Origin of the sequence: Hydrogenophaga sp. 2FB (assembly GCF_005503365.1) — a bacterium.
In the GTDB taxonomy this organism is placed as follows: domain Bacteria; phylum Pseudomonadota; class Gammaproteobacteria; order Burkholderiales; family Burkholderiaceae_C; genus Hydrogenophaga.
The window spans coordinates 1-56666 of sequence record NZ_SCML01000022.1; the positions used below are offsets into that span (position 1 = coordinate 1).

54 protein-coding genes (1 of these 54 running past the window's edge) are annotated in these 56666 nt (G+C 66.6%); 29 read left to right on the top strand and 25 right to left on the bottom strand.

Going from position 1 to position 56666, the window contains the following annotated elements; all coding sequences use genetic code 11:
• The 8 genes from FFS09_RS14255 to FFS09_RS14290 form a co-directional block, all read right to left on the bottom strand.
• Positions 1–623: hypothetical protein (locus FFS09_RS14255; protein WP_137919559.1), on the bottom strand; the 623-nt coding region annotated here is incomplete at its 3' end.
• Between the two features lie 106 nt (positions 624–729).
• Entirely contained in the window at positions 730–987 is a 258-nt protein-coding gene (locus tag FFS09_RS14260; RefSeq protein ID WP_137919560.1) for a hypothetical protein, read from the bottom strand.
• Positions 988–1109: 122 nt separating this feature from the next.
• Positions 1110–1607 carry a DUF421 domain-containing protein gene (locus FFS09_RS14265; protein ID WP_137919561.1) on the bottom strand — a complete coding sequence of 166 codons (498 nt, stop codon included), beginning with the start codon at positions 1605–1607 and terminating at the stop codon, positions 1110–1112.
• A 70-nt stretch (positions 1608–1677) separates the two neighbouring features.
• Complete coding sequence (locus FFS09_RS14270) at positions 1678–2157, bottom strand: VOC family protein (protein WP_137919562.1); 480 nt, start codon at positions 2155–2157, stop codon at positions 1678–1680.
• 119 nt (positions 2158–2276) lie between these two features.
• Positions 2277–3080 carry an ABC transporter permease gene (locus tag FFS09_RS14275; RefSeq protein ID WP_137919563.1) on the bottom strand — a complete coding sequence of 268 codons (804 nt, stop codon included), beginning with the start codon at positions 3078–3080 and terminating at the stop codon, positions 2277–2279.
• 5 nt (positions 3081–3085) lie between these two features.
• On the bottom strand, positions 3086–3922 hold the full coding sequence (locus tag FFS09_RS14280) for an ABC transporter permease (protein WP_137919564.1): 837 nt from the start codon (positions 3920–3922) through the stop codon (positions 3086–3088).
• Between the two features lie 6 nt (positions 3923–3928).
• On the bottom strand, positions 3929–4786 hold the full coding sequence (locus FFS09_RS14285) for an ABC transporter ATP-binding protein (protein WP_137919565.1): 858 nt from the start codon (positions 4784–4786) through the stop codon (positions 3929–3931).
• Positions 4787–4867: 81 nt separating this feature from the next.
• Complete coding sequence (locus FFS09_RS14290) at positions 4868–5548, bottom strand: TetR/AcrR family transcriptional regulator (RefSeq protein WP_137919566.1); 681 nt, start codon at positions 5546–5548, stop codon at positions 4868–4870.
• 190 nt (positions 5549–5738) lie between these two features.
• Here FFS09_RS14290 and FFS09_RS14295 point away from each other — a divergent pair, with 190 nt between their 5' ends.
• From FFS09_RS14295 to FFS09_RS14310, 4 genes are all read left to right on the top strand, one after another.
• A complete protein-coding gene (locus FFS09_RS14295) occupies positions 5739–6050 on the top strand; it encodes a recombinase-like helix-turn-helix domain-containing protein (RefSeq protein ID WP_137919567.1) in 312 nt (103 codons plus the stop codon).
• Positions 6051–6075: 25 nt separating this feature from the next.
• On the top strand, positions 6076–7068 hold the full coding sequence (locus tag FFS09_RS14300) for a Bug family tripartite tricarboxylate transporter substrate binding protein (RefSeq protein ID WP_137919568.1): 993 nt from the start codon (positions 6076–6078) through the stop codon (positions 7066–7068).
• Positions 7069–7084: 16 nt separating this feature from the next.
• Positions 7085–8116, top strand: a complete 1032-nt coding sequence (locus FFS09_RS14305; RefSeq protein ID WP_137919569.1) for a Rieske 2Fe-2S domain-containing protein — start codon at positions 7085–7087, stop codon at positions 8114–8116.
• Between the two features lie 86 nt (positions 8117–8202).
• Positions 8203–9312, top strand: a complete 1110-nt coding sequence (locus FFS09_RS14310; RefSeq protein ID WP_137919570.1) for a porin — start codon at positions 8203–8205, stop codon at positions 9310–9312.
• A 31-nt stretch (positions 9313–9343) separates the two neighbouring features.
• Here FFS09_RS14310 and FFS09_RS14315 read toward each other — a convergent pair whose 3' ends face one another.
• The 4 genes from FFS09_RS14315 to FFS09_RS14330 all read right to left on the bottom strand — a co-directional run bounded on the left by FFS09_RS14315 (position 9344) and on the right by FFS09_RS14330 (position 13553).
• A complete protein-coding gene (locus tag FFS09_RS14315) occupies positions 9344–10204 on the bottom strand; it encodes a hypothetical protein (protein WP_137919571.1) in 861 nt (286 codons plus the stop codon).
• Positions 10205–10369: 165 nt separating this feature from the next.
• A complete protein-coding gene (locus tag FFS09_RS14320; RefSeq protein ID WP_137919572.1) occupies positions 10370–11305 on the bottom strand; it encodes a DMT family transporter in 936 nt (311 codons plus the stop codon).
• 140 nt (positions 11306–11445) lie between these two features.
• Positions 11446–12693, bottom strand: a complete 1248-nt coding sequence (locus tag FFS09_RS14325; RefSeq protein ID WP_137919573.1) for a CaiB/BaiF CoA transferase family protein — start codon at positions 12691–12693, stop codon at positions 11446–11448.
• A 44-nt stretch (positions 12694–12737) separates the two neighbouring features.
• Positions 12738–13553 (bottom strand): IclR family transcriptional regulator, encoded by an 816-nt coding sequence (locus FFS09_RS14330; protein ID WP_137919574.1) that lies wholly within the window; start codon positions 13551–13553, stop codon positions 12738–12740.
• Between the two features lie 144 nt (positions 13554–13697).
• Between FFS09_RS14330 and FFS09_RS14335 the strand changes: the two genes are divergently transcribed.
• Positions 13698–14897, top strand: a complete 1200-nt coding sequence (locus FFS09_RS14335; RefSeq protein ID WP_137919575.1) for an acyl-CoA dehydrogenase family protein — start codon at positions 13698–13700, stop codon at positions 14895–14897.
• A complete protein-coding gene (locus tag FFS09_RS14340; protein ID WP_137919576.1) occupies positions 14894–15874 on the top strand; it encodes a Bug family tripartite tricarboxylate transporter substrate binding protein in 981 nt (326 codons plus the stop codon). Before FFS09_RS14335 ends, FFS09_RS14340 begins: the two co-directional genes overlap by 4 nt.
• Before the next feature lie 9 nt (positions 15875–15883).
• Here FFS09_RS14340 and FFS09_RS14345 read toward each other — a convergent pair whose 3' ends face one another.
• The gene (locus FFS09_RS14345; RefSeq protein WP_137919577.1) at positions 15884–16504 is read right to left on the bottom strand and encodes a LysE family translocator; all 621 of its coding nucleotides are present in this window, start codon (positions 16502–16504) and stop codon (positions 15884–15886) included.
• A 127-nt stretch (positions 16505–16631) separates the two neighbouring features.
• Here FFS09_RS14345 and FFS09_RS14350 point away from each other — a divergent pair, with 127 nt between their 5' ends.
• Positions 16632–17099 carry an Lrp/AsnC family transcriptional regulator gene (locus tag FFS09_RS14350; RefSeq protein WP_137919578.1) on the top strand — a complete coding sequence of 156 codons (468 nt, stop codon included), beginning with the start codon at positions 16632–16634 and terminating at the stop codon, positions 17097–17099.
• Between the two features lie 7 nt (positions 17100–17106).
• Here FFS09_RS14350 and FFS09_RS14355 read toward each other — a convergent pair whose 3' ends face one another.
• Complete coding sequence (locus FFS09_RS14355) at positions 17107–18072, bottom strand: LysR family transcriptional regulator (RefSeq protein ID WP_137919579.1); 966 nt, start codon at positions 18070–18072, stop codon at positions 17107–17109.
• A gap of 90 nt (positions 18073–18162) precedes the next feature.
• Here FFS09_RS14355 and FFS09_RS14360 point away from each other — a divergent pair, with 90 nt between their 5' ends.
• From FFS09_RS14360 to FFS09_RS14390, 7 genes are all read left to right on the top strand, one after another.
• Positions 18163–19683 carry a sulfatase gene (locus FFS09_RS14360; protein WP_137919580.1) on the top strand — a complete coding sequence of 507 codons (1521 nt, stop codon included), beginning with the start codon at positions 18163–18165 and terminating at the stop codon, positions 19681–19683.
• The gene (locus FFS09_RS14365) at positions 19673–20569 is read left to right on the top strand and encodes an aldose epimerase family protein (protein ID WP_137919581.1); all 897 of its coding nucleotides are present in this window, start codon (positions 19673–19675) and stop codon (positions 20567–20569) included. The genes FFS09_RS14360 and FFS09_RS14365 overlap by 11 nt, the downstream gene beginning before the upstream one ends.
• Positions 20570–20604: 35 nt before the next feature.
• On the top strand, positions 20605–21600 hold the full coding sequence (locus FFS09_RS14370; RefSeq protein WP_171020027.1) for a Bug family tripartite tricarboxylate transporter substrate binding protein: 996 nt from the start codon (positions 20605–20607) through the stop codon (positions 21598–21600).
• Between the two features lie 18 nt (positions 21601–21618).
• Positions 21619–22575, top strand: coding sequence for a Bug family tripartite tricarboxylate transporter substrate binding protein (locus tag FFS09_RS14375; protein ID WP_171020028.1), 957 nt, complete (start codon positions 21619–21621; stop codon positions 22573–22575).
• A gap of 8 nt (positions 22576–22583) precedes the next feature.
• Positions 22584–23597 carry an NAD(P)-dependent oxidoreductase gene (locus FFS09_RS14380; protein WP_137919584.1) on the top strand — a complete coding sequence of 338 codons (1014 nt, stop codon included), beginning with the start codon at positions 22584–22586 and terminating at the stop codon, positions 23595–23597.
• Positions 23594–24427, top strand: a complete 834-nt coding sequence (locus FFS09_RS14385; RefSeq protein ID WP_137919585.1) for an amidohydrolase family protein — start codon at positions 23594–23596, stop codon at positions 24425–24427. Before FFS09_RS14380 ends, FFS09_RS14385 begins: the two co-directional genes overlap by 4 nt.
• A gap of 61 nt (positions 24428–24488) precedes the next feature.
• A complete protein-coding gene (locus FFS09_RS14390) occupies positions 24489–25379 on the top strand; it encodes a LysR family transcriptional regulator (protein WP_137919586.1) in 891 nt (296 codons plus the stop codon).
• Here the strand turns inward: FFS09_RS14390 and FFS09_RS14395 are convergent.
• From FFS09_RS14395 to FFS09_RS14405, 3 genes are all read right to left on the bottom strand, one after another.
• Positions 25348–26307: an alpha-E domain-containing protein gene (locus FFS09_RS14395; RefSeq protein ID WP_137919587.1), complete on the bottom strand. Its 960-nt coding sequence runs from the start codon at positions 26305–26307 to the stop codon at positions 25348–25350. The two genes, FFS09_RS14390 and FFS09_RS14395, sit on opposite strands and share 32 nt — an antisense overlap.
• 2 nt (positions 26308–26309) lie before the next feature.
• Positions 26310–27749: a circularly permuted type 2 ATP-grasp protein gene (locus FFS09_RS14400; RefSeq protein WP_137919588.1), complete on the bottom strand. Its 1440-nt coding sequence runs from the start codon at positions 27747–27749 to the stop codon at positions 26310–26312.
• A 183-nt stretch (positions 27750–27932) separates the two neighbouring features.
• On the bottom strand, positions 27933–28886 hold the full coding sequence (locus FFS09_RS14405) for a LysR family transcriptional regulator (protein ID WP_137919589.1): 954 nt from the start codon (positions 28884–28886) through the stop codon (positions 27933–27935).
• Between the two features lie 203 nt (positions 28887–29089).
• On the opposite strand from FFS09_RS14405, the gene FFS09_RS14410 reads away from it, so the two are divergent.
• The gene (locus FFS09_RS14410) at positions 29090–29779 is read left to right on the top strand and encodes an isochorismatase family protein (protein ID WP_137919590.1); all 690 of its coding nucleotides are present in this window, start codon (positions 29090–29092) and stop codon (positions 29777–29779) included.
• Between the two features lie 73 nt (positions 29780–29852).
• On the opposite strand, the gene FFS09_RS14415 is transcribed toward FFS09_RS14410, so the two are convergent.
• Positions 29853–30779: a LysR family transcriptional regulator gene (locus FFS09_RS14415; RefSeq protein WP_137919591.1), complete on the bottom strand. Its 927-nt coding sequence runs from the start codon at positions 30777–30779 to the stop codon at positions 29853–29855.
• 153 nt (positions 30780–30932) lie between these two features.
• Between FFS09_RS14415 and FFS09_RS14420 the strand changes: the two genes are divergently transcribed.
• The 6 genes from FFS09_RS14420 to FFS09_RS14445 all read left to right on the top strand — a co-directional run bounded on the left by FFS09_RS14420 (position 30933) and on the right by FFS09_RS14445 (position 37422).
• A complete protein-coding gene (locus FFS09_RS14420; RefSeq protein WP_137919592.1) occupies positions 30933–31463 on the top strand; it encodes a cupin domain-containing protein in 531 nt (176 codons plus the stop codon).
• 33 nt (positions 31464–31496) lie between these two features.
• Entirely contained in the window at positions 31497–32534 is a 1038-nt protein-coding gene (locus FFS09_RS14425) for a tripartite tricarboxylate transporter substrate binding protein (RefSeq protein ID WP_137919593.1), read from the top strand.
• 30 nt (positions 32535–32564) lie between these two features.
• The gene (locus FFS09_RS14430; protein ID WP_137919594.1) at positions 32565–33473 is read left to right on the top strand and encodes a dioxygenase family protein; all 909 of its coding nucleotides are present in this window, start codon (positions 32565–32567) and stop codon (positions 33471–33473) included.
• Between the two features lie 64 nt (positions 33474–33537).
• Positions 33538–34527 (top strand): quinone oxidoreductase family protein, encoded by a 990-nt coding sequence (locus FFS09_RS14435; RefSeq protein WP_137919595.1) that lies wholly within the window; start codon positions 33538–33540, stop codon positions 34525–34527.
• A gap of 69 nt (positions 34528–34596) precedes the next feature.
• Positions 34597–35577, top strand: coding sequence for a Bug family tripartite tricarboxylate transporter substrate binding protein (locus FFS09_RS14440; RefSeq protein ID WP_137919596.1), 981 nt, complete (start codon positions 34597–34599; stop codon positions 35575–35577).
• 237 nt (positions 35578–35814) lie between these two features.
• Positions 35815–37422, top strand: a complete 1608-nt coding sequence (locus FFS09_RS14445; RefSeq protein ID WP_252374366.1) for an amidohydrolase — start codon at positions 35815–35817, stop codon at positions 37420–37422.
• A 51-nt stretch (positions 37423–37473) separates the two neighbouring features.
• Here FFS09_RS14445 and FFS09_RS14450 read toward each other — a convergent pair whose 3' ends face one another.
• A complete protein-coding gene (locus FFS09_RS14450) occupies positions 37474–38325 on the bottom strand; it encodes a chalcone isomerase family protein (RefSeq protein WP_252374367.1) in 852 nt (283 codons plus the stop codon).
• A gap of 133 nt (positions 38326–38458) precedes the next feature.
• Between FFS09_RS14450 and FFS09_RS14455 the strand changes: the two genes are divergently transcribed.
• The gene (locus FFS09_RS14455; RefSeq protein ID WP_137919597.1) at positions 38459–39136 is read left to right on the top strand and encodes a GNAT family N-acetyltransferase; all 678 of its coding nucleotides are present in this window, start codon (positions 38459–38461) and stop codon (positions 39134–39136) included.
• Between the two features lie 217 nt (positions 39137–39353).
• Here FFS09_RS14455 and FFS09_RS14460 read toward each other — a convergent pair whose 3' ends face one another.
• Both FFS09_RS14460 and FFS09_RS14465 read right to left on the bottom strand, forming a co-directional pair.
• On the bottom strand, positions 39354–40652 hold the full coding sequence (locus FFS09_RS14460) for a type II toxin-antitoxin system HipA family toxin (RefSeq protein WP_137919598.1): 1299 nt from the start codon (positions 40650–40652) through the stop codon (positions 39354–39356).
• A gap of 13 nt (positions 40653–40665) precedes the next feature.
• Entirely contained in the window at positions 40666–40965 is a 300-nt protein-coding gene (locus FFS09_RS14465; RefSeq protein ID WP_137919599.1) for a helix-turn-helix transcriptional regulator, read from the bottom strand.
• A gap of 254 nt (positions 40966–41219) precedes the next feature.
• Between FFS09_RS14465 and FFS09_RS14470 the strand changes: the two genes are divergently transcribed.
• Together FFS09_RS14470 and FFS09_RS14475 are read left to right on the top strand one after the other, a co-directional pair.
• On the top strand, positions 41220–42146 hold the full coding sequence (locus FFS09_RS14470) for a zinc dependent phospholipase C family protein (RefSeq protein ID WP_171020029.1): 927 nt from the start codon (positions 41220–41222) through the stop codon (positions 42144–42146).
• Positions 42143–42565 (top strand): hypothetical protein, encoded by a 423-nt coding sequence (locus tag FFS09_RS14475; RefSeq protein ID WP_137919601.1) that lies wholly within the window; start codon positions 42143–42145, stop codon positions 42563–42565. Before FFS09_RS14470 ends, FFS09_RS14475 begins: the two co-directional genes overlap by 4 nt.
• A 13-nt stretch (positions 42566–42578) precedes the next feature.
• Here FFS09_RS14475 and FFS09_RS14480 read toward each other — a convergent pair whose 3' ends face one another.
• The 4 genes from FFS09_RS14480 to FFS09_RS14495 all read right to left on the bottom strand — a co-directional run bounded on the left by FFS09_RS14480 (position 42579) and on the right by FFS09_RS14495 (position 49034).
• Positions 42579–44984 carry a DNA internalization-related competence protein ComEC/Rec2 gene (locus FFS09_RS14480; RefSeq protein WP_137919602.1) on the bottom strand — a complete coding sequence of 802 codons (2406 nt, stop codon included), beginning with the start codon at positions 44982–44984 and terminating at the stop codon, positions 42579–42581.
• Positions 44985–45151: 167 nt separating this feature from the next.
• Positions 45152–46543 carry an MFS transporter gene (locus FFS09_RS14485; protein WP_137919603.1) on the bottom strand — a complete coding sequence of 464 codons (1392 nt, stop codon included), beginning with the start codon at positions 46541–46543 and terminating at the stop codon, positions 45152–45154.
• A 127-nt stretch (positions 46544–46670) separates the two neighbouring features.
• Positions 46671–47657 carry a LysR family transcriptional regulator gene (locus tag FFS09_RS14490; protein WP_171020030.1) on the bottom strand — a complete coding sequence of 329 codons (987 nt, stop codon included), beginning with the start codon at positions 47655–47657 and terminating at the stop codon, positions 46671–46673.
• Positions 47658–47678: 21 nt separating this feature from the next.
• Positions 47679–49034 carry a nucleobase:cation symporter-2 family protein gene (locus FFS09_RS14495; protein WP_252374368.1) on the bottom strand — a complete coding sequence of 452 codons (1356 nt, stop codon included), beginning with the start codon at positions 49032–49034 and terminating at the stop codon, positions 47679–47681.
• Positions 49035–49451: 417 nt separating this feature from the next.
• On the opposite strand from FFS09_RS14495, the gene FFS09_RS14500 reads away from it, so the two are divergent.
• The 5 genes from FFS09_RS14500 to FFS09_RS14520 form a co-directional block, all read left to right on the top strand.
• The gene (locus FFS09_RS14500; protein ID WP_137919606.1) at positions 49452–50417 is read left to right on the top strand and encodes a PDR/VanB family oxidoreductase; all 966 of its coding nucleotides are present in this window, start codon (positions 49452–49454) and stop codon (positions 50415–50417) included.
• A 27-nt stretch (positions 50418–50444) separates the two neighbouring features.
• Positions 50445–51500, top strand: coding sequence for an aromatic ring-hydroxylating dioxygenase subunit alpha (locus FFS09_RS14505; RefSeq protein WP_137919607.1), 1056 nt, complete (start codon positions 50445–50447; stop codon positions 51498–51500).
• 13 nt (positions 51501–51513) lie between these two features.
• Positions 51514–52524, top strand: coding sequence for an IolE/MocC family protein (locus FFS09_RS14510; RefSeq protein ID WP_137919608.1), 1011 nt, complete (start codon positions 51514–51516; stop codon positions 52522–52524).
• Between the two features lie 125 nt (positions 52525–52649).
• Positions 52650–55997: a transglutaminase family protein gene (locus tag FFS09_RS14515; RefSeq protein ID WP_137919609.1), complete on the top strand. Its 3348-nt coding sequence runs from the start codon at positions 52650–52652 to the stop codon at positions 55995–55997.
• A 34-nt stretch (positions 55998–56031) separates the two neighbouring features.
• Positions 56032–56666, top strand: the 5' portion of a protein-coding gene (locus tag FFS09_RS14520) for a circularly permuted type 2 ATP-grasp protein (protein ID WP_137919610.1). Its footprint extends 1966 nt past the window's final position; 635 of the gene's 2601 nt are visible here — the first part of the coding sequence; its start codon is at positions 56032–56034; the stop codon falls past the right edge of the window.

Sequence of the window (56666 nt, forward strand, 5' to 3'; positions counted from 1 at the left end):
GCGGCACCGATGCCCAGGGCGCGCGCGCCACCGGCGCGAGCGCCCTGGGCATCGGTGCCGCCGCGCCGGCCCGCGGCACCCGACCCACCGCTGGCCACACGCAGCGGCCCCTGGTTCGGCACGGACAGTTGGGAAGAAAGGGGTGTGAGGTCCAGCGCCTCGCGGATGAAGTTGCGCAGCGACACCACCAGCGCGGCGGTTTCCACGTTGCGGCCAGCCACCATGTCGTTGGCCGCCCGCACGGCGAGTTCAACCTGCTCTTCCGTGCCCAGCAGAATCACATCCGAGAGCGCGGCCTCCACCGCATCGCGGATGCGGCGGCGGCGTTCGGAAATGCTGGTCGCGGGTTCGGCACCGTCGCCCTCGCCGGCTTCGCGCCTCGTCTCGCGAAAGTGCGTGGGGTCGACCTGCAAGTCGCCGGTGAAGGAGCCGCCGAGTGTCTTGTAGGCCGAGATCAACACCTTCAGGCGCTCGTTGATCTGCCGGTTCTCGCGCTCGCGCCGGCGCTGGAAGGTCTGCATGAACACCAGCCGGATGCCGACGAACACGAGCGAGGCGAGCACCAGCCCCAACAGGGTGGTCATCCCGGTCGACCAGGAACTGAAATCCAGTACGCCCCGCATCGCTCACCTTCGTTGTGCCTTGGGGCGGCCAGTATCGCATCGCCCGAGCCGACCGCGTGACCCTCGTCACGCGGTTTCCAGACCGATCAAGCGACGGCCTGGTGGGCTACTCGTCGTTGTCTTCGAGGCGCTCGGCATCGTTGCCTTGCGGCTCCCGTTTGCCGCTGCGCTTGGCGTCCTGCTGGATCGACGGATTGATCTCTTTGCGACCCTGTTGGTCGGAGCCGCCAGGGTTGCTTTGTTCGCGTTGGCCGGGTGGTGTGTTCTTGTCGCCTTGCTGACCTTGTTGACCTTGGCGCTGGTCCTGCTGCTTCTGGCCTTGCTGACCCTGTTGGCCTTGCTGACCTTGCTTGTTCGAAGGCATGGGAATTCTCCTGAAGGGGTTGAAGGGATGGCGGCGACCATGGTGGATCGGCCGCAGACCTTCATGGCAAGGCGTGTGCCTGACCGACCCCAGGCGCGCACCGGCGCCGGGACCGTTCGACCTCATCCACCGCCATCGCTCCTCTGCGTCATCAGACCCGACGATGACTTCAACACGCTGATCCCGCCGTCGGCCTCCAGAAAGGCGTACTTCATGTCCTTCAGGTCGCAATCGGACTCGCGCAACGCCCGCTCGACGTCCAACAGCGGCACATGGTTTTTCTTGAGCACGTCGGCGTAGATCCGGCCGTCCCGACCGATCAGCACCGGCGCGCCCTCCACGAGCGTTTGCAGACGGGTGCTGCGCGCGCTCGCCACGGCCACCACCACATTGAGTCCGATCAAGGTGACAGCCGCGAGCAGCCCACCGGTCACGGAATGGTCCTGGCCGCTGATCCCGGACGACACCGACTCGCTCAACAGCATGACGACCAGCAGGTCGAATGGCGTGAACTGCCCGACCGTGCGCTTGCCGGACAGGCGCATCAACACCAGCAACACGACGTAGATGATGGCGGCCCTTGCAGGCAACTCCCACCAGGGGCCGGACAGTGCAAACATGGGACACCTCGCTCTTGCGGCAAATTTTTCTGGCGCAGCCAACCCACGCGGCACATTTTTCCGGGTGGTATCAACCCTGCCGCGCCGCCTCGATTGCCGCGATGTCGATCTTCTTCATCGTCATCATCGCATCGAACACACGCTTGGCCAGCGCGCGGTCGGGATCGACCATGGCATCGGTGAGCACGCGCGGCGTGATCTGCCACGACAGGCCCCAGCGGTCCTTGCACCAGCCGCAATCGCTTTCCTGGCCACCATTGCCCACGATCGCGTTCCACAGGCGGTCGGTTTCTTCCTGGTCGTCGGTCGCGATCTGGAAGGAAAAGGATTCGTTGTGCTTGAAGACCGGGCCGCCGTTGAGCCCGATACAAGGAATGCCGGCCACGGTGAACTCCACCGTCAGAACGTCACCCTGTTTGCCGTCAGGGTAGTCACCCGGTGCGCGCATGATCGCGCCGACCGCGCTATCGGGGAAGGTCTTCGCATAGAAGTTGGCGGCGTCGACGGCGTCGCGCTCGTACCACAGGCAAATCGTGTTCTTGCTGGTCATGTCGCATCTCCTGAAACGTCGGCCAAAACAGTCATCGTATGCATCGACGCGCCGCGGCTTGTCGGATAGGCCCGATGCCGTTGTAGGTATCCGCCGACGCGCCGCGCGCTTTCGGCGCCTCAGCTGCCCGTGGAGGCGTAGCGGCGCAGCCCGATGCGCCATGCGCCGAAGGACAGTGCGAGGAACACGAAGCCCGCCAGCGGGGACACCATCCCCGTCCAGGCCGGTGCGCCCAGCGGATCGGCCTTGCCCAGGATCGTAAGCACCGGGTAGTAGGCGACGCAGGCCAACGGCACCGCAAAGGTCAGCACGGCGCGGAACCACCGCTCGTACAAGGCCAGTGGATATTGCGCCGCCTGTACGCCGCCGTAGGTCAGCACGTTGGCCACCTCGAGGCTTTCGACGGTCCAGAACGACAGCGTGCCCTGCAGCACCAGGATGCCGAGGAACAGCGCCACGCCGCCCGCGAGCGCCCACAGCGCAACCGCGATCGACGCCGGGGTCCACACAATGCCGGCCTGCGCGGTCGCGAAGCCCAGCACCAGCAACCCCTGCGCCAGGCGACCGAGGCGGCTGATGCGCACGTCGTGCCCCATCAGCTGCAGCGCCAGCGGACGCGGCCGCAACAGCAAACGGTCGAACGCGCCGGTGCGCAGAAACTCCGTGCCCAGCGTGTCGAAACCGCGCCCCAGGGCATCGGCGATGGCGAACATGCAGTTCACCAGCCCGTAGAACAGCGCCACCTCGCCCAGCCGCCAGCCCTGCACATCGCCAAAGCGGTGGAACAGCGCCCACACGGCCACCACCTCGATCCCGGTGGCCAGGAACTGCCCCAGCGTGAGCATCACCGCCGACGCCGGATAACGCGCCTGGCCACTCAGGGAGGCCATCGCGAGACGGATGAACAACGCCAGCGAGCCCATGCGCGTCAACCGCCCTGCACTTCGAGCCGACGCATCGTGCGCCCCATGGCCGCATGGCCGACAGCCACCAGCACCGCAATCCACGCGCATTGCAGACCGAGCCCCGCGAACATCTGCGCGCCGTCCAGCTGCCCGAAGTAGATGCGCGCCGGGATGTCCACCACGCCGGCCAGTGGCTGCCACAGCAACACCGTCTGCCACGCATCGGGCAGCAGCGGCAGAGGCAGCAGGTTGCCGGAGAACACGATGACGATCGGTCCCGCGAGTGCGTTGATGCCGCGCTCGTTGAGCGCGGCGACGGCCGCGATGTTGAGCAGCATCACCAGCGACGTCGACAGCAACAACGCGAGCAAGGCCGACGCGACGAAGCCCCAACCCGCCACCGCGTCGGCCGGTGGCTGCCACGCCCATTCGCCGAACCCGACCAGTGGCAGCACGACCGCCGCAAAGGCGCCCATCAGCACCACGCGCGGCAATACGCGCGCGGCGATCCAGCCCGCCGAGCGCACGAACCACAGCACGTAGGCGTTGACCGGCCGCAGCCGGTCGTAGGCCACGGCGCCGGTGCGCACGGCCTGCGCCACCTCGGGGTCGCCCAGCCAGGGCAGCAGCGCGAGCAGGCCCTGCGCGAGCCAGGTGTAAGTGATGGCCTGCGCGAGCGACATCGGCGCGTGCGCCGCCGAGGCGCTGTTGTAGAACGCCATCAGCACCATGACCTTGATGCCACCCCACCAGCACTGCGTAATGAAGCCCGCATACGCTGCGGTGCGGTACTGCAGCATCTGCAGGAAGCGGGACGCAAAGGCCGCCACATACGGACGCACGAGTTCGCGTGGCGACATCGGGGATCAGGCCTCGGTGGCGCCGTGCATGGCATAGAAGCGCGCGATCACGGCTTCGATGGTCATGCCTTCGTCCTCCGCGTCCTCGGGCAGGCCATCGTTCAACCGGCGCGCGGCCACCACCTGGGCGCGCAGCGCATTCACCGGGCCGTCGGCCAGCACGCGCCCGTGGCCGATCACGATCACGCGCTCGGCCAGCGCCTCCACGTCGTGCATGTCGTGCGTGGTCAGCAACACGGTGGTGCCGCGCTCGCGGTTGGCACGCAGCACAAAGTCGCGCACCGCGAGCTTGGAGGGTGCGTCGAGGCCGATGGTCGGCTCGTCGAGAAACAGGATGTCCGGTTCGTGCAGCAGCGCCGCCGCGATCTCGGCCCGCATGCGCTGCCCCAGCGACAACTGGCGCACCGGCTGGTCGAGCAGGCGTTCGAGCTGGAGCAGCGCGACCAGTTCGTCGCGCGTGCGATGGAAACGCACCGGGTCGACGCGGTAGATGTCGCCCAGCAGCGCAAAGCCGTCGCCCACCGGCAGGTCCCACCAGAGCTGGGTGCGCTGGCCGAACACCACGCCGATGCGCGCCACGTGCCGCTCGCGGTCCACGAAAGGGTCGCGCCCGTCGATCTCGACGCGGCCCCCGTCGGGCCGCAGGATGCCCGCGAGGATCTTGATGGTGGTCGACTTGCCCGCGCCATTCGGCCCGATGAAGCCCAACAGCTCACCGCGTCGCAGCTCGAAGGACACCCCCGACAGCGCCTCGACCGTGTGGTAACGCGGCCGCACCAGGGCACGCAGCGCACCGCGCACACCCGGGTCGCGCTCGTGGATGCGGTAGGTCTTGCGGAGTTGGTGAACGACGATCTGGGGCATGGCGCGGCGGGGGGCGGATTCTACACACACCGCGCGGCGGGCGTGGATCGCCGCGGACGTTCGCGGACCCGCAAACGTTTCCTAGCGCTGTTCGATGCCCTGCGCCAACAACTCCGTGGCGAACTCGATGTAGCCCTTGACCATGGCATCGCTGCCCGGTTGATCCTTGAAGAGGACGGCCAGCATCGGCTGCGCATCCATGAAGAAGGTGCACATCCCCAGAATGGCGACATGCAGGTAGCGGGCGTCCAGTTTGCGGACGGGCTTGTCACCCGCGGCGGGATTCAGCACGAACTGCGTGAGCGCCAGACCACGCTTGGCCACGGTATTGAGATCCCCGACTTCTTGCTGCGCCTCTTCACCGGAGTAAATCTCCTTGAGCACCAGATTCAGAAACTGCGGGTTGCGCTGCAGCGCATCGATCAGCATCTGCAGGCGCGTCCGGATGCGGTGGCGCAGGAGCCCCGGCTCATCCAGCATGACCCGGCTGCGGCCCTGTATCTCGTCCAGCAGACTCACCGCAGCGGCCCGCAGGATGCCTTTCTTTGTTCCGAAGTAGTAGCGAACCAACGCCGGGTCCACATTCGCCGCGCTGGCGATTTCCACCACGGTCAACGCTTCCGGCGCCTTCTCTCGCAGCAGCGAGAGCGCCGCTTCGATGATCCTGTCTTTCCCGACGCCACTGCTGGACTCGGGACGGCCCGCGGTGCGGCGCGTTTCCTTGCGCTTTCGACGGGGGGTGATGGTTTCGTTGTCCTTCATCGCGCCATTCTAGGAACACTTCGCGCGTTCGCAGGCCACGTCCACATTAATTCCCATAAAAAGGAAATATCCATGGGGCGTGTAGGGACAGGATGCCGGGTTTGACAACGGCTCCATCAGCGCCTTAGCATTCGCTCAATTCCCATATGTAGGAATTAACGCGTTTTTCAAACCTTTGCTGGATACCCACATGTCTGTCACTGCGATCTCTTTCAACCCCCACCTCCTCAGCGCAAAAAATGCCAAACGATCCAAAGATGCCGGGAATGGTCTGATTTTTCAACCGGGCGACGAGGAAAACCTGCGATGGCAAACGCGGTTCGTTGAACCCACGGAATACGAACAGGCACTGACATCGGCCATCGTGCAGATCTATGCCGAGGACGGCCGCACGCCAGAGGCGTTCGCCGAAGGACTCAATGCCAGAAACCTGTTGCAAGCCAATGGAGAGGCATGGACGCCCGCGGTGTTGAGCACCGAGCTCGAACGCCTCGCCGCCTGAAACCCATCGACCAGAAAGCACACCGATGAAACCCCACGACATCCATCGACGCGAACTGCTTGTGGCCGGCATGGCCATGGGCTTGACCTCCTGGCACGCAGGCGCGCTCGCACAGGCGGCGCGGCCCACCCAGTTGATCGTCGGCTTCCCGCCGGGCGGCGGCATTGATCTGCTGGCGCGCCTGATGGCGAGCCAGTTGCGCACGCACGCACCAGAGCCGGTCGTCGTCGACAACAAGGCGGGCGTTGCCGGCCGCCTGGCCCTGGAGTACATCAAGCGCGCGCCCACCGACGGGAGCGCGTTGCTGCTGACGCCGGACTTTCCTCTCACGATTTTTCCGCACATCTACAAGAAGCTGGCCTACGACCCGGTACGGGACTTCACGGCCGTCGCCGCTTGCGCGCGCTCGGAGCTGGTGCTCAGCGTCGGCCCCATGGTGCCATCCAGCGTCCACACGGTGCCCGAACTCGTGAAGTGGCTGCAGGCACATCCGGACAAGGCCGACTACGCATCGTCAGGCCCCGGCGGCGTCCTGCATCTGCTGGGCGTGATGTTCAGCCAGGCCACCGGCGTCCAGATGACCCACGTGCCCTTCAGAGGCAGCGCGCCCGCGCTGCAGGCGCTGGCGGGTGGGCATGTGGCCGTGAGCTTCAACGCCGTCGGCGAAGCCCTCCCGTTCAAGTCCTCTGGCAGCGTGCGCCCGCTGGCGACCTTTGGAGCCAAACGGTCACGGTACCTGCCGGACACGCCCTGCATGGTGGAGCTGGGGTATCCCCACGTGCAGGCAGACACCTGGCTGGGTGTGTTTGCACCACCGCGCATGCCTCAACCCCTCGTGGACCAATGGAACGCGAGGATCAACAGCGCCGTGAACACCAGCGACTACGCCGCGAGCCTGGAAAAGCTGTCGATGGAACCGGTCACGTTGAGCCCAACGGCGCTCGCCTCGCTCGTCAAGAGCGACATCGCGCGCTGGGCGCCCATCGTCAAGGCCTCCGGCTTCACGGCCGACGAATGAACCACACGGAAACCCCATGAGCCTTGAAGAAGCAACCCTGAAAACCGACGCCACCCAGCGCGTGGAGCGCGGCCTCCTGAACTATTGGTACCCGGTGCTGCCGAGCTACCGGTTGGCGGGAACCGCCATCGGCATCACGCGACTGTCGGAGGAAATCGCCCTGTGGCGCGACGACGATGGAAAGGTTCGCGCCGTGGAAGACCGGTGTCCACACCGCGGCGCGCGCTTGTCGCTGGGCTGGAATCTCGGAGACCGCGTGGCATGCTGGTACCACGGTGTGCAGGTGGATGGCCAAGGAAAAGTCGTCGATGTCCCGGCCATGGAGAACTGCGCGCTCAAGGGAAGGACCTGTTTGAAGTCCTATCCGGCGGTGGAAGCCAACGGCGCGATCTTCCTCTGGTTCGGCGACGGCACCCTGGACACGCCGGCACCGTTTGAACTGCCCGAAGAGATGACGTCCGACGCGTATTCGGGCTTCCTCTGCATGCAGAACTGGAAGTGCAACCACCGCTATGCCATCGACAACGTCATGGACCCGATGCACGGCACCTACCTGCACTCGCAGTCGCATTCGATGGCCGAAGGGGACCGGCAGGCCGAGATGACCGTGCGTCCGACGGACACGGGCCTGATCGTCGAAAAAGTGGGGCAGCGCGGCGTGAACTTCGACTGGGTCGAGTTCGGTGAATCGGGAATGATGTGGATGCGGCTCGCGGTGCCATACAGCAAGCAACATGGCGGCGGCCAGTTCATCATCGTGGGCTTCGTCACACCGGTCGACGACAAGCACTGCCAGGTCTATTTCTGGCGCATCCGGAAGGCCGCCGGGTTCGACAAGAACATCTGGCACTTCCTTTACAAGAACCGCCTCGAAGGTCTGCACTGGGATGTTCTGGAGCAAGACCGGCTGGTGATTGAAAGTCTGTCCCGATCTGCCCGCTCGCAAGAGTCGCTCTATCAGCACGACGTCGGCATCGTCCGGGTTCGCCGCTGGATGGAAAAACGCGCCCAGGAGCAAGTCGCCCAGCGACGCGCCGTTCCGGCCTAAGCCCCACTTCCTGTTTCCCTTCCCCCCTTGTCCGGGGACCTCTCGGGGTCCTCAGGGCATTCCTTTGTCAAAAAAATGGAGAACGTATGGAAAAGACCCACTTCCTTGCCGGTTTGAGCGCGTGTGCTGGCCTGATGGCATGCGGTTCCGTCAGCGCACAAAGCACCGTGTCGATCTATGGCCTCATCGATGCCGCGGTGGAACACGTCACCAACGTGGGTCCCAATGACCAAGGCCTGACGCGCATGCCGGCCTTGACAGGCAGCGGCCCTAGCCGCCTCGGCTTTCGCGGCACCGAAGACCTGGGCGGCGGACTGAAGACCGTGTTTGCGCTTGAAACGGGCTTCTCGCCCGACACCGGTGTTGCCAACCAGGGCGGCCGCGCCTTCGGGCGCCAGGCATTCGTCGGGTTGTCCGGCGCATGGGGCACCGTGTCCCTCGGGCGGCAGTACACCATGCTGTTCTTCTCGATCCTGGACGCGGACATTCTCGGCCCCAACCTCTACAGCTCGGGCTCGCTGGACAGCTACATTCCCAACGCACGCGCGGACAACGCGATCGCGTATCGCGGCACATTCTCTGGCCTCACGCTGGGCGCGACCTACAGCCTGGGTCGAGACAGCGTGAATGCGGGCCCCAGCCCGGCGGGAACGAACTGCGCGGGCGAAAACGCGAGCGACAACAAGGCATGTCGAGGATGGTCCGCGCTCGTCAAATACGACGCGAGCAACTGGGGCAGTGCACTCGCCGTCGACGAGATCCGCGGCGGACCGGGCGCCTTCGCCGGCCTGACATCGAGCGCCATGACGGACCGGCGGGTATCCGCCAACGGCTACGTGAAACTGGGCGGCGTCAAGCTGGCGGGTGGACTGGTTCGCCGCCACAACGGCGCCAGCCCCACCAACGGCAAAAGCGACCTGTGGTATCTCGGCGCGGCGTACAACCTCACGCCCACCTTGCTCATCGACGGCGAGATCTTCAGCCTCCGTTTCAAGGGATCTGCGAACAAGGCGCATCTCGCCTCGATCCGGGCCACCTACAGCCTGTCGCGGCGCACGGCGGTCTACGCGACAGCCGGGGCCATCCAGAACAAGGGCACGCTGGCGCTGTCGGTCAGCGGCGGACAGCCGGGCAGCGCGCCCGCGCCGGGTGGTTCACAAAGCGGTGTGGCTTTTGGCGTGAGACACAGCTTCTGATCCTGAGCGGATCGGTGGAAACCGATCCGCTTCAATGGGCCTGCAGGCCCACCAATGGAAAGTCGTAGTTCCGGTCCACCACCCGCGCGGCCATGGTCGGCAGCATGCGGTCGACGAACACCTCGCCGATCCAGCGCCGCAGCGCGGGGTTGCTCATCGAGCCCGCGCCTTGCAGGGTCATGGCGCTGAAGGTGTTGATGCCGTCTTCCATCAGCAGTCCCATGGGCACCGGCGGCAGGCGTTGGCCGGAGGCCGCGGCGGTGGCCTGGTGCCAGGCGCTCAGGAAGCGATCAAAGCTGCCGACGGTGCCGTTGCGCCAGACATCGGCGCTGTAGAAAATCCAGGCACCCTGGTCTTCCACCACGAAGCCCCAAGAAAACTCGTGGATGCCATCGGGCGCCTGGGCGAACACGCCGATCTCGCGCACGTCTTCACGCGCCATGAACTCGGCATAGAGCGGGCCCGGGCCGGAGAGTTCGCCGCGCACGAAACGCTCGATGGCGCCCGGGTCGGAACTGAACAGCGGCGGCGGGTCGGTCCATTCGCGCTTCGCGCGGTTGATGAGGCGCGCGGTGGCGTCCGCGCTGTCCTGGGCCTGGATGCAACGGTCCATGAAGGTCTTGCGCCCCTCGGGGGTGGAAATGAGTTCAACGGTGTTGTCGAAAGCAGCGTCTTCTTTGAGGTAGCCGTCCTCGCGCAAGCGCAACACGATGTCGAGCATGGAGCTGCGGGTGATGTGTTCGAGCATGTAGGCCATGTCGCCGCCTTCGTGGCCGGCCATGGCCTGTGCCACCCATTCCATGGTCTCTTCGTGCGAGAGCCCTTGCGGCGCGCGCGGCATGTCGTTGAACAGGGCACGCAGCACCCTCACCGTATCCAGATCACTGGCCATTTCACCCTCCCGGTGATGACATTCGTACAGGCGACAGGTGGGGGCAGATCTGCATGCCCCTTCGCCCTGTCCGAACGGCAGCATAGTTGCAATTGACGGGTCCGCCGGGCGCCGACCCGGCGGCGTCCGTGACATTTGCTGGCGATGGCGTGGTTTTCGCTCTGCTCAAGCGGTCTGGTTCGCGCGCCGGGTGCCCACCACCACCAGCGCCAACAACATCATGCACACGCCCACCATTTGGCTCGGGCTCAGCGCGCGCCCGTACACGGCCCATTCCACCGCGACCGCCGAGGCGGGGTAGACGAACTGCAGCACCGCCACCCGTCCCGCCGCGAGGCGCGCCACCCCGGCGTAGAGCACCACGTAGGCCAGGCCGGTGTGAATCACGCCCAACCCTATCAACCAGGCCCACGCCGGGCCTGCGGGAGGCCAGCCCTGGCTGAGCGGCCACCAGGCGAGAACCACGGCGCCCACCGCGCACTGCCACCAGGCCAGCGCGAGCGGGCTCACGCCGCGCGCGCGCAAGGCGATGAGGGTGAGCGCGGCGTAGCCCACCGAGTTGAGCAAGGCCAGGCCGATGCCCCAGAGGTAGGTGGACGACCAGCCCGCGCCCGTCAAGGCGCCATCGACCCAGCCTGACGCGAGCGCCAGCCCGATCAAGGCGGCCACGGCGGCAACGCCCTGCGCGCGGGTGATGCGCTCCTTCCACCACCAGGCACCGAAAGCCATCACCAGAAACGGCTGCACGTGCACGACCACGGTGGCCACGCCGATGGAGGTGCGTTCGATGGCTCCGAAGAACAGCACCCAGTTGAGCACCGCAAGCACACCCGCGCTCACCGCCGCGGTGCGCGCCGTGCCGCTGAGTTTGAGTTCATGCCAGCGGCGCGTGACGGCGAACCACGCCGTGAGCGCGAGCAGCCCGAACGCGCAGCGGAACCACACGGCCATGAGCGGGCTTTGCCCAGCCTCTTCGAGAAAGATGCCCAGCGTGCCGAGCAGCACACCGCCCGAGACCATCAACCACAGGCCGGTGCGTTCGCGCCTGGCGTTCGGGTCTGGGGCGCTGGCGGCGGCGCGCAGTGAGGCGGAAGATGTCATGCACCGATGGTCGGTGGATGCACGGGGTCTGACCAGCGGATAAATAGAATTGCAGGTATTCGATAACCGAATGCGTCAGAAGGGGCCGTGAGCCGCGGCGACATCGGCACCCCGCGGACGCAAGGGAGCAGCCTGCATGCTCATATGGCCGCCGATGCCCTGAGGCGCGCGAGTTCATCCTCACCCAGGCCCAGCCCGCCATAGACCTCGGCGTTGTGCTCACCCACCGCGGGCCCGGTCCGGGGCAAGCCAGGGGTCATGCCAGAGAAACGCGGCACCACGCAGGGGGCGGGCACGCTGCCGAGATCCGGGTCGGGCAGCCGTATCCAGGCCTCGCGCGCCTGGAAGTGCGGATCGTCCAGCATGTCGGTGATGTCGTAGATCTTGCTGAACGGCACCAGGTGGCGTTCCAGCGATGCCGCCACCGACGAGAAGCTTTGCGCCCGGCACCACGACGCCACCAGGCCGTCGAGTTCATCGACGTTCGCGATGCGATCTGGCGTCGTCGCGAAGCGGGCCTCGGCCGACAACTCGGCGCGGTCCATTGCCGCGCACAGGCGGCGAAACGTCGCATCCGACGACCCGACGATCGTGACCCAAGCCCCATCGGCGGTCTGGTACATGTTGGACGGCGCCGTGTAGGTCGCGCGGCATCCGGCGCGCTGGCGCACATGGCCGAGTTGCTCGTACTCCACGGCCAGCGGCTCCATCAGGCGCATCATGGCCTCGGTCGCCGAGAGATCGATCTCGCGCCCCGGCGCATCGGGATGGCGCTGCTGCTCGACCAATGCGGCGGCCATCGAGAACGCGCCGAACAGGCCCGCCGCCACATCGCCCAGCGGGTAGTTCATGTGTTGCGGACTGCCGTCGGGCTCGCCGGTGAGGTGGGCAAAACCGCTCATGGCCTCGAAGATTCGGGCAAAGCCCGGACGCTCGGCGTACGGGCCGGTCTGGCCAAAGCCGGTCAGCCTGAGCACGGTCAGTCTCGGGTTCACCGTGTGCAGGGTCTGCAGATCCAGACCCCAGCGGTCCATCGTGCCGGTGCGGAAGTTCTCGACCAGCACATCAAAGCCCGCGATCAGGCGCAGGAACACCTCGCGGCCTTCGGGCTTTCGCACGTCCAGCGTGATGCCGCGCTTGCCCCGGTTCGTGACCTTCCAGTACAGCGCATGCTCCTTGCTCGTCGGGGCCAGCGTTCTCAAAAGGTCGCTGCCATCGGGCAACTCGAGCTTGACCACGTCCGCCCCCAGATCCGCGCAGAGCGTGGCGGAGAACGGTGCGGCGACGACGGTGGCCATGTCGAGAATTCGGATGCCCTCGAGCGGCCCCTTGCGGCTGCCGGGCGGGGTCGGCGGCGGGGTGGAGGAAGAAGAAAAAGCAGAGTCCATGAAGAGTCCGATTGAAATGAAGAAGAGGCCAAGGCGCAGACGGCTCAGCGCACCCCGAACTGGTGTTCCAGCGTTCGCACCATCGCGACCAGCTTCGGACCGATGTCGTCTTCGAGCTCGCCCTTGCGCAGCTGGTGCTTCGACACCGCGCAATTGAAGGCAATGGGCTCTTCGTGCGCGGCCACCCGCATCGGTACCGATACGGCCTGGAGGCCGACCTGCATCTCCCCGTCGGACACGCAGAAGCCGCGCGCGACGATGCTGCGCCGGGCCAGGTCGAGCTTTGTTTTCGTGGCCTTGAACACATCCGGATGCGCCAGGCGCGCGCGGTTGAGCAGCGCCTCCCGGCGGGCCGTCTCCATGCCCCAGATGAGCGCACGCCCCATCGAACTGGTCAGCAGCTCCCGGGTCGCGCCGATGTCGGGGCGCGTGATGCTGGTTTCATCGAAGCGCACGCTTTCGACATAGACCACGTCGAGCACATGCAGCGTGCCCATGTTGACGTTGACCTTGGCCTGCATGGCCAGCGCATGCATGGCGGGCCGGGCGATCTGGCGCAACGGCATGCTGGTGAGCAGCGGATACCCCAGCGACAGAACCCCCCACCCCAGACGGTACTTGCCGATCGTCACCAGCCGGTACAGATAGCCCAACTCTTCCAGCGTAAACGTCAGGCGCGACACCGTGGCCTTGGGCAATCCGGTGAGCCGCACGATGTCGCCGTTGCCCAGCAAGGGCCGCTCCGGCGTGAAGCAGCGCAAGACATCGAAGGCGCGCGAGATGGCAACGCCGAAGCTGCGGTCTTGTGTGGGCCCCTCGCTCTCCGCGGGCATGACATGGGGCTTGTTATTGGCGTTCATTGCGCACGAGCTTCGGATAGCCCATCCCCGAAGTCAATAGGAATCAGCACACTGTTTCGCAGAGTGGAACAGTGTGTCCACCGCGAGCAGCCCCCACCTACGATGCCCTTCGACAACGCACACCCGCCCACTTCGGAGACATCGATGATCAGAGACCCACAGACATTCAACCGCTTGATCGCATCCACGCGCGAATTCGTCCGCGACGTCGCGATCCCCAACGAAGACCGCGTGGAGCGCGACGACGAGATTCCACCCGAGATCGTCGAGATAATGCGAAGCCTGGGCCTGTTCGGGTGGTCGATCCCCGAGGCCTATGGCGGTGCCGGCCTGACCACGGAAGAACTTGCGTTGGCCAACATCGAACTCTCGCAGTGCTCGGTCGCCTACCGCGTGCGGGTGGGCATCAACACCGGTGTCGGTTCCGAGTCCCTGGTGCAGGACGGCACGGCCGCTCAGAAGGACCGTTACCTTCCGCTGCTGGCCTCTGGTCGCATGACGGGTGCGCTGGCCCTCACCGAACCCGAGGCCGGATCGGATGCCACGGCCTTGCGCACCATAGGTGATCTGCAGAGCGATGGAAGCTACCTGCTGTCCGGCCACAAGCGCTACATCACGTTGGCGCCCATCGCCGATCTCGTGACCGTGTTGGCCAGGACCGAGAACGACCGCAAACCCGCCGACAGCATCAGCGCCTTTCTCGTCGAACGCGAGACGGCGGGCATGCGTTTCTCGGGCTCAACACCCAAGATGGGACAGGAAGGCGGCCCGATCGGCGAGGTCTTCCTCGACCGCTGCCGCGTCGATGCCAGCGCCATCGTGGGCGGTGTGCCGGGCCGTGGCTTTCGCACGGTCATGAAGACCTTGAACAAGCAGCGCATCAACCTGTCCGCGCTCGCGATCGGGCCGGCCATCCGCATGCTCGACGAAGCCATCGCGTACGCGAACCGGCGGCAACAATTCGGTCAGCCCATCGGGGGGTTCCAGCTGGTGCAGGCCATGCTGGCGGACTGCAAGGTCGAGATCGAAGCCGCGCGCGCGCTCGTCCTGGAGACCGCGCGCAAGCGCGATCGTGGGGAAGACGTGACCATGGACGTGTCCATGTGCAAGTACTACACCACCGAGATGTGCGGCCGCGTGGCCGATCGCGTGGTGCAGATTTTCGGCGGGCAAGGCTACGTCAAGGAAGCAGGCATCGAGCGCTTCTACCGCGACGTGCGGGCCTTCCGCATCTACGAAGGCACCAGCCAGATCCACCAGCTCAACATCGGCAAGACACTGCTGCGCAACGTCAGCGAAAACGCCCATGCACGCGCCAACACCAACGCAGGGGAAACCGCATGAACCTCGTCCAACGCCTGTTCGTTCGCGCCAGCGTCGCCACCCTGGCCGCGCTGATCGGCCACGCTGCCTTCGCGCAGGGAGAATTTCCCAACAAGCCGATCCGCATCATCAATCCCTACGCGGCCGGCGGCGTGGTGGACATCCTGGCCCGCGCCCTGTCCAAGAAGATGGCCCAGTCGATGAATGTGCCCTTCGTCGTCGAATCCAAGCCCGGCGGTGGCGGCAACATCGGCACGGACCACGTCGCCCAATCGCCCGCCAACGGCTACACCTGGCTGATCGCGACGACGAGCAACGCCGCCAACATGGCCTTGATGCCGAACATTCGCACGGACTTGCAGACCGCCTTCGTGCCGGTGGCCCAGTTCGCCTACTCGCCGAACTACTTCGTGGTGCCGGCCTCGTTGCCGGTGTCCAGCGTGGCCGAGTACGTGGCGCTGGCGAAAGCCCAGCCTGGAAAACTCAGCTACGGCAGCGCGGGCATCGGCTCCACGCCGCATCTGGGCTTCGAGCTGTTCAAGCACGTGGCAGGCATCAACGTGGTTGCGGTCTCGTACAAGGGCGCGCCCCCGATCGTGCCGGACCTGCTCTTGGGCTTGCTCTCGGCCACCTACATGCCCGCGCCGATCGCCATTGCGCAGGCCAAGGGCGGTCGCGCCAAAGTGCTGGCGGTGGTCAACGACACGCGCACCAAGGACTTCCCGAACGTGCCGACCATTGCGGAAGCCGGTTTTCCCAAGGCGGTGGTCGCACCCTGGTTTGCCGTGATGGTGCCCGCGGGCACACCGCCCGAAGTGGTGGCGCGCATCCAGCGTGAAATCAAGGAAGCCGTGGCGGCGCCCGACGTCATTGCGCGCATGGGAACCGCGGGCGCGGTGTCCCTGTACCGTCCCGGCACGGAGGTCGCCAGGCGGGTGCAGGACGAGATCGTTTCGTGGCGCGCCTTGGTCAAGGCCACGGGGATGAAGGCGGAGTAGGCCCAGCGCTCAGCGGATGCCCATGCCCAGCTTGACACTCAGGCCGATGAGCGCAAGACCGGCGAACCGCGTCGCGGTGTGCCGGCCGCTGGGAAACGCGGCGAAGCGCAGTGCCACGAGGTTGCCCACCAGCACCAGCGCGGTCTGGTAGACCAGGCTCAACACGGTGACGTGCAACATCATTACCACCAGCGTCGCCGTGGACGCTTCGGGCTTGAGGAACAGCGGAAAGAACGCGACGAAGAACAGCATGACCTTGGGGTTGGTCAGGCTGACCATGAAGGCGCGGCGAAAGTACACCCCGGGTGTCTGCGCGCGTGCGGATGCCGAGCCCACATCGCTCGACCGGCTGCGCATCAGCTGCAGACCCAGCCAGGCCAGGTAGGCCGCACCAAACCATTGCAGGCCCTGAAAGAGCACCGGGTACGTTTGCATGACCGCGGCGAGGCCCGCCACCGCGGCCAGCATGAACAACGCATCGCCCACCAGCGTGCCCAGCACGGCGGCGAGACCCGCGCTGCGGCCGTCGCGCGCGGTGGCGTCGAGGATGGCGATCGTGCCCGCGCCGGGCACGGCCTGGAACACGAGGATGGCAATGATGAAGCTGCTGTAGCTCTGGATATCGAACATCGGGACACACACGGTGGGTTGAACGGGAGAAGATCATCCAACGCAGCGCCCCGGAGGTACAGTGCATCCTTCTGGTCAATCGCTCTTTTGACCACCCTTTTTCTGGCGCAATGCGGACATGTCAAGAATGCAGACCCACGAGCTGGACGATGTCGCCTGGCGCCTTTTGCGCGCCTTGCAACGCGATGCGCGCGCGCCCTTGAAAACACTCGCCGAGGCCGCGGGCTTGTCGGTGGCGGCCACGGCGGAGCGGCTCAAGCGGCTGCAGGACGTGGGCGTCGTGCAGCGGTTCGCGGTCGAGCTGGATGCGTCGAAAGCGGGCTACCCCGTCAAGGCCATCATCGGCATCACGGCCACACAACCCGGCAAGAAGCCGCTGCTGGAGCGGCTGCGCCAGGCACCCGAAGTGCTGGAGTGCCACCACGTCGCCGGTGCCGACTCCTACGTGCTGACCGTGGTGGCCACGGGCCTCACGGACCTGGAGCGCTTCATCGGCACCATCAACGGGTACGGCGAGACCCGCACCTCCATCGTTTTCTCTACACCGATCGAACGGCGTGGCCTGGTGCCGCCGGGCTCTGCGAAGCGGTCTTGAAGCCCCACTAAGCCGCCAGGAAACGCTGCACCGCGCTTGCCGTAGGCGGCACGAACTCGACACCCGCCGGGAGCGCCAGCTCGCCGCTCTCCAGCAGCTTCAGCGTGAGGTGCACGAAGGACGCGACCAGGGGCATGGTCGCCTGGTCGCGCGATCTTGCGAACGCCACGCGGCGAACGACCTTGGGGGTGTCGATCGGCCGCGCAAGAACCGACTTGAGCGCGGCCGGCGGACAACTGAGCGCGGGGATGAGGCACACGCCCACGCCGCTCTCCACCATGCCGATCAGCGTCGCCAGGTGCTCCACCTCCACGGGCGGGCGCTTGAGGTTGAGCCGGCTGATGGCGCCGTCGATATACGAGCGCAACACGGTGCCGCGCCGCGGAAGAATCAGTTGCTCGTTCGTGAGCAGGCGGGTCGGCACTTTGGCCAGCCGGGCAAACGGGTGCTCGGCGGGAAACACGCAGAAGAAGGGGTCGCGCAGAAACGGCAAGACCACCTCCCCCGGGCCGATATTGGTCTCGCTGATGAAGCCCAGATCGGCCTCCCGGCGCGACAAGCGCTGGCGCAGCAGCGGGTCCGGCACATCGAACACCTCGATGCTGGCGCCTTCGTGCGCCCGCGCGAACTCCCGCATCACACCCGGCAGCAGCCGTTGCGCCACCGACAGGATGCTCAGCAGCCGCAGCGTGCCGCGCTGTGACATGGCCCATTCGGTGCCGCGGCGCATCAGCCGCTCGTTCTCGGCGAGCACGCGCCGCGCATCTTCGAGAAAGTCGTGACCGGCCGCCGTGAGACTGACCGTGCGCGTGGTCCGCTCCAGCAGCGGCACCCCCACCAGCCGCTCCAGGTTGGCAATGGCCTGGCTCAGGCCGGGCTGGCCCAGATGGACTTCCTTGGCCGCGACGCTGAAGCTCGACGACGAGGCCAGCGCGACGAAAGCCCGCAGGTGCCGGGGGTTGGGATAAATCATTTTATTCAATCAATTTTGATGAAGATTCGATTTGTAGCATAGCCATTGCCTACCTATCATCCGCACAGATCCACCCACACAAGAGCTCCCGTGCGCACCATCTTTGTCCTGTTCGATTCGCTCAACCGAAGGGCTTTGACACCCTACGGCGGCACCACCATCGCGACGCCCAACTTCCAGCGGCTCGCCGAGCGCTCGATCACCTTCGACAACCACTACGTCGGCAGCCTGCCCTGCATGCCCGCGCGGCGCGACATGCACACCGGCCGCCTGAATTTCCTGCACCGCGGCTGGGGTCCGCTGGAGCCGTTCGACAACTCGTTCGCCGCGCTGCTGCAGGGCCAGGGCGTGTATTCGCACCTGGTGTCGGACCACTTTCACTACTGGGGCGATGGCGGCTCGACGTACCACAACCGCTACGACAGCTACGAGTTCATCCGCGGCCAGGAAGGCGATCCGTGGAAGGCCATGGTCGAGCCGCCGTGGGAGCGCTGGCGGCAGATGTACCACCCGCAGCAATTCACCGACGCGCGCCGGCACAAGCTCTCGCGGCACATGACCAACCGCGAGTTCATCCGCGAGTACAAGGACTTTCCATCGGTGCGCTGCTTCGACGCCGGCCTCGACTTCCTGCAGACCAACCGCCACGCCTCGAACTGGCTGCTGCACCTCGAAACGTTCGATCCCCACGAGCCGTTCCACGCGCCCGCCGAATTCCGCGCCCCCTACCCGACGGCCTACCGTGGCCCCATCTTCGACTGGCCGCCCTACGCCCGCGTCACCGAGAGCACGCCCGAGTGCGACGAGATCCGCGCGAACTACGCCGCGATCGTGGCGCTGTGCGACCACGAACTGGGGCGCCTGCTCGACGTCATGGACCGCGACAACATGTGGGACGACACCGCGCTGATCGTGACCACCGACCACGGTTTCCTGCTCGGCGAACACGACTGGTGGGCCAAGAACGTGATGCCCTGCTACAACGAGGTGGCGCACATCCCGCTGTTCTTCCACCACCCGGATCTGCAGTCGCAGCGCGGCACCCACCGCAGCGAACTGACGCAGACGATCGACGTGATGCCCACACTGCTGGACATCGCCGGCGCGGCGATTCCGCCAGACACCATGGGGCAGTCGCTCCTGAAGATGGCGAGCGATGGCCTGCCTGGCAGAGAGGCGGCGATCTATGGTGTGTTCGGCAGCGCGGTCAACGTGACCGACGGCCGCTACACCTACCTGCTGTACCCACCCGACGTGCACGGCGGCGACCTGTACCAGTACACGCTGATGCCGATGCACTTGAAAGGCATGTTCAGCGCGGCCGAACTGGCCGAAGCCACCTTGACGCCGCCCCTGCCCCACTTCAAGGACGTGCCGGTGCTGCGCGTGCCCGCCACGCCGAAGTCCCCGTTCTACAACCACCAGGGTCCGGGCGTGCAGAACGACACCGTCACCGTGCTGTACGACCTGTGGACCGATCCGGACCAGTTGCGGCCACTGGACGATCCCGCGATCGCCGAGCGCATGCGCGACCTGGCCCTGGCCGAGATGGTGAAGGCCAGCGCCCCGGTGGAATACCTGCGCCGCATGGGGCTTGAGCATGCGCTTTGACGACCAGATCTCGTTGGCTTGCGGTGCGTACAACGTGCGGCTCTCGCCCGGCGCGGGCGCGCGCATCACTGCCTTGACCTGGTTCGACGGCCGGCGCGACCGGCACCTGCTGGTGCCGAGCGACGCGACGGCGTCCTTCGACCCACACGACTGGCCCAAGACCGGCGCCTTTCCCATGGCGCCGTTCACCAACAAGCTGGAGAACGGACGCTTCACCTGGAACGGGCGCGAGATCGTGCTGCCCACGCCGGCAGACTCCCCGCATGCTCTGCACGGCCTCGCCCACCGCAAGCCCTGGACGCTCGCGCACGCCACGCGCGAGCACGCCGCCTTGCGCTACAGCCACAAGCCCACGGACGAAGGCTGGCCGTGGTCGTTCGACCTGAACATGGACGTGACCGTCACCGCGGACCATGTGCAGGTGGACCTGCAGATCCGCAACACCTCGGCCGAGCCCATGCCGGCCGGTCTGGGCTGGCATCCTTTTCACCCCGTCGCCAACCCTGTCTTGACCTTGACCGCCGCGGCGCGCCACGACGCCGGTCCACAGGGCCTGGCGGTGTTGACGCCCTCGAACGGGCAGGCAGTCCACACCGCGCGGACCTTGAAAGGCCTCGGCGCGCAAAGCACGGTGTTCGAAGAATGGGACGGGCGCTTGTCCCTGTCCGTCGAGAAGAATCTCGTGGTGGACGTCGAAGCCACGGGCGCCAGGCACCTCTTCTGCCATGTTCCGGCGCACGCCCGGCACGTGTGCCTGGAACCCGTCACCCTGATGCCCGGCGCCCTGCGGCACGACGACGAGGCGCAGCGCGCTGCGTGCGTGGCGCTCGCGCCCGGCGCGGCACGCGCCATACGCTGGCGCTGCGCTGCCCGACTGCACACCTGAATCACACCCCGACAACACCGACCGGAGACCGGCCCATGCCCACCACACATCCCTTCCCGCAACGCACCCGCCGGCTGCTCTGCCATGCCCTCGCCGCGCTCAGCGTGCTCGCCGTGGCCCCTCACGCCCAGGCCCAGAGCTTTCCGAACAAGCCGGTCAAGATCCTCATCGGCAACCCGCCCGGTGGCACGTCGGATCTGCTGGCGCGCATGGTCGGCATCGAACTGTCCCGGCTCTGGCAACAACCCGTGGTGGTCGAGAACATGGCCGGCGCCAGCGGCTCGATCGCGATGAACGCCGTGGCGCGCGCCACGCCCGATGGCTACACGCTGGGTCTCCTGATCCTCAACCACGTGGTCTTCGAAGCGATGACCAAGCGGGCCGCGTACGTCATCGCCAAGGACACCACGCCCATCGTCGCGCTCGCGCGCCAGAGCAACATTCTGGTGGTCTCTCCCAGCCTGCCCGCGCGCACCGCTGGCGAGCTGGTGGCCTATGCCAAGGCGCAGTCCAAGCCCATCACCTTCGCCTCGGGTGGCTCCGGTTCCCCATCGCACCTGGCCGGTGAACTGTTCAAGCTGCAGACCGGCGTCGACATGCTGCACGTGCCCTACAAGGGTTCGGGTCCCGCGATCCAGGACGTGGTCGCGGGCACCGTCACGCTCATGTTCTCGGCCGCGCCATCGGCGCTGCCCCAGATCACGGGTGGCACGCTGCGGGGCCTGGCGACCACGGGCGACATGCGCTCGCCGCAAACGCCCAACCTGCCCACGCTCAAGGAAGGCGGCATCAACGTCGTGGTGCGCGACTGGCAAGGCCTGGTGGGCCCGGCCGGCATGCCGGCGGAGGTGGTGCGCAAGATCAATGCCGACGTCCGGCAAGTCCTCGCCAAACCCGAGGTCGAGGCGCGCATCGCGGCCGCCGGCGGCGAGACCGTGGGCGGATCGGCCGACGCCTTCGCGGCCATGCTGCGCGACGAGTCCAGCCAATGGAAGCGCGTCGTCGACGCGGCCAAGATTTCCGCCGATTGAGGGCCGCCGATCATGCGCATGCTGTCCATGCTTCTGCTCGGTGCGGGCCTGCTCGCCGGCGCCACCACCGCCCAGGCGGAATTCCCCGATCGACCGATCCGCTTCATCGTTCCCTGGCCCGCGGGCGGCGGATCGGACCAGACCGCGCGCATCGTCGCCAAGGCGCTCCAGGCGCGCCTGGGGCAGCCGGTGCTGGTGGAAAACAAGACCGGCGCGGCCGGCAACATCGGCACGCAGATGGTGGCCGAGGCCGCGCCGGACGGCTACACCTGGCTGTACTCATCGGGCCCGTTTTCGGTGAACCCCAGCCTGTTCAAGTCGCTGCCCTTCGACACGGAAAAGGATTTCGAGCCGGTGGGCCAGATTGGCAGCACACCCAGCGTGATCATCGTCCACCCGGGCTTTCCCGCGCGCACGTTGCAGGAGCTGCGCGCCGCGAGCAAGGACGCGGCCAAGCCGGTGGTCTACGTCTCGCCTGGCAATGGTTCCGCACAGCATCTGGCGATGGAACTGCTGCGCAAGCGCACGCAGATGCAGCTCACGCACATCCCCTACAAGGGCGCCGCGCCCGCGTTGACCGACCTGCTCGGCGGACAGGTCTCGGTCATGATCTCGGGGCTTCCCGAGGTCTTGCCGCACGTGCGCGCGGGGCGCGTTCGCGCCCTGGCCGTCACCTCGCCGACCCGCTCCACCCTGCTGCCGGACGTGCCCACCCTGATGGAGCTGGGCCTGGCCGACAGCGGCACGGCGGGCTGGTCCGGCATTCATGTGCGCGCCCACACGCCGCAGCCCATCGTGGCGCGCATGAGCGCCGAACTGCAGGCGGTGCTGCAGGATGCGAGCATCGGCGAGCAGCTGCGCTCGCGCGGCACCGAGATCCACGTCACCACGCCGACGCAATTCGGCGCCTTTGTGCGCGAGCAGATGGAACGCTGGCGCGAAGCCGTGGCGGTCTCCGGCGCCACGGTGGATTGAAGCCTGCCATGACCACCGTCTTTCTGAGCCACCCGCCCAGCATGCTGGCCGCGTACTACGGCCCCCGCGCGCTGAGAGCCTTGCGGTCCGTGGCGCGTGTGGACCTCAACCCGCACGAACACATACCGACCACGGCAGAACTGGCGCAACTGGCGCACGGCGCCGAGGTCATCGTGTCGTACCGCCAGACCGTGGGCGACGAAGCCTTGTTCGCCAGCCTGCCGCGCCTGTTGGCCTTCGTCCGCTGCGCGGTGGACATCCGCAACATCGATGTCCCGGCCGCCAGCCGGCACGGCATTCTCGTGACGCAGGCCAGCGCCGGTTTTGTGCCCGCCGTGTCCGAATGGGTGCTGGGCGCGATGATCGACCTGAGCCGCTCGACGAGCGACTACGTGGTGGCCCAGCGCAGCGGCCACCCGGTGCCGCAGCGCATGGGCCGCGAGCTTCGCCATGCCACTCTGGGCCTGGTCGGCCATGGGCAGATCGGGCGCTACCTGTGCGACGTGGCTTTGGCGCTGGGCATGCGCATCGTCGTGCACGACCCCTACGTCGATGCGGTGCACGCGTCGGTGCAACGCGTCGGGTTCGACGAGTTGCTGGCCACCTCGGATTTCGTGGTGTGCCTGGCGAAAGCGACCGACGACAACCACCATCTGTTCGACGCGAAAGCCTTTTCGGCCATGCGCCCGGACGCGATCTTCATCAACGCATCGCGCGGCAGCCTGGTCGACGAAGACGCGTTGCGGCACGCCCTGGACGCCGGCACGATCGCCGGCTGCGCGCTCGACGTGGGACAAGGCCCCGACCAGATGCCCACGCCCCTTCTCGCGGCGCACCCTCGCGTGCTCGCCACGCCCCACGTCGGTGGCCTCACCTTGCCCGCCATCGAACACCAGTCCATGGAGACCGTGGCGCAGGTGCGCGAGCTGCTCGCCGGCCGCGAACCCGTGGGTGCGGTCAACGCCCGTGAGGCGCATCGCTGGCAGCGCGCCCGCCAACTTGAAAAAACGAACCTGCCATGAGCTTCGACGACACCCCGATCACCCCCTACCCCGGCGCGTGCGACTGCCATGTCCACATCTACGAAGACGGGTACCCGATGCTGCCCAAGGTCGCCTGGGTCCCGCGGCACTCGCCGGTGTCGCTCTACCGGGCTCAGGTGCAGGAGCCCCTGGGCATTCAGCGCGCGGTGCTGGTGCAGCCCACGGCCTACGGCTTCGACAACGCCTGCCTGCTCGATGCCCTGCAACAGTTTGGCGGCGCGGCCCGTGGCGTGGCGCTGGTGTCGCCCGATGCGTCCGACGCGAGCATCCGGCACCTGCACGACGCCGGGGTGCGCGCCGCGCGGTACATGTTGATCGACGGCGTGCTCGACTGGAGCTCGCTGGAGCCCATGGCGGCGCGGTTGCACGACCACGGCTGGATGATCAACCTCCAGTTCGATGGGCGAACGGCGCCGGAACACGAAGCCGTTCTCAAGCGCTTGCCGTGCCGGCTGGTCATCGACCACAACGGGAAGTTCCTCGAACCGGTGGCGCCCGAGCACCCGTCCTTCCAGTCGCTGCTGCGTGTGCTGGACACGGGTCGCGTCTGGATCAAATTGTCCGCGCCCTACGAGACCTCGAAGAGCGGAGCACCGGGCTATGACGACGTGAGCCTGCTCGCGCGAACCCTGGTGGAGCGGTTTCCCGAGCGCTGCCTGTGGGCCAGCAACTGGCCCCATCCTTCGCGCGACCCCGCGCCGTCGAACCGCGATCTGTACGCGCTGCTCTTCTCCTGGGCCAGCAGCGCGGCGGCGCGGCAACGGATCCTGGTCGACAACCCCGCGGAACTCTACGGATTCACAACCTGAGGATTCTGGGCAGCGGATACATAGAATCCCAAGCATTCGATAACCGAATGCTGAAGAAGACATGGGACACACCGACTTGCAACTCGACTGGTTGCGCGCCTTCGTCGCGGTGGTGGACGGTGGATCGCTGTCTGCCGCCGCGCCACTGGTGCACCGTTCGCAGCCGGCGGTAAGCATGCAGATCCGCAAACTGGAGGATGCGGTGGGCCGCGCGGTGTTGCTGCGCGGGCCGCGCCACCTGGAGCTCACGCCCACCGGCACCGAGTTGCTGGGCTATGCGCGGCGCATGCTGGCCTTGCACAGCGAAACGCTGGAGGCCTTGCACGGGCCGGTGCTCTCCGGCCGCGTGCGGCTCGGTGTGCCCGACGACTATGCGGGCAGCTACCTCACGCCGGTGCTGCGCAGCTACGCGAACCGCCACGCGGGTGTGGAGATCGAGCTGCATTGCGAGCAATCCACGTCACTGATTCCCAAGGTGCAGCGCGGCGAGATCGACCTCGCCCTGGTCTCGCGCGACAAGGCCACGCGCGGCACGCTGCTGTTTCAGGAGCCGCTGGTGTGGGTGGGCGCGGCGCAGTTCGAGGTGTGGCGGCGGGACCCGCTGCCGATCGCGGTGTACGAAGCCACCAGCCTGGCGCGGCGCGCGGTGATCGCGGCACTCACGGCACAGCGGCGCGCGTTCCGCGTGGTCTACAACAGCTCCAGTCTGGCGGGGCAGCTCGCGGCGGTGGAGAGTGGCCTGGCGTTGGCGGTGCTCACGCGCTGCAGCGCGCCGTCACACCTGTCCCTTCTAGGCGAGCGACAAGGCCTGCCGGCGTTGGCGTCAATGGATGTGGCGCTGTACCGCAGCCAGGCGTCGCGCCATCTGCCGGCGGTGGATGCGCTGTTTGATCAGATGGTGCAGACGTTGGGCAAGGCGATCAGTGTGAAGGGACCAGGAAGTCCTGGCTGATGCGCCCGCCGAGTTCGTTCACGCGGTCGAGGAACTGCGTGAGAAAGGCGTGCAGACCGGTGGCCAGAATTTCGTCGATGCGCGCGTACTGCAGGTCGGCCTTGAGCTTGCCGGCGCGGCGCAGGGTTTCGCCGGAGATGTCGTTGGCCACCACAGCGAGGTTGCTCACCACTTCGTTCAGGCTGGCGGCCAGGCTGCGGGGCATGTCGGCACGCAGGATCAGCAGCTCGGCCACGCGCTCGGGCGTGATCACGTCGCGGTAGACCTTGCGGTAGACCTCGAAGCCGCTCACGCTGCGCAGGATGGCGCTCCAGTGGTAGAAGTCGTACTCCTGATCGAGCTCGCTGGCGGCACCGAAGAAGTCGCTGTTCACGGCGTGGAACTTCACGTCGAGCAAACGCGCGGTGTTGTCCGCGCGCTCCAGGAAGGAGCCCATGCGGTAGAAGTGGAAGGCTTCGTCCTGCAGCATGGTGCCCACCGCCACGCCGCGCGAAAGGTGCGAGCGGAACTTGACCCATTCGAAAAACTCGCCCGGATCGCGCTCGAAGTTCTTGCTCTTGAGCACGCGCGACAGTTCGAGCCAGGTCTGGTTCTGCGTTTCCCAGAATTCGGTGGTCAGCGCGCCGCGCACGGCGCGGGCGTTTTCGCGCGCGGCCTTCAGGCAAGAGGCAATGCTCGATGGGTTTTCCTCGTCGCGCACCATGAAATCGAGCACGTTGCGCGGCGTGATTTCCTTGCCGTATTTCTGGGTGTACGTGGGCATGAGCTCACTGATGACGAGCAGCCCTTCCCAGCCCACCTGGGCCACCGCGGCAGACTGCGGCAGCAGCGAGGTCTGGTAGTTCACGTCGAGCATGCGGGCGGTGTTCTCCGCGCGCTCGGTGTAGCGGGACATCCAGAAAAGGTGGTCGGCGGTGCGCGAAAGCATGATCAGTCCTCCAGAATCCAGGTGTCCTTGGTCCCGCCGCCCTGCGACGAGTTGACCACCAGCGAGCCTTCCTTGAGCGCCACGCGCGTGAGCCCACCCGGCACCATCTGCACCTCCTTGCCACTCAACACAAAGGGCCGCAGATCGATGTGGCGCGGCGCCACACCGCTTTGCACATACGTGGGGCAGGTGGAGAGCGAGAGCGTGGGCTGCGCGATGTAGCCGCTGGGGTTGGCCGCCACGGCCTGGCGGAAGTCTTCGATCTCTTCCTTGGTGGACGCCGGGCCCACGAGCATGCCGTAGCCGCCCGCGCCGTGCACCTCCTTGACCACCAGGTCCTTCATGTTGGCCATCATGTACTTGAGGTCTTCGGGCTCGCGGCCCATGAAGGTGGGCACGTTGTTGAGGATGGGTTTCTGCCCAAGGTAGAACTCGATCATCTTGGGCACGTAGGGGTAGATCGACTTGTCGTCGGCCACGCCCGTGCCCACCGCGTTGCAGATGGCCACGTTGCCGCTGCGGTACACGCCCAGCAGGCCGGCGCAGCCGAGCGTGGAGGTGGGGCGGAACACCAGCGGGTCGAGGAAGTCGTCGTCCACGCGGCGGTAGATCACGTCCACGCGCTTGGGGCCGCGCGTGGTGCGCATGTAGACGAAGTTGTCCTTCACGAACAGGTCCTGCCCCTCCACCAACTCGACGCCCATTTGCTGCGCGAGGAAGGCGTGTTCGAAGTAGGCGCTGTTGTACATGCCGGGCGTGAGCACCACCACGGTGGGCTCGGCCGTGGTGGCGGGGCTGCTGGCGCGCAGGGTTTCGAGCAGCAGGTCGGGGTAGTGCGCCACGGGCGCCACGCGGTTCTGGCCGAAGAGCTCGGGGAACAGCCGCATCATCATCTTGCGGTCTTCGAGCATGTAGCTCACGCCACTGGGCACGCGCAGGTTGTCTTCGAGCACGTAGTACTCGCCCACGCCGTCGGCATTGGGCGCGCGCACGATGTCGATGCCGGCGATGTGCGAATAGATCTGGTGCGGCACGTCCACGCCCATCATCTCGGGGCGGAACTGTGCGTTCTGGAAGATCTGGTCGGCGGGCACGATGCCGGCCTTGATGATCTCTTGGCCGTGGTAGACGTCGTGGATGAAGCGGTTGAGCGCCGTCACGCGCTGCACCAGGCCCGCTTCCATGCTGTGCCACTCGTGCGCGGGAATGATGCGGGGAATCAGGTCGAAGGGGATGAGGCGCTCGGTGCCGGAGCCGTCCTCGTCCTTGGCGCCGTACACCGCGAAGGTGATGCCGACGCGGCGGAAGATCATTTCCGCCTCTTCGCGCCGGGCCGCCATGACGTCCTCGGGCTGCTGCGCCAGCCAGCGCGCGTAGTTCTCGTAATGGGCCCGGACCTCGCTGGGCGAGGCGTTCATTTCGTCAAACATCGGTCTGCTCATGGGCTTTTTCTCCTGGACACAGCATAGCAAGGAGCGGGCCAGGGTTTCCCAGTACCTGGGCATTCCCCTCGTTCGGGGCTCGACCAGCTCGACTTCAGCGCCGACGGCTCGGGGCCGTTTCATGAAGTACCTGCTACGAAGGCGTTCCGACCCCGGTGTACGAGCAGGCGACGGCGCCTGCCCCTATGGACCGTCCCAGGGCGCCACGTCGCCGGCCCATGCCGCCGCAAGCACGTCGATGATGGCGCGCACCTTGGAGGACAGGTTGCGCGACTGCGTGTAAACGGCGTTCACCGGGTCCATCGTGGGGCGCAAACCCTCGAGCGCCAGCGGAACGAGCGCCCCGGACTTCAGCAGGCCACCCACCAGAAACGTGGGCAGGACGGCCAGGCCCAGGCCATTGAGCACCGCCTGAACCATCGCCTCGCCGTTGTTCGCGACAATCCGCGCCCGCACGGTGGTGGCGACCCTTCCCTCATCGAGGCGCCGGGCGTCTTTCCCAGTGGTCTCGAATTGCCAGATGTGGCTTGACGACACCAGGCCATAACCAATGCAATCGTGGTGCGCCAGGTCCGCCAGGGTAGTGGGTTGCCCCTTCCTCGCCAGGTACTCGGGGCTACAGCACAGTGCGCGTTGGCTGTGCGCGAGCCGCCGGGCAATCAGGCCGGAATCCGCGAGCATGCCAATGCGTATCGCCAGGTCGTAGCCGCCTTGCACCAGGTCCATGTGCCGGTCGTCCAGGTCCACCTGGAGCAGCAGGTCCTTGTTCTGCTTCAGGAACGGCATCAGCGCGGGCAGCACATGCATGTGGCCAAAACTCATCGGCAACGCCAGGCGAACGGTTCCCGTGAGCCCTCGCTGCCGCCCGCCGACGGCGTGGGCGGCCTCCTCCAGCTCCTGCAGCACCGCCTTGCTGCGCTCGAAGAACTCCAGCCCGCCCGTTGTCGGGGTGGCACGCCGGGTGGAGCGCTGCAGCAGCGCGACGCCCAGGCAATCCTCCAGGGCCGACACACGCTTGCTGATCACCGACTTGGCCACGTCCAGCCGCACGGCGGCGGCACTGATGCTGCCCGCCTCGACGACCGCGACAAACGCTTCAATTTCTTCGAAACGGTAGCGCAAGGTTCCCCCATCCATCACATGACCATGGGTCGCAATATAGCGCCGCCACGCGCCGTGTTCGCCATTCGAGAACACCGCGTTTCTCGCCGGGCGGCTACCGCTTCGGCGGGTCTCTCAACAGAATGGACGCACCCCGATCGAGACCGTGCTGGTGGTGGCAGCAGCGACAACCGATCCGGACACCGTCCCCCCTCTTTATCCACCGCCAGGAGAACCGCATGAGTGCATTCGCCAACGTGGCCAACTTCAACGGCCAACGCCCCATCATCGACCCCAACGACGCAGCCATGCTGCTGATCGACCACCAGAGCGGCCTGTTCCAGACCGTCAACGACATGCCGATGCCCAAGCTGCGTGCGCACGCGGCGGCGCTGGCCAAAATGGCGACGCTGTGCAAGCTGCCGGTCATCACCACGGCGTCGGTGCCACAAGGCCCGAACGGTCCGCTCATTCCCGAGATCCACGCCAACGCCCCACACGCCCAGTATGTCGCTCGCAAGGGCGAGATCAACGCCTGGGACAACCCCGACTTCGTGGCCGCGGTGAAGGCCACGGGGCGCAAGACGCTCATCATCGCCGGCACCATCACCAGCGTCTGCATGGCCTTTCCGGCCATCGCCGCGATCGCTGAAGGCTACAAGGTGTTCGTCGTGATCGACGCCTCGGGCACGTACTCGAAGATGGCGCAGGAAATCACGCTGGCGCGCGTGGTGCAGGCCGGCGCCGTACCGATGGACACCGCCGCCGTGGCCTCGGAACTGCAGAAAACCTGGAACCGCGACGACGCGATGCAATGGGCCGAGATCTACACCAGGATCTTCCCCGAGTACGCGCTGCTCATCGAGAGCCACGCCAAGGCCCAGGATGTCGAACGCAAGCACGAAGTGCTCGACTCGCAGCGCAGCTGATCGAGCCGCCTCCCCGGGTTGTCTTGAGGGCCTGCGCTGGCGACAGCGCCGGCATTTTTTTGTGGCTTGTGCGTCAGTGGTCGAGCACGGCGTTGGGCCACTGTCCGCCTTCAACGAGCGACTCGACCACCGTGCGCAGAAGACCCACCAGTTCTTCGGTGGCCCGGGAAGGCGGCCGGTCCGCCGCGCGGGCCAGGATGCGGCGCAGGCGCAGGCCCTCGATCGGGTACGCCACGAGCCGGCCGGCCTCCACGTCCTCTTTCACCGTGGCCGCGAAATGAACCGTCACACCAATGCCCTCGCGCACCAGGCGCTTCGCGACCTCGACCGACTCGACCTCGACCACCTGGTTCAACTCGACACCGGCACGGGCCGCGGCGGCCTCGAGTTCGAGCCGAACGCCGGATTTCGCCAGTCCCGTCATCACCAGCGGAAGGCCGGCCAGTTGTGTCATCTTCGCGCGCGGACCGCGAATGCGTTTGTCGTCGGGCCGCGCGATGAGGCAGATGCCCTCGGTCAACAACGGAAACGTCACGAGGTTGGACAACGGCATGGGGCCATTGAGCACGGCGAGGTCCACCGTCCCTTGCAGCAGCATGCTGTGCAGCGTCGGGGCGAATCCCTCGACCAGGCGAAGCCGGACACCGGGCAGCCGCTGGTGCACGGCGCGTGTCAGCGGCACGGCGAGCAGCAGCGCCAGACCGGGCGACACACCGATGGCCACCGGACCGCGCGCATCGCGCTGGAGTGCCTTCATGTCCTGCCGCATCTGCTCGGCATACCGCAGCAGGAAGGAGGCGCGCTCGAGCAGGAACAGCGCCTCGTCGGTGGGCATGGCGCCACGCGAGTGCCGCACGAACAGCTGCACGCCCAGCTCTTCTTCCAGCAGGTGGATCTGCCGCGTCAACGCGGGTTGCGCCACGTGCAGCACGCTCGCCGCGCGACCGAAGTGCTGCTGGTTCGCCAAAACGACGAAGTAGCGAAGCTGTCTCATGTCCATCCGAAGGTCCTTTTTCCTTTGATACCGAATTGTTATCGAGTCGGTCAAAAAATGGTAGTGGACCTCAGGAATTCACCGACCTACATTCGCTTCAACAGAGAGCGATAGACCGCCTTCTGTCTTCCACAAACCCCATCGTGAAAAGGAATCGAGATGAACATCACCCCCCAAGAAATGGAAGCCACGCGCATCGCACGCTGGGGCAAGGTCGAGCCATACCGGGAGACCTTCATCGAAAGCCGGCTGCCCGGCATGAAGAAGAACATCTACAAGATCATGAACCGCGGTGTTCTCGAGAACAAAGGCGTTGAACCCGCGATCCCGGGCAACCACCGCTTTGGCGTCACCTTCATCGAGATCCCCGTCGGCCAGGGCGCCAGCCTCCACGCGCACAAGACCGAGGAGGTGTTCTGCCCACTCAACGGCCAGATGGAAATCGTCTGGGGCGAACAAGGCGAACACTCGCTGATGCTGAACCAGTGGGACGTCATCTCCTGCCCCATCGGCGTCATGCGCGGCTTCCGCAACCCGAACAACCATGCCCTGGTCGTGTACTCGGTGGTGGGCGGCACCGACGAAGAGTGCGGGCGCATTGCCTGGCATCCCGACGTGGTCAAGGCCGCCGAAGCCACGGGCCTGGTGTACAGCACCGACGGCTACATCAAGGACAGCACCGCCCAGTAAGTCGCCCCGCGGGGTTCGACCAAGGAGACCACCATGCACAAGACCGCGTCACCACACGCACCCGACGTCCGGATCAACCGGCGAGACGCGTTGCGCGCCACCGCGGGTTTCACGCTCGCCGGCCTCGGCTTCGAGGCCTGGGCGCAACCCGCCGCCCAGGCGGGAGAAGCCTGGACCCCCAAGGGCACGGTGCGCATCGTCGTGCCCTTCGCGGCAGGCGGCACCTCCGACCTCATCGCGCGCCTGTTGGGCAACAAGCTGGGCGAGTCCCTGGGGCAGGCGGTGATCATCGAGAACCGGGCGGGTGCCGGCGGCAACATCGGCATCGCCTCGGTGGCCCGCGCGGCGCCGGACGGTCTGACGCTCCTGCTGGCCTCGTCGTCGTTCGTCACCAACCCCGCGCTGTATCCCGACAAGCGTCCGTACGACCCGGTCCGGCAGTTCGCCCCCATCTCCCTGGCGGCGCTGTCGCCCGATGTCATCGTCGTGCGAAGCGAGAGCCCCATCGCGAGCCTGGCGGACCTCATCGCACGCGCCAGGAAGCAACCGGGCGCCCTCACCTATGCCACACCCGGCAAGGGCAACAGCGTCCACCTCGGTGGTGAACTGCTGTGGCAGCAAGCCGGCATCGAGATGATCCATGTGCCGTATTCCGGTGCGGCGCCCGCGGTGCACGGCGTGCTCAGCGGGCAGGTGGATTGCGGGCTCGTGGCCTTGCCGGCGGCCAAGGCCAGCATCGACGCGGGCCGGCTCCGTGCCCTGGTGGTGGGCAGCAGCCAACGCTGGGGCCAGTTGCCCGGGGTACCCACGGTCGCCGAGTCCGGGTTCCCGGGTTACCGCTCGGAAACCATGCAGGCGCTCTTCGCACCGGCGTCGACGCCCGCACCCGCCATTGCACGCCTGAGCGCGGAAGTGCACCGCATCCTGCACCTGCCCGCCCTGCAGCAGCAGGTGCGCGACATGGGGTTCGACGTGGTGGCCAGCTCGCCCGCCGAGCTCGCCGCTCGCGTGGCGGACGAAGTGCCGCGCTGGCTCGCCGTCGCCACCAAGGCCAACGTGCGCGGCGATTGATCCTTTTCTTTTGAACGTCAGGAAACCACCATGACCACGACCACCACCCTGGCGCGACCCGAGACCCAGCGCTCGATTCCCGCCAACCCCCAAGCGCTGCTGCAAGCGGTTCTGGACGCGAACAAGGGCACCCGAGACGCCCGCGCGCGGGAGATTCTCGACGCGCTCATCCGCCACATGCACGCGTTCGCCACCGACGTGAAGCTCACCTACGAGGAGCTGCACACGGGCCTGGATTTCCTGGTGCGCGTGGGCCAGGCCACGGGCCCCAAGAAACACGAAGGCATCCTGCTCGCCGACATCCTCGGCATGGCGACGCTGGTGTTGCTGATGGACGCCAAGGCCGTGCTCGCGGCGGGCGGCACCGAGCCCGCGCTCATCGGCCCGTTCTGGCGCGCGAACCAGCCCGCCATGCCGAACGGCTCGCGCATCGCCTCGGAAGACACGGACGGCATGCGCCTGTTCGTGCAGGGGCGCGTGGTCTCCATCGACGGCACGCCCATCGCTGGCGCGCGCGTCGAAACCTGGCAGGCCGCGCCGGGCGGCCTCTACGAGAACCAGGACCCCGAGCAGGAGGAGATGAACCTGCGCGCGGTCTTCGAAACCGATGCCCGCGGGCGCTTCTGGTTCGAGAGCGTGCGTCCTTCGGGCTATGGCGTGCCGATCGATGGCCCTTGCGGCGAACTCCTGGCACTCCAGGGCCGCAGCCACATGCGGCCAGCGCACCTGCACTTCATCGCCATCGCGCCCGAGCACAAGGTGCTGACGACGCAGATCTTCGACGCCAACGACCCCTTCGCGTTCAAGGACGCGGCGTTCGGCGCCGTCGGCTCCCTGCTGCGCAAGTTCGAGCCCGACAGCCGTGGCGACTTCCACCTCGACGTGGAACTGCGCCTCGAACCCGGCGAGACCCGCATCCCGAAACCGCCGCTGCCCTGACAGACCCCGTGCGGCGCCCGAAACCCCTTCAGCAACCTCGCTCCACCCCTCCCAGGAGAACCCCATGACAACCCCGCCACGCGCCCTGCGCCTCAACGCCAAGGCCGACAGCCCCGAACAACTGAACCCCGCCATTGTGGAGGTGGTCCGCCCCGACGCGCCCGCCGGCCATGCGGTGGTCGAGGTCCTGGCCGCGGCCATCAACCCCAGCGACGTCAAGGCCGCCCTGGGCCTGATGCCCTACGCCGTGTGGCCCAGAACGCCGGGCCGCGACTATGCCGGGCGGGTCGTCGCGGGCCCCACCGACTGGATGGGCAAGTCGGTGTGGGGGACCGGGGGCGATCTCGGCATCACCCGCGACGGCAGCCACGGCCGCTACCTGGTGCTGCCGATCGACGCGCTGGTTCGCAAGCCCGCCAACATCCCGCTGGCGTCGGCGGCGACCGTGGGCGTGCCCTTCGTCACAGCCTACGAGGGATTGCGGCGCGCCCAGTTGTCGGGCCGCGGTCAGACCGTGCTGGTGCTGGGCTCCAACGGCAAGGTGGGACAGGCGGCTGTTCAGCTCGCCACGCGGGCCGGTGCGCGGGTCATCGGCGTCGAGCGCCAGGCCACGTCGTACCAGGGCCACGCGACGGCACCGGTCGAGGTGCTGGACGGCACCCGCAAAGACCTCGCCAGCGCCGTGCTGGCATTGACCGACGGCAAGGGCGTCGACATCGCCTACAACACGGTGGGCTCGCCTTACTTCGCCGTCGCGCTGGACGCGCTGAAGGTAGGTGGCCGGCAGATCCTGATTTCGACGCCGGACCGCAATGTGCCGTTCGACATCATGGCGTTCTACCGCCGCGACCTGCAGATGTTGGGCGTGGACAGCCTGAAGCTCCATGCGAGCCAATGCGCCGACATCCTGCGCACCCTGCTCCCCGGTTTCGAGGACGGCAGCCTGCGCGCCTTCGACGTGGCCGATGCGTCCGTCAAGACCCTGGACTCGGCCACCGAGGCCTACCTCCGCATCCTTGAGGGCTCCATGGAGCGGCTCGTTCTGGCCCCTTGACAGCACCTGCGTGCACGGCAGATCGCCCGCACCGTTTTTCCCCCACACCCCATCAAAGAGGAGACATCCATGGACATCCATCGACGCCGACTGCTGCAGCTCGCAGCCGGAGGGGCCGCGGCCCTGCCGGCCACCGCCTTCGCCCAACCCACCTATCCCAACCAGCCGGTCCGGGTCATCGTGCCCTTCACCGCCGGCTCGACCACCGACGTCGTGGCGCGCATCGTCGGCGAACGCCTGGAGGCGTACCTCGGCCATCCCTGCGTGGTCGACAACAAGCCGGGGGCCGGCGGCACGGTGGGTGCGGCGCAAGTGGCCAGCTCGGCGCCCGACGGCCACACGCTGCTGGTTCATTCTTCCGGCCACGTCGCCAACGCGGCGCTCTACCCCGCGCTGAAGTACGACACCCTCAAGGACTTCACGCCGGTCACCATGCTCGCGTCGATGCCCAACGTGCTCGTCGTGGCACCGAACAAGGGCTTCACGTCGCTGCAGGACCTGGTGCGCAAGGCCAAGGCCGAGCCTGGCAAGTTCCTCTACGGCTCATCGGGCAATGGCAGTGGCTCGCACATCGCCGGAGAGAAGTTCCGCATCGCCGCCGGCATCCAGGTGGCGCACGTGCCCTACCGGGGCACGCCCCAGGCGCTGAGCGATGTCATGGGCGGGCGGCTGGACTGGTTCCTGCTGCCGCTGGCGGTGGCCACGCCACTCATCAAGGGCGGCAAGCTCACCGCGCTGGCCATCGGCGCGTCTGCACGCTCGCCGGTCTTCCCGGACGTGCCGACCACGACCGAGTGCGGCTTCGGCGGCGCTGACCAGACGTTCTGGGTCGGCCTGTTCGCACCCCCCAGGATGCCGGATGCGGTGCTCGGGCGCCTGCACGCCGAGACACTCAAGGCACTCCATTCGCCCGAGGTGCGGACCCGGCTGGAGGGGCTTGGGGCTGACCCGGCGCCGATGCCACTGCAGCAGTTCGCCAGACTGGTCCGCGAAGAAACCGCCGCCACCGCCGCGCTCATCAAGCAAGCGGGCATCAAGCTCGACGCCTGACGGCACGGGAGGCGGTGCCGCGCCGCCTCCCATCCCTGTTTCAAGGAGATCTGACATGCGCAAGTACATGGGCCGCATCGCGGCCACACTGGCTCCCGCCCTGCTGGCGGCAGCCGCCTTCGCCGCGGATGACGCGCGCGCTGTCGACCGCATCCTGGTCAATGGCGACATCCTCACCATGGATGCGGCAAGGCCCACGGGCAGGCGATCGCCATCCGAGGAAGCGACATCGTCGCGGTGGGGAGCGACAAGTCCATTCGCAAGCTCCGTGGTCCGCGGACCGACGTCATTGACCTGCAGGGCAAGACGGTCATTCCCGGGATCATCGACGCGCACATCCACGCCATTCGAGGAGGCCAGGGGTTCTCCTTCGAAACGTACTGGTACGAGCAGACCACGCTGGTGGGCGCTCTTGAACAACTGAAGCAAGAGGCCATCAGGCGCGGGGCGAACCAATGGGTTGCGGTCACGGGCGCCTGGTCGCCGGAACAGTTCGCCGAAAAGCGCCCACCGACACCGCAGGACCTCACCCGGGCCGTGCCCAACAACCCGGCCTATGTCCAGTACCTGTACGACTACGCGGTCGTCAACGACAAGGGCATTGACGCGCTGGGGCTGAACGCGGGTGGCGCGTTGCCCGCGGGGCTCACCGTGGAGCGCGATGCGCAAGGCAAGGCCACCGGGAAACTGCTCGGGGGCATCGGCTCCTTCAACGCGCTGTTCGCGCGCATTGGGGCGCGCTCGCCAGCGCAGAGCCGCGACAGCCTGGCCGCCTTCTTCTCGGAGCTCAACCGCCATGGCGTCACGGGCATCATTGACCCGGCCGCGGGTGACCTTCCCATCTACAACGCGCTGTTCGACCTATGGAGGAACAAGGCACTGACGCTGCGCGTGGCCTACCGCGCCGCCGCGCTGCCCATCCAGAACGAGGCGGCATGGTTCAACACGGCGTTGACCTTTCTGCCTCCGCTGTTGGGCGACGACATGATGCGTTTCCTCGGTGTCGGCGAGGCACTGGTGTTCGGCATGAACGATGGCGTGCGCATGGGCCCGGGTTTCAGTCCCTCTCAAGCCGCCAGGGATGAACTCGCGAAGGTCGCCTCGCTCGCCGCGGCGCGCCGGTATCCCCTGGAGGTTCATGCGTACACCGACGATGCGGCCAAGGCCATCCTCGATGTGTTTGAAGAGGTCTCGAAAACCTATCCTCTGCAGGATCTGCGCTGGGCGATCACGCACATCAGCACCGGTTCCCATGAGACGTTCGAGCGCATGAAGAAGCTGGGCATTTCCTACACCGTTCAGATGGGGCCGTACTTCGAGGGTCCCGCCATCCGGGAAGCCAACGGAGATGCCATCGCCCAGGCCTCACCGCCGACCCGCCTTGCGCTGTCCAAGGGCATGGTGGTCGCCGGGGGCACGGATTCGACCCGCGTGGGTGTCTTCAACGTCTGGCGCGCCATCGAATACCACGTCACCGGTCGCTCGGCGGGTGGGGCCGTCCAGCGGCGCGCAGACTACCTTCTCACCCGCGAAGAAGCCCTCCGGCTCCATACCGCGAACGCGGCGTGGCTCAGCTTCGACGAGCAACGCAAAGGCACGCTGGCGCCGGGCAAGCTGGCCGACCTGGCGGTCCTCAACGCGCCGTACCTCAAAGTTCCAGCGGACCGGATTCACACACTTCGTTCGGTGCTGACGCTGGTGGGCGGCAAGGTCGTTCACATCGACCAGGACGGCCTGCGCCGCGGCGAAGCGGCCAGCGCGGCCCGACCCGGCGTCAGGACCCAGGCGCTTCAATCCTTGGTGGACATGCACCGTGCCGAGGAAGGAACAGGGAAAGGCCACTGAGGGGTCGCTTTTGCGGGGGGGGGTTCTTCATCACCCGCTCGGAGGTACTGCCTAGCGGCGTTGAACGCCAGGCCTGCTCGCCTGGAGATCTCGCGGTTGGACACCCAGCAGCGCATCCTTGAGAGCCCAGTCCACGGGCGCCTTGCCGATCCAGATCGCCAGCATGGCGTTGAAAAATTCCGGGTCCTTTGAAGGCTGGCCCAGAACCTTGCCCTTGGCGGAGATCACGGTCCCGGCCCCGGGAACCCAATCGATGGTGATCGAGTCACCGGACGCCAGGCTCTTCTGCTCCGCGAAAATCTCACCCATGCGTGGCAAAGCGGGCAGCACCTTGAGCAAGTCGTTTCGCGGTGTGTTGTCTTGAATGCTCCGAATGAACAGGCGCCCCAGTTCACCCGACTCCACGTCGCGCAACATGGTGAGCACGACGCGTTTGGGGCCGCTCGCCGCATAGACCGCCTCGGGCGTGGCGACCTTCTTGTTCAAGTAGAGAGCGGCGAGATAGACCTTGAAAGGTCCCTTGTAGCGAACGCCTGAGCCGTTGAGCTCAAGGCCGGCGCCGGCGACCTCGGCGGACTCACTCACCTTCATGCCGGCGATCTCTATCGTGGCGGCGCCCGCAGCGCTCAGGCTCAGTGCGCCGCACAACATGATGGCGGCGACACACAGCCGCTTGATTCGAATGGATGCGAGGTGCATGTCAAATGCAGCGCGGGTCGGGGCATCCACGTCCCGGGTGGCGCCAACATGTGCATCGGCCTCAAGCCGAGCGAGACAACCAGTTGTGTGTTTTTTCATGCGATGAAGACCTTGAAAACTTGCAGCCAGCACCACGGTGGTGCCGCTGGATGTGTCGCTTGAGACGCGCTCATTGACCTTGAATTCAATGTAGGCAGGAACCATTCAGTCAACAATCGAATTAACACTTTCTTAGAAACAACATCGGCGTGCGTGTGCACAATTCGTGTTTTGTGCCAGCAAGCCTTGCGCTCGCAGCGCCCTCGAACCCCATGGTCTGTCCACGCTCCACCTTGTCATGAATCACCTCTTCGCCAACATCGCCTGGCATGCCTTGGTCGGTCCGCATTCGAGGTACGCGACCGGAACGGATGACGCCTGTCGGTACGCCAGAGGCTTCTCGCCCATCGTCGCTTTCCCGGACGTCGAAAGTCCCGACTTCGACGCCCTGGCGCCCTTGTGCGAGGCCGGGGAACAGCTCTACTGCCTTGGCTGGGCGGGTCTGGCGCCCGCCGACTGGCACATCGATGCGGAGGGCACCATCGTCAAGATGGCCTGGAAGGCTGCGATGCCTGCAATGGACGAGGCCCCCGAGATCGTGCAGCTCTGCGCGCAACACGCGTCACAAGCGCTCGAACTGGCAACCCTGACCCGTCCCGGCCCGTTTGGTCCGCGGACGATCGAACTCGGCGAGTACTTCGGCCGCTTCGAAGGACAGCGCCTGGTGGCCATGGCGGGCGAGCGCATGTTTGCCGGCGGGCTGCGCGAAATCAGCGGCGTGTGCACGCACACGGACTTTCAAGGCCGCGGACTGGCACGCCGGCTGGTGGCCACGCTGATCCGGCGGCAGATGGGGCGCAACGAGACTCCTTTCCTGCACGTCATGCGCGACAACGGCCCAGCGCACCGGCTCTACGAGGACATGGGGTTCCGCGACGTCCAGGAGTCCATCGTTCGCGTCATCTCGCTTCGGTGATCGTGCCCTGCACGGTGGCCGCGCAGCGTAGCGCGGGCTCGCTTGCCGCTCGCGGCGTACGGCATCGGGCTCGGCGCTGCGCCACACCGCCAGGCGCTGTGCGCGCCGTTGGACACGCGCAGCCGCAGGACATGGCGTTGCTCGAGAACCGGCCTTTGCCGTCTTCGTCGAAATCCGAGTCGTGGCCGCTACAGCGGCGGCGCCCTGTTCAGACCGTTCAGGCCGTCAGCGCCACCCCACCCCGCAGGCGCGCGGTCACCTCGTCGCGCACGTTCTGCGGCGCGTCCGCGAGCAAGGCCGGCCAGTCGGCCTGCGCGGCTTTCACCAAGGCCTTGCAGTGCCGCAGCACCACCGACTTGCGCAGCAGGCCGGCGCTTTCGATGAGCGCCTCGAGCTGCGCCCAGGTGAAGGCGCGCAGCGTGTGGTCGATGGCGCGGTTCACGCCGTAGTCGATCGGCGGCAGGCCGGCGAAGAAGGCGCTCACGCAGACCGGGTCGTACAGCGGCGCGAGTTGCGGCTCAACGCCGTCGGGATACAGCAGCGCCCAGTTCTTCAGGTGCGCGTCGGTGTTGCCCAGCAGGATGAAGGCCACGAAGCGACCAAGGAACTCGCGCGTGTCGCGCGCGGGCTGCGTGGAGTACAGGTTGAGCAGGCGCAGCATCTGTCCGTAGTCGCGTTCAATGCCCTTGCCGTACTTGTGCTTGGGCGCATAGCCCAGCACCTGCGAGAACTCTTCCATGTGCACGCGCAAGCCGTGCCGGCGGTCGAAGCGCTCGACCGCCAGGATGTGCGGAAATGGAATGGGCTCGGGCAGTTGCGCCTGCTCGCGCGTGACGATGCTGGCGCGCGCGCAATCCAGCCCCAGCGCGGCGCACAGGCGGTAACCGGTGTATTCGTTTTCCACCAGCTCCGGGTGCCGGGCGCTGGGCAACTTGAGGATGTGGCTACCCACCACGCCATGCCGTTGGACCACGTAGCGCCGCCCTTCCTGCAGCGCGGAGAACTTGGTCACCATGCCGGGCAGCGACGCGGCGTCCTCCACCGGCAATTCGACGAAGCCCGGCTCCAGCACATCGAGTCCCAGCGCCGTGTGCCAGTGGCGCACCACCTGCGGAATGTCCTCGTCGGGCGGCACCGGCTCTACTTCGAGCGCGCCCATGAGGTCATGGCCGGCGGCGGCCAGCAGTTCGAACTCGTCTTCGGTGGTGCAGCCACGTTGTGCGGCCAGGCGCTCGCGGTTGTGGCCTTCGGGCAGCAGGTTCTGGAAGAACACCGGCCAGTGGCCGTCGTTGCGCACCAGGCGCTCGTCGCGCGTGGCGCGCAGGATCTGCTGCGTGGCCGCGTCGTCCACACCGCGCAGGCTCATGGACAGTGTGGGCCGGCGCGGGTTCTGGATGTAGGCCTCATCGAACGATAGGCGCAGGATGTCGCCGTATTGCGAGAGATAGCCGATGGCCTGCTTTTCCCCCGCGGGTGTGTGCAGGAACAGGCGCAGGTAGCGGATGAAGGTGCTCATGGCCGTCGGCCGCTCAGGACGGCTTGTCCAGCAGGTCGACCAGGGATTTCGGCGCACCCGCGCCAGCGGGTTGGCCGAGCACACGCCCGCCGGAGCGAACGAAATCCGCCACCTCGGACTGCAGCGCGCGCGGCACGAGCATCAGCTCCATGCCCATGGCGCGCGCCAGTTCCTGCAGCGTGGACAGGCGCGGATCCATGCCAGCTTCGATGCGCGAGACGGTCATGCGGCTCACGCCCGCGCGCTGCGCCAGTTCGTCCTGGGTCAGCGAGGCCGCCTTGCGGGTGCTTTCGAGGTTTTGGACAATGCTCATTACATGCATCTTTTATGTAAGTTTGATAAACAAATTTAGCATGAAAAGCACAATACGTCCATGAAATGATCAATAAACATATCATTCACTGATAAATGCTAAATTAAATTAGCAACTTCCTGTCGAAAGCGCAATTCCTTAACGACTCAAAAGCCTGAGCGGCATCTGGACACAATAAGCCGCTTCCGACGGCGATGGCGCACCCGGCTGGCGTGCGACACATCGACCCACAACATCCACAGAGAGGCTCCACTTTGTCAGGCGCATACACCCACCTCACGATCGCCAACGACGCGCGAGCGCACGCTCGAAAAACAGGTCTTCGCAAGTCCACGCTCGCGGCGCTGGGCACCCAGCTCAAATACGTCGAACTCGGTGCGGTCAGCCCCGACTACCCCTACCTCGCCACCGACCGTTCGCAAGGCCAGTGGGCCGATGCGATGCACCTCACCCGCACCGGTGAGCTCTTCCGCTGCGCCGTGCAGGCGATCCACCGGGCGCCGGGCCCGTCGCAGCCCAAGCTCACGGCCTGGCTCTTCGGGTGGGCCTCGCATGTCGCCACGGACATGACGATCCACCCCGTGATCGAGCTCAAGGTGGGGCCGTATCTGGGCAACGAGAAGGCCCACCGCATCTGCGAAATGCACCAGGACGCGCACCTCTTCCCGCGCATGAACGTGGGGTCCGCCGCGCTGGCCCGCCACCTGGAGACCGGGGTGGCCACCTGCAACGCACCGAACGACGCCGATGCGCTCGACCCGGTCATCGAACAGGTGTGGCTCGAAGCCCTGCTCAAGACCTACCCTGCGCACGCCGCCGCGGACGCACCCAGGCCCAGCGCCTGGCACCGAGGGTTTCGCCGCGTGCTCTCGCTGGTGGCCGGCTCCAACCACCTGTTCCCCTTCGCGCGCCATGTCGGCATTTCCATGGGTCTGAACTATCCCCGTTTCGAGGAGATCGATCCGCAGTACATCCGGGGCCTGAAGACGCCGGAAGGCCCGATGGACCTCGACCCGCTCTACGAACGGGCGCGGACGAACGTGCTGGAAATGTGGCGCGGCCTGGACGAGGCACTCGTCTCGGGGCGCTCCGATGCACTCGACGCCTTGGAGGACTGGAACTTGGACACCGGCCGCAGCCTGGCCACCCAACAACGCGTTCTCTGGAGCAACCTGGCATGACATACCGCACCGCCCTCTTCGCCTGTTCGTTCGCCACCGTGGCCCTCATCGGCTCGGGTTGCGCAAGCCGCGTGCAGGAGCGCGACATGAACCACCTCGCATCCGCCTTGACAAAGGTGTCGGCCGCGGTCGACGCCAAGGTGCGCTACGAAGACTTTCCCGCAAACGCTTCACCGGAAGAACTCCTGAAAGCGGTGACCCAGGGCGATCCGCCTCTCATGCGCAACTTCGACGGCCGCGTCTTGCTGGTGCGGCGCGAAGGCGAAGACTCGGCCGTCCTGCTGTGCGAAGCAGGGCCGGGCCGAGCGCTGCTGGAAGACGCCGGCTGCACCGCCGCGATGGACGTGCATCGGTGGTCATTGCCCGCGCCTCAGCGCTGTGAGTTCACCTTGAACTTGAAGGCTGTTTGCGGGAACTGAGCACGGGCTCGTCTCACCCGGGATGGTGCCAATACCGGCGGTACGCATCCCGCTCACACACCACACCGTCAGGCTCGGCACTGCGCCACGTCACCGCCCCGCACTCGGGTGAACTCACCCACGGAATCCGCCGTTGCGCATACCGCTCCAGCACCACCGGCGCGGGGTGGCCGAAGCGGTTGCGGTAGCCCGACTGCACGATCACGTGGCGCGGGCGCAGCGTGTTGAGCAGCACCGGGCTGCTGGACGTCTGGCTGCCGTGGTGCGGCGCGAGCATCACGGTGGCGCGTTCGTCGGGCCTGGCCATCGCCAACCGCACCTCGTGCGTGGCGTCGATGTCACCACCCAGCCAGGCGCTGTGCGCGCCATTGGACACGCGCAGCACGCAGGACATGGCGTTGCTCGAGAGCCGGCCCTTGCCGTCGTCGTCGAAATCCGATGCGAACGGGTGCAGCACCTCGAAGTCCACGCCGTCCCACTGCCAACGCTGCCCGGCCACGCAACGGCGCGCGGGGTCAGCGTCAAACGACGACAACCAGCGTGCCTGCGGCTGGTCGGCCTGCACCGAAGCAGCACCGCCCGCGTGGTCGCTGTCGCTGTGGCTCACCACCACGGTGTCCAGCCGTTCACCGAGCGCGCGCAACAACGGCAGCACCACGCGCTCGCCCGCGTCGGTGGCATCGGGCTGCGGTCCGTAACGCGGGCCGGTGTCGTAGAGCAGGCTGTGGTTCGCGGTGCGCAGCAACACGGCGCTGCCTTGCCCCACGTCCAGCGCGAGCAACTCGAACTGGCCCTGCGCAGGACGCGGCGGTGTGTAGAACAACGCCGGCCACAGCAGCAACAGCCCCGCGAGGCGCACGGCCCAGGGCGTGCGCAACACCAGCAGCACCCCGCCCAACACCGCCGGCAGCGCCAGGGTCCATGGCGCGACGGGCCGGAACAGCGCGGCCCATGGCCATTGCGCGAGCCACTGCAAGACGAAGGACATCGCCTGCACCGCCCACGCCGCCACGTCCCACAGCGGCGGCACGAACACGCCGAGCAGCGCCAGCGGTGTGACGAACAAGGTCACCCACGGGATCGCCACCAGGTTGGCCACCAGCCCCACGACCGAGAACTGGCCGAACAAGAGCAGCGTGAGCGGCGCGAGCGCGACCGTCACCACGCCCTGCTCACGCAACAGCGTGGCCATGGCCCGCGCCACGCGCCGCGGTCCGGGTGGCCGTTCTTCGGTCTGCTGGCGTTGCGATCGACCAGGGTCGGTGGCGAACAGAATGCCCACGGCCACGAAGCTGAGCCAGAAGCCGGCCTGCATCAGCGCCCACGGGTCGAGCAGGAGCACCGCCGCCATGGCGAGCAGCCACACCATCGGCCACGGCCAGTGCCGCACCGACAGGCGCAGCCCCACCACCACCGCGAGCATGAGCACGGTGCGCTGCGCCGGCACGCCCCAGCCCGAGAACAGCGCGTAGGCCATGGCCAGGGCCACACCTCCGATGGCCGCGGCCCAGGGCACCGGCACGGCCAGCAAGGCGCGCGGCCCGTGCAGGCCGAGCCGCCGCCAGCTGGCGCCGATCACGGCGATGGCGAGCCAGGCAAACAGCGTGACGTGCAAGCCCGAGATGCTCATGAGGTGCGCCACACCGGTGGTGCGGAACAGGTCCCAGTCGGTGCGCTCGATGGCGGATTGGTCGCCCACCACCAGCGCGGCCAGCACGCCCGCGCTGCGCGCATCGGTCACGCGCTCGCCGATGCGCTCGCTCACGGTCTGCCGCAGCGTGTCCACCGGGTGCCACCACGTCGCGCCCAGCCGCAGCGGCGCCGGGTCGCGCGGGCCATTGCGCACATAACCGGTGGCCTGGATGCCTTGCTCCCAAAGCCAGCGCTCGCGGTCAAAGCCGTGCGGGTTGGCGTTGCCGTGCGGGCTGCGCAAGCGCACGGTGAAACGCCAGCGCTCGCCCGCGCGCAGGCCCGGGCTGGCGGTGGTGGTCGGGCCGCCGTACCAGCTCAGTTGCAGGCGCTCGGGCACGCGCACGGCTTCACCAGCGCGGCGCGCCGACTCCACCACCAGTTCGAAGCGCTCGCCCTGCGCACTGCGCTGCGGCAGCGACGCCACGCGACCCGTCACTTCGATGTCGATGCCTTGCAGCGCCAGGTCGAGCGCATGGGTGGCAAAGTGCACGGCGCGCAAGCCGGTCAATCCACCACCGATGCAGGCGCCGGCCAGCAGCGCGAGTGCAAGCACCATGGCGACCTTGGCGGGACCCGCAGATCGCACGAGGTACAGGCCCACCAGGCCGAGCACACCGGCCAACAGCAGTGCGGCATAAGCCCACGGCGACCACAGCGCCGCCTGCTGCAACTGCAAGCCCACGCCGAGCACCCACCCTGCCAGCGCCACAAAACCGCGATGGCTCATGGCCGACACGACAGCCGCTCCCGCGTGCTGCGCGCAAGCCGCCACGGCACAAACCTTGTTTGCCGATGCATCGCCCCTCCCTGAATGCGTTGTGTGGCGGCGTCATGGACGCGCCGCCTGCCCGCATTATGGGGACGTTGGTGAAGCACCCAAATCGGCTTGCCGGCTTATCGCATGTGCGCCCCTTCCTCGGGCGTCAACTTCCGGAACCCGTGCACGCACAGGATGGTGAACGCGCCGATGGCAAAGAACACCCACGAAAAGTCGATCGCCTGCAGCACCGCGTTCGGCCCGCCGCGCACGTGGCTGGCCAGCGCCAGCAGGCTTGATCCCACCACCACGCCAAAGGTGACCGACAACTGGTTCACCATGGTGGCCGCGGTGGTCGCGTGACTCGTCTGCTCCCGTGGGATGTCGCTGTACCCCAGCGTGTTGAGCGCGACCATGGCGCAGGCGTTGAACAGCCCACCCATCAACATCACGCCGAACATCAAGGCCTGTGGCGTGGCCGCGGTGAACAGGCCATAACCCGCATAGCAGAGGCTGGATCCCACCGTGCCCGCGATCAGGATGCTGCGAAAGCCGAACCGGCGCAGCATCCACGGCAAGGTCGTGCGGCTGGACAGCGAGCCGATGGCGCCGGCAAAGGTCATGAAGCCCGATTGCAGCGGCGACAAGCCAAAGCCCACCTGCATCAGCAAGGGCAACAGGAAAGGCGCGGCGCCAATGGCGACGCGCAGGGGAATGGCACCGACGGTCGCGGTGCGGTAGGTGAAATGCCGAAAGATCCGCAGGTCGATCAAGGGATGCTTCGATCGGGCGCTGTGTCGCTGGTAGGACCACAAGGCCAACACGCCTGCGCCGATGAGCGCGGCCGTCACTGTCACGGAAATCAGTCCCTTGCCACCCAACTCGAGCCCCGAGATCACGGTAGCGAGACCGAAGGCCAGCAAGACAAAGCCCACGGCATCCAGCGAGGTGCGCGGGCGCCGGTCCTGGACGGCGGGGTCGGCCGGAATCATCCGCCAAGCGAGAAAGATCCCCAACAACCCCAAGGGCAGCTGAACGACAAAAATCCACCGCCAGGACACCAGCGTGACGACACCGCCACCGATCAGCGGGCCCGTCAACCGCGCCACGGTGCCGGGCACCGTGAACCACACCATGGCGCGGATCATCTCGGCGGGCTTGACGTGGTGCAGCAGGATGAGGCGCGCCACCGGCACCATCATCGCGCCGCCCACGCCCTGCAGGAGGCGGCTGGACACCAGCTCGGGCAGGTTGCGCGACAGGCCGCACAACAACGAGCCCACGGTGAAGAGCGCGATGGCGGTGCAGAACAGCCGCTTGGCGCCCCAGCGTTCGGCCAGCCAGCCGCTGATGGGCAGGAATAGCGCCAGGCTGAGCAGGTAGGCGGTGATCGCCAGGTTCAGATGCAGGACGGGAACGTCCAGCGCGTGCGCCATCGAGGGCAGCGCGGTGGCCAGGATGGTCGTGTCCATGTTCTGCAGGAACATGGGCCATGCGACCACGAGAGGGAGCCAGCGGGACGCGCTCATGTCGCAGCGCGGTTCTCAGAGGTATCGGTGGTCTTGGGCACGGGTTAGTTTACGAGGTCGCCGCGGGCCCCGTTCGCCCCCCCGCCGACGACCCGGCAAGACCATCCACCTCCCGGACCGCCAGCGGTCAAAGCACAGGGTGGCCCGTGGCAACCGCCGATTTGGCCAGCTTCTTGCCCTCGTGTTTCTCCGTGCCGGTGGATTGCTGGACGGCTTTCGTCACGGCCTCGCGCAGATGCCTTGAAACGGTCGACCGGTGGGTTCTCTCGTGCCACAACAGATGAAAGCGCATGGAAGGAAACGCAATGGGCGGTTCAACGACCTGCAGCGGGAAATCGGCGCAATGGGTCTGCGCATAGCGCCGGCAGGTGGTGAACACCAGATCGGACTGCACCAGCATGTTGGGCACGTTGTTGAAATACGGCAGCACCACCTTGACGTGCCGACGCAAGCCGAGCTGGGCCAGATAGGCGTCGATCACGCCGAGCTGGTTGGCGTTGTACGGAATCAACCCCAGATGGTCGGCTTCCAGGTATGCCTCCTGGGTCAGGCCTTTGCGCAAGGCCGGATGCCCTTTGCGCACCAGGCAGACGATCTCGTCCTCGAACAGCGGCGAAAGATGCAAGTGGCTCGGTGGCATGCCGACGTTGCCGATCACGACGTCCAGCGCACCGCTCTCAAGCCCCTCGAGATAGTCGAAGTCCGGTGACAGGGGATGAATCTGGACCGCGGCCTTGGGCATGGCCTGCAGCACACGGGCGATGATGTCGGGGATGAAGCGCGAGCTGACATAGTCCATCGACCCGATGTGGAACTCGCGCGTGATCTGGTCGGGCTCCACCACCGCCAGAGGACCGCACAGGCTCTCCATCTCCTCCGCCAGGTAGCGCATCCGTTCGTACAGCTGCACCATGCGCTCCGTCGGCACCATCTCGTTGCGCCCACGCACCAGCAACGGGTCGTTGAGCGCGGCTCTCAAGCGCGTCAATCCAGCGCTGACGGTGGACTGGGGAAGGTTCAGGCGGTGCGCGGCCCGCGTGACGCTGCGCTCCTCGACGACGGTCACCAGCAGCCGGATCAGGAATCCGTCCAGTTGATCGCTTGGCAGTTTCACGGCAGGACCTTTCCCCAAGGGCTACACCACAGGCACGGGGCTGGCGACAGCTTCGCGCTGTTTCCGGTTCAACAAGGCGTTGAGGACGATGGCGGTGATGCAGCCGGTTGTAATGCCGCTGTGAAGGAACATCTTCGCAGTGGAACCCAGTTGATCATAGAAGCTGGGCGCGGCAACGGTGACCATGCCCATCCCGAGACTCGCGGCAATGATCAGCGTGTTGTTGCCGTTGTTGAGGTCGACCTTGCTCAGGATGCGCAGCCCGGTGGTGGCGATCATGGCGAACATCACGATGGCCGCACCGCCGAGAACCGGCAAGGGCATGGACGCAAAGACACCCGCGAGCTTGGGAAACAGGCCGAGGATCAGCAGCAGAACACCCGTCGTGGCGACCACCCAGCGGCTCTTGACGCCCGACATGGCCACCAGACCGACGTTGGCGTTGTAGGCGCAGTACGGAAAAGTGTTCAGGAAGCCACCGATCACGGTGGAGAGGCCATCCGCGCGCAGGCCATTGGCAATCTTGTTGTCGTCGATCTCCTTGCCCACCATTTCCCCGACGGCAAAGAAGTCCGCCGTCACTTCGGTGATGATGACCATCATGGCCACGCACGTGAGGATGATGGCGACCGGATCGAACACCGGCATGCCAAAGGCCAGCGGCGTCACGAAAGCAAACCAGTTCTCGTCCGCCACCTTTGAAAAGTCCGCCTTGCCCATGAGCAAGGCGACGCCGGTGCCGATGAGCAAGCCCAACAGCACCGCCGTGTTGCGGACCAGGCCTCGGCCAAAGCCATAGATCAACAGCACCGATATCAGTGAAATGGCGGCCAGCGTCAGGTTGGAGACGGAGCCGAAATCGGGGGCCTTGGGTGCGCCCCCCGCGGCCCAGCGCACACCGATGGGCAGCAGGGACAAGCCGATGACCAGGATGGTGGTGCCCATCACCACCGGCGGGAAGAAGCGCCGGATCTTGCCGAACAAGGGGGCCATCAGCATGCAGAAAATTCCCGCGGCGATGGTGGCGCCATAGACGGCGGGCATGCCACCGTGTTCCTTGCCGATCAGGATCATCGGCGCGACCGCCACGAAACTGCAGCCCTGGATCAACGGCAGGCGCACACCGAACTTCCAGAAGCCGACCGTCTGGATCAGTGTGGCGATGCCGCACGCAAACAGGTCGGCACTGATCAACATCACGATCTGCTCACGGTCCAGACCGATCGCATTGCCCACGACGATGGGGATTGAAACGGCGGCCGCATACATCACCAGGAGATGCTGAAAGGCCAGCAGCAGGTTGCGGCCTGGGGGTAGCCAGGCATCGACAGGATGGACAGGCGGCTGCTGCGGGTGGGTGGTGTTGGAAGGTTTCACGGTGGGCTCCAGGTGGTATTGATCGCGGCGGCAGATCCGCATGGCCGTTCGCTGCGGCGTGCTCTGCGTGCGACAGATATTCCTGCAGAAAGCCCGGCGCATGCAAGCGAGGAAACGACGTCTGGACGACCGCGCCGAGCGCGCGAAATCGGCTCCATTCGATCTGGTTCAAATCCGTTGGAATCGAGCATGGGCGCGGGCTCCAGGGCGATTTCATCGCACGCACCGACACACCGGATCGGACCTGATATCCGATTCCTTGATTCCGGAAATCGCGGCTGACACGCAAGCCAGCCGAGCCGACCCGCTCCATCGGTTTGCACGATTCTCACTATCGACACCCATGGGGTGCCGCGCGGGGTGGGCTGGCCTACATTGGTTTCGAGACAGATGTTCCCACACCAACAGGAGGCAGTCATGGAAGCTCTGCTGAGTTTGCAAGTCAAGGCGATCCGCGAGATCACGCCACACATCCGGGAGTTCGAACTGGGTCGCCTGGACGGGGCTCCGCTGCCCCGCTTTCGCGCGGGCGCACACCTGAAGTTCGAGCTGCCCACGGCCAACGGCGGACTGCAGCGCTGCTACTCGTTGATCAACACGGTTGAACAAGGCCACCGCTACCGCATCGCCGTGCATCGGTCCGCGCACAGCCAGGGCGGCTCCGAGCACATGTGGGACCAGGTGTGCATCGGCACATTGCTGACGGCGCACCCACCCAGGAACGACTTTGCGCTCGCCCCTGACGCCACCCACCATCTGTTGTTGGCGGGCGGCATCGGCATCACGCCGATCCTCTCCATGGCGCACGCCCTGGATGCCGCCGGCCAATCCTTCTCGCTGCACTATGCGGCGCGAACGCCCGAGCACATGGCGTATGCGCAGGCGATCTCCGACGACGTCGGGGACCGTGCGCACCTGTACTGCGACGGCGGCGACCCCGCCAAGGGCATGCCGATCGCGGCCTTGCTCTCCACTCCGCGCGCGGGGGTGCACCTGTACGTCTGTGGTCCGCAAGCCATGATCGATGCGGTGGTCGCCACCGCGCAAGCCCAGGGCTGGGCCAGCGCACAGGTGCATGTCGAACGCTTCAGCGCGCCGGCACCCCAGGCCCACGATGCGGGCTTCGTCGTGCGGCTCGCGCGTTCGGGCCACACCCTCGAGGTGGCACCGAATCAAAGCATCCTGGACGTGATCCTGGCAACAGGATGCGATCCGCTCTTCGACTGCCGCCGAGGCGAATGCGGCGCCTGCGCCGTCAACGTGCTGGCGGGCACACCCGATCACCGCGACTACGCCCTCACCCGCGAACAGCGAGACAGCAACCAGGTGATGTGCATCTGCGTGTCGCGTTGCCTCGGCCAAGAACTCGTGCTCGATATCTGAAACCCCACCACCCGCAATGAGGACCCCATGAACAGGATCAAGAACCGCTGGTACCCGGCCGCCTGGAGCCACGAAGTGGGCCACAGCCTGCTGGCCCGCACCTTCTTCGGCGAGCGCGCCGTGTTGTTCCGCAAGGCCAACGGCGACCCCGCCATGCTGCTGGACCGATGCCCGCACAAGGGCGCCCCGCTGTCTCTCGGTGAACTGAAGAACGACAGCGTGCAGTGCCCCTATCACGGGCTGGAGTTCGACTGCTCAGGTCGCTGCGTGAAGATTCCGGGCCAGGACAACATTCCACCCACCGCCCGTGTCCGTTCCTACCCCTGCATGGAGCGGTACGGCCTGGTCTGGTTCTGGCCCGGCGAGCCGACGCGTGCGCACGAAAGCGGCATTTTCGAATTCAAGAACCACGGCGCCGCGGGCTGGGAATGCATCAACGGTCCCTACACGCTGTTTCCGGCCAGCATCGAGAACATCCTGGACAACCTGGTCGATCCGGCACACACCACCTTCGTGCACAAGAAGACCATTGGAGGAACGGATGCCGCCAACGTGCCGCTGGCCGTGGAGCAGCACGGCGACACCGTCGTCGTGGGCCGCTGGATCGAGAACTCCCAGCCGGTTCCCGTGATGCAGAAATACGGCAACTTCGACGGCCCCGTGGACCGCTGGCAGTACTACCACCTTCACCTGCCCCACGTCTCACTGGTCGACATGGGCGCGATCGACGCCGGCACCTCACGGGACGACGCCTCGCGGGACAGCCGCTACCGCACGCTCTCGTACGCCGTGCTCACGCCGGAGACCGACGACACCACGCACTACTTCTGGCTCGTGTTGCGCACCTTCGCCCTGGGCGACGCCCAGGTCAGCGCCGATCTGATCCAGGCCTATGTGGAGACTTTCGACGAAGACCGGGCGCTGCTGGGCGCCATCCAGGCCCACAGCGGCGACCTGCAATCGGGCAGCTTGCGCCTGTCCATCGACAACGCATCGGTGCGCGTGCGTCGCGCGCTCTTGCGCTTGGCGCAGGAAGAGATGCAGCCCGCCGTTCAGATGCCCGAAGCGGCCCGCATCGCATAGGACGCCCGAACCCATGAAACCATTCCTCCTGGGCTGCAACGGCCGTGGCGTGCAACACGCGCCAGGCTCACCCCCTTCCATCGACGAACAATTCCGCATGGTCCGTTCTTCGGGTGTGTTTGATTTTTTTGACCGGATGCCACAGCCCGGACAGGAGTCCGAATACCTGCGGGCTTCCGAGAAGCACGGACTGCCCATGCTGACAGGGCTGTGGACCTACACGGCCGGGCGGGACGAGGCCCTGCTGATCAAGCACCTGCGCCTCACCAAGGATGCGCTAGGCGAATGCCACAACATCATGCTGTACCGGGACCATGCCGATGGACACGTGCTGAACGATGACGAGGTGGTGAACTTCTACCGGCTGGCCTATGAAGAGTCCCAACGGCTGGGCATCGACATCACCTTCGAAGTGCACATTTACATGTGGTCGGAAGACGTGCGGCGGGTGATGAAGGTCGCCGAGAAGGTTCGACAGGAAGGCATGCCTTTCAACTTTCTGCTCGACCACAGCCATGTGCTGATCAAACTGGAGAACCCGGCCGAACAGGATCTCTGCGGCATCCGCGAAGACGTGGAGGCTGGCCGACTGGTCCTCGATCCGTTCGAGCCGGGGAACATCGTCGACCACTGGATCGCCGAGAACTTCACGCTCTGGCACGCGGTGCGCCCGGTCGCACCCAACGGGCCGATCAACCAGTGGGCCCATCACCCTGATGGCCGCCCAGGCCGCGCCTGCCAATACCCGTTTTTGCGGCCCCGACCGGGTGAATGGCACTCGGACTGGTTTGCCTACAAGCTCGAGCCCACCAAAGAGGTGGTGCGCAAAGTGCTGCGCGCCCACCTGAACCGCCCCGACAGCCGCTTGCGCTACGTGACGACGGAGATCATCGATCTGCCCGACTACGGCGATGGCGCGCGCTACTCGCTGTTTGAGCACAGCGTGGCGCTGGCCGAATGGATCCGCGCGACCGCACAGCAACTCGCCGCCGAACGCTGCCGCCCCACCGAACCGGCGCCATAAGCGGGCACGGCCCAACGGCTTGAGACGGGAATTTCCGCCACTGGCGCGAGACTTGCTAGCATGCAGGCAAGCCGCGCCACATGCCGTTGCCGGCGGACCATCGTTTTTCCCGTCGAAAGCACCGCATGGCCATTCATGTCGCCCTGAGCCACATCACCCACTACCGGTACGACCGGCTGGTCAAGCTGGGGCCCCAGGTGGTCCGCCTGCGGCCCGCGCCGCACAGCCGCACCAAGGTGCTCTCCTACTCGCAGCGCATCGAGCCCGAGGGCCATTTCATCAACTGGCAGCAGGACCCGTTTGCCAACTACCAGGCCCGCCTGGTGTTCCCCGAGCCCACCACCGAGTTCAAGGTCACGATCGACCTGGTGGTGGAGATGGCGGTGCACAACCCGTTCGACTTCTTCCTCGAACCCTCGGCCGAGAACTTCCCCTTCCAGTACGACGAGGCACAGAAACAGGAACTCGCGCCCTACCTCGCCACCATCCCCCTCACGCCGCTGCTGCAGAAGTACGTCGATGACGTGAGCCGCGAGAAACGCCGCACGATCGACTTCCTGGTCGAGATCAACCAGCGGCTGCAGCACGACATCGCGTACACCATCCGCATGGAGCCGGGCGTGCAGACGCCCGAAGACACGCTCAAACTCAAGAGCGGTTCCTGCCGCGACACAGGCTGGCTGCTGGTGCAGATCCTGCGCCACATGGGCCTGGCGGCGCGCTTCGTCTCGGGCTACCTGATCCAGCTCACGCCGGACGTGAAATCGGTCGACGGCCCCAGCGGCCCCGAGAAGGATTTCACCGACCTGCACGCCTGGTGCGAGGTGTTCCTGCCCGGTGCCGGCTGGATCGGTCTGGACCCGACCTCCGGCCTCCTCGCGGGTGAAGGCCACGTGCCGCTGGCCTGCACGCCGCAGCCCTCCAGCGCCGCGCCGGTGGAAGGGGCGATGGACGAGTGCGAGGTCGAATTCAGCCACCACATGGGTGTCACGCGCGTCTTCGAATCGCCACGCGTCACCAACCCCTACACCGACGAGCAATGGGCCGGCGTGCTGGCCCTGGGCGAGAAGGTCGACGCCGATCTGGTGAAGCACGACGTGCGTCTGACCATGGGCGGCGAGCCCACCTACGTGGCCACCAGCGACCGCGATGCCGCCGAGTGGAACACCGACGCGCTCGGCCCCACCAAGCGCGGCTACGCCACCGAGTTGCTCGGGCGGCTGCGCGAGCAGTACGGCGCGGGCGGCTTCATTCACATGGGCCAGGGCAAGTGGTACCCGGGCGAGCAGTTGCCGCGTTGGGCGCTCTCGATGTTCTGGCGCGCCGATGGCGACACCGTCTGGAAGAACCCCGCCCTGCTGGCCGACGAGCGCGATCCGGCGCACCGCACCAGCGACGACGCGCGCCGCTTCACGCACGAGCTGGCGCGCCAGCTTGGGCTGTCCGCCCAACACATCACGCCCGGCTTCGAAGACACCTGGTACTACCTCTGGCGCGAGCGCCGCCTGCCGGTGAACGTGGACCCGTTCGACAGCAAGCTCGACGACGAACTCGAACGCGCCCGCCTGCGCCGCGTGTTCAGCCAGGGGCTGGAAGCCACGGTGGGCTACGTGCTGCCTCTGCAGGCCAATAGCAGCAACATCTGGTCCACCGGCCCTTGGTTCTTGCGCGACGAGCGCATGTACCTGATCCCGGGCGACTCGCCCATGGGCTACCGGTTGCCGCTGGACTCGCTGCCCTGGGTGTCGGCAGGCGATTACCCGTACCACATCGAGCAGGACCCGCATGCCCCGCGCACCCCGCTGCCGAGCAGCGCGGCGGTCAAGTGGCAGAGGCCCGCATCAGAAGCCATGCCCGCACCGGCCCAGGCCGCGCGCGCACCCCGGCGTGGCGAATCGGCCGCCTGGCTCTCCCGCACCGCGCTGTGCGTGGAGGCGCGCGACCCGCACCGCTCCAACGGCCCCAAAGCCGAGAAGGCTGGCGGCGGCAAGCACCACCACCTCTACGTCTTCATGCCGCCGATGGCGCGGCTGGAGGACTACCTCGACCTGATCGCCGCCGTGGAGGCCACGGCCGAACAACTGGGCATGGCCATCGTGCTCGAAGGCTACCCGCCGCCGCGCGACCCGCGCCTGAAGATGCTGCAGGTCACGCCCGACCCGGGCGTGATCGAGGTCAACATCCATCCCGCGAGCCACTGGGGCGAGCTGGTGGAGCACACCGAATTCCTCTACGAAGCGGCGCACCAGACGCGCCTGTGCGCCGAGAAGTTCATGACCGATGGCCGCCACACCGGCACGGGGGGCGGCAACCACTTCGTGCTCGGCGGCGCCACCACGGACGACTCGCCCTTCCTGCGCAAGCCCGAGCTGCTGGGCAGCCTGCTCGCTTACTGGCACAACCATCCTGCGCTGTCGTACCTGTTCAGCGGCATGTTCATCGGCCCGACCAGCCAGGCCCCGCGCGTGGACGAGGCGCGCAACGACCAGCTGGTCGAGCTGGAGATCGCGCTCGCGCAGATCGAGAAAAACCGCGAGACCCATGGCGACCAGATGCCACCCTGGACGGTGGACCGCACGCTGCGCAACATCCTGATCGACGTCACCGGCAACACCCACCGCAGCGAGTTCTGCATCGACAAGCTCTACTCGCCCGACGGCCCCACCGGCCGCCTGGGCCTGCTGGAATTGCGCGCGTTTGAAATGCCGCCCCACGCGCGCATGAGCATCGCGCAACAGCTGCTGCTGCGCGCCATGGTCGCGCGCTTCTGGCAACAACCGTGGAGCGGCAAGCTCACGCGCTGGGGCACGGCCCTGCACGACCGTTGTCTGCTGCCCACCTTCGTGCGCATGGACTTCGAGGACGTGCTCGCCGACATGGCCGATGCCGGTTACCCGTTCGACATGGCGTGGTTCGAACCGCATTTCGAGTTCCGCTTCCCACTGCTGGGTCAGGTCGCGGCGCGCGGCATCGAACTCACCCTGCGCAACGCGCTCGAGCCCTGGCACGTGATGGGCGAAGAAGGCGCGGTCGGTGGCACGGTGCGTTATGTGGACTCGTCGCTCGAACGCGTGGAAGTGCGCGTGAGCGGCTTCAACGACAGCCGCCACGTGATCACCTGCAACGGCCGCGCCCTGCCCCTGCAGAGCACCGGGACGGCAGGCGAGTTCGTGGCCGGCGTGCGCTACAAGGCGTGGAGCCCGCCGTCGGCGCTGCACCCCTCGATTCCCGCGCACGCACCGCTCACCTTCGACATCGTCGACACCTGGCTCAAGCGCTCGATGGGTGGTTGCCAGTACCACGTCGCCCACCCGGGCGGGCGCAACTACGACACCTTTCCCATCAACGCCTACGAAGCCGAAAGCCGCCGGCTCTCGCGCTTTTTCCAGATGGGCCACACGCCCGGGCGCATGGATGTCGCGCCGGCCCGTCACAGCATGGAGTTCCCGTTCACGCTGGACCTGAGAACATGAGGATTTCGGGGGCTCAAAGGGCATACTTCGACGTGTGAATCTCGACCCCACCGACTCGCTCTTTGACACACTGCGTCCCGACACCCCGGGTGAATGGGCGCTGTCGCTGTCGATCCCGGCCGACCCCGGCCACCATGATGAACTGCGCGCGGGCGGCGCGCCCGAGTCGTCGGTGCTCGCGCCGCCGTGGGCCCGCTTCTTCGAGAACATCGGCGGCGACGGGTTTGCCGACCTGAACCGCCGCGCCGAGAACCTGCAGCGCCAGATCCGCGACAACGGCGTGACCTACAACGTCTACGCCGACGCCTCGAAAGGCCTGCAACGCCCGTGGGCGCTCGACCTCTTCCCCATGATCATCGGCCCGCAGGACTGGGCGCAGATCGAAAGCGGCGTGCTGCAGCGCACCCGCCTGCTCAACGCCATGATGGCCGACCTGTATGGCGAACGCGAGCTGCTGAAGAAGTCGCTACTGCCACCCGCGCTGGTGCAAGGCCACCCCGGTTATTTGCGCTCCATGCAAGGCATGAAGCCCCGCGGCGACACCTGGCTGCACATCGTCGGCTTCGACCTGGCCCGCGGCCCCGACGGCCGCTGGTGGGTGGTGGGCCAGCGCACGCAGGCGCCCTCGGGTCTGGGCTATCTGCTGGAAAACCGCCTCGCGATCTCGCG

Coding starts and splice junctions, on each gene's coding strand:
- FFS09_RS14260 (WP_137919560.1), bottom strand. CDS start 987: ATGCCTTCGAACAAGCAAGGTCAGCAAGGCCAACAGGGTCAGCAAGGC.
- FFS09_RS14265 (WP_137919561.1), bottom strand. CDS start 1,607: ATGTTTGCACTGTCCGGCCCCTGGTGGGAGTTGCCTGCAAGGGCCGCC.
- FFS09_RS14270 (WP_137919562.1), bottom strand. CDS start 2,157: ATGACCAGCAAGAACACGATTTGCCTGTGGTACGAGCGCGACGCCGTC.
- FFS09_RS14275 (WP_137919563.1), bottom strand. CDS start 3,080: ATGGGCTCGCTGGCGTTGTTCATCCGTCTCGCGATGGCCTCCCTGAGT.
- FFS09_RS14280 (WP_137919564.1), bottom strand. CDS start 3,922: ATGTCGCCACGCGAACTCGTGCGTCCGTATGTGGCGGCCTTTGCGTCC.
- FFS09_RS14285 (WP_137919565.1), bottom strand. CDS start 4,786: ATGCCCCAGATCGTCGTTCACCAACTCCGCAAGACCTACCGCATCCAC.
- FFS09_RS14290 (WP_137919566.1), bottom strand. CDS start 5,548: ATGAAGGACAACGAAACCATCACCCCCCGTCGAAAGCGCAAGGAAACG.
- FFS09_RS14295 (WP_137919567.1), top strand. CDS start 5,739: ATGTCTGTCACTGCGATCTCTTTCAACCCCCACCTCCTCAGCGCAAAA.
- FFS09_RS14300 (WP_137919568.1), top strand. CDS start 6,076: ATGAAACCCCACGACATCCATCGACGCGAACTGCTTGTGGCCGGCATG.
- FFS09_RS14305 (WP_137919569.1), top strand. CDS start 7,085: ATGAGCCTTGAAGAAGCAACCCTGAAAACCGACGCCACCCAGCGCGTG.
- FFS09_RS14310 (WP_137919570.1), top strand. CDS start 8,203: ATGGAAAAGACCCACTTCCTTGCCGGTTTGAGCGCGTGTGCTGGCCTG.
- FFS09_RS14315 (WP_137919571.1), bottom strand. CDS start 10,204: ATGGCCAGTGATCTGGATACGGTGAGGGTGCTGCGTGCCCTGTTCAAC.
- FFS09_RS14320 (WP_137919572.1), bottom strand. CDS start 11,305: ATGACATCTTCCGCCTCACTGCGCGCCGCCGCCAGCGCCCCAGACCCG.
- FFS09_RS14325 (WP_137919573.1), bottom strand. CDS start 12,693: ATGGACTCTGCTTTTTCTTCTTCCTCCACCCCGCCGCCGACCCCGCCC.
- FFS09_RS14330 (WP_137919574.1), bottom strand. CDS start 13,553: ATGAACGCCAATAACAAGCCCCATGTCATGCCCGCGGAGAGCGAGGGG.
- FFS09_RS14335 (WP_137919575.1), top strand. CDS start 13,698: ATGATCAGAGACCCACAGACATTCAACCGCTTGATCGCATCCACGCGC.
- FFS09_RS14340 (WP_137919576.1), top strand. CDS start 14,894: ATGAACCTCGTCCAACGCCTGTTCGTTCGCGCCAGCGTCGCCACCCTG.
- FFS09_RS14345 (WP_137919577.1), bottom strand. CDS start 16,504: ATGTTCGATATCCAGAGCTACAGCAGCTTCATCATTGCCATCCTCGTG.
- FFS09_RS14350 (WP_137919578.1), top strand. CDS start 16,632: ATGCAGACCCACGAGCTGGACGATGTCGCCTGGCGCCTTTTGCGCGCC.
- FFS09_RS14355 (WP_137919579.1), bottom strand. CDS start 18,072: ATGATTTATCCCAACCCCCGGCACCTGCGGGCTTTCGTCGCGCTGGCC.
- FFS09_RS14365 (WP_137919581.1), top strand. CDS start 19,673: ATGCGCTTTGACGACCAGATCTCGTTGGCTTGCGGTGCGTACAACGTG.
- FFS09_RS14370 (WP_171020027.1), top strand. CDS start 20,605: ATGCCCACCACACATCCCTTCCCGCAACGCACCCGCCGGCTGCTCTGC.
- FFS09_RS14375 (WP_171020028.1), top strand. CDS start 21,619: ATGCTGTCCATGCTTCTGCTCGGTGCGGGCCTGCTCGCCGGCGCCACC.
- FFS09_RS14380 (WP_137919584.1), top strand. CDS start 22,584: ATGACCACCGTCTTTCTGAGCCACCCGCCCAGCATGCTGGCCGCGTAC.
- FFS09_RS14385 (WP_137919585.1), top strand. CDS start 23,594: ATGAGCTTCGACGACACCCCGATCACCCCCTACCCCGGCGCGTGCGAC.
- FFS09_RS14390 (WP_137919586.1), top strand. CDS start 24,489: ATGGGACACACCGACTTGCAACTCGACTGGTTGCGCGCCTTCGTCGCG.
- FFS09_RS14395 (WP_137919587.1), bottom strand. CDS start 26,307: ATGCTTTCGCGCACCGCCGACCACCTTTTCTGGATGTCCCGCTACACC.
- FFS09_RS14400 (WP_137919588.1), bottom strand. CDS start 27,749: ATGAGCAGACCGATGTTTGACGAAATGAACGCCTCGCCCAGCGAGGTC.
- FFS09_RS14405 (WP_137919589.1), bottom strand. CDS start 28,886: ATGGATGGGGGAACCTTGCGCTACCGTTTCGAAGAAATTGAAGCGTTT.
- FFS09_RS14410 (WP_137919590.1), top strand. CDS start 29,090: ATGAGTGCATTCGCCAACGTGGCCAACTTCAACGGCCAACGCCCCATC.
- FFS09_RS14415 (WP_137919591.1), bottom strand. CDS start 30,779: ATGGACATGAGACAGCTTCGCTACTTCGTCGTTTTGGCGAACCAGCAG.
- FFS09_RS14420 (WP_137919592.1), top strand. CDS start 30,933: ATGAACATCACCCCCCAAGAAATGGAAGCCACGCGCATCGCACGCTGG.
- FFS09_RS14425 (WP_137919593.1), top strand. CDS start 31,497: ATGCACAAGACCGCGTCACCACACGCACCCGACGTCCGGATCAACCGG.
- FFS09_RS14430 (WP_137919594.1), top strand. CDS start 32,565: ATGACCACGACCACCACCCTGGCGCGACCCGAGACCCAGCGCTCGATT.
- FFS09_RS14435 (WP_137919595.1), top strand. CDS start 33,538: ATGACAACCCCGCCACGCGCCCTGCGCCTCAACGCCAAGGCCGACAGC.
- FFS09_RS14440 (WP_137919596.1), top strand. CDS start 34,597: ATGGACATCCATCGACGCCGACTGCTGCAGCTCGCAGCCGGAGGGGCC.
- FFS09_RS14450 (WP_252374367.1), bottom strand. CDS start 38,325: ATGGTTCCTGCCTACATTGAATTCAAGGTCAATGAGCGCGTCTCAAGC.
- FFS09_RS14455 (WP_137919597.1), top strand. CDS start 38,459: ATGAATCACCTCTTCGCCAACATCGCCTGGCATGCCTTGGTCGGTCCG.
- FFS09_RS14460 (WP_137919598.1), bottom strand. CDS start 40,652: ATGAGCACCTTCATCCGCTACCTGCGCCTGTTCCTGCACACACCCGCG.
- FFS09_RS14465 (WP_137919599.1), bottom strand. CDS start 40,965: ATGAGCATTGTCCAAAACCTCGAAAGCACCCGCAAGGCGGCCTCGCTG.
- FFS09_RS14475 (WP_137919601.1), top strand. CDS start 42,143: ATGACATACCGCACCGCCCTCTTCGCCTGTTCGTTCGCCACCGTGGCC.
- FFS09_RS14480 (WP_137919602.1), bottom strand. CDS start 44,984: ATGAGCCATCGCGGTTTTGTGGCGCTGGCAGGGTGGGTGCTCGGCGTG.
- FFS09_RS14485 (WP_137919603.1), bottom strand. CDS start 46,543: ATGAGCGCGTCCCGCTGGCTCCCTCTCGTGGTCGCATGGCCCATGTTC.
- FFS09_RS14500 (WP_137919606.1), top strand. CDS start 49,452: ATGGAAGCTCTGCTGAGTTTGCAAGTCAAGGCGATCCGCGAGATCACG.
- FFS09_RS14505 (WP_137919607.1), top strand. CDS start 50,445: ATGAACAGGATCAAGAACCGCTGGTACCCGGCCGCCTGGAGCCACGAA.
- FFS09_RS14510 (WP_137919608.1), top strand. CDS start 51,514: ATGAAACCATTCCTCCTGGGCTGCAACGGCCGTGGCGTGCAACACGCG.
- FFS09_RS14515 (WP_137919609.1), top strand. CDS start 52,650: ATGGCCATTCATGTCGCCCTGAGCCACATCACCCACTACCGGTACGAC.